Source organism: Janibacter sp. GXQ6167, assembly GCF_041365945.1.
Lineage (GTDB): Bacteria > Actinomycetota > Actinomycetes > Actinomycetales > Dermatophilaceae > JBGFSK01.
Genome location: NZ_JBGFSK010000001.1, coordinates 569,114 through 626,784 on the forward strand (window position 1 = coordinate 569,114; position 57,671 = coordinate 626,784).

The 57,671-nt window shown below is 68.8% G+C and carries 49 protein-coding genes, 1 tRNA gene and 2 pseudogenes (2 of these 52 running past the window's edge); 31 read left to right on the forward strand and 21 right to left on the reverse strand.

All coding sequences use genetic code 11. The features are described from left to right. Positions 1-1,488, reverse strand: partial view of a DEAD/DEAH box helicase gene (locus AB8K43_RS02565; RefSeq protein ID WP_370891030.1) — the 5' portion only. It extends 855 nt beyond the left edge of the window; 1,488 of the gene's 2,343 nt are visible here — the first part of the coding sequence; it begins with the start codon at positions 1,486-1,488; its stop codon lies off the left edge, out of view. Between the two features lie 54 nt (positions 1,489-1,542). Between AB8K43_RS02565 and AB8K43_RS02570 the strand changes: the two genes are divergently transcribed. The 3 genes from AB8K43_RS02570 to AB8K43_RS02580 all read left to right on the forward strand — a co-directional run bounded on the left by AB8K43_RS02570 (position 1,543) and on the right by AB8K43_RS02580 (position 5,914). Further along, positions 1,543-1,896 (forward strand): STAS domain-containing protein, encoded by a 354-nt coding sequence (locus tag AB8K43_RS02570; RefSeq protein ID WP_370891031.1) that lies wholly within the window; start codon positions 1,543-1,545, stop codon positions 1,894-1,896. Between the two features lie 72 nt (positions 1,897-1,968). Continuing rightward, entirely contained in the window at positions 1,969-4,335 is a 2,367-nt protein-coding gene (locus AB8K43_RS02575; protein WP_370891033.1) for a sodium-translocating pyrophosphatase, read from the forward strand. Between the two features lie 76 nt (positions 4,336-4,411). Then, the gene (locus AB8K43_RS02580) at positions 4,412-5,914 is read left to right on the forward strand and encodes a methyltransferase (RefSeq protein ID WP_370891035.1); all 1,503 of its coding nucleotides are present in this window, start codon (positions 4,412-4,414) and stop codon (positions 5,912-5,914) included. A 33-nt stretch (positions 5,915-5,947) separates the two neighbouring features. Here the strand turns inward: AB8K43_RS02580 and AB8K43_RS02585 are convergent, their stop codons facing one another. The 4 genes from AB8K43_RS02585 to AB8K43_RS02600 form a co-directional block, all read right to left on the reverse strand. Beyond that, on the reverse strand, positions 5,948-6,343 hold the full coding sequence (locus AB8K43_RS02585) for a hypothetical protein (protein WP_370891036.1): 396 nt from the start codon (positions 6,341-6,343) through the stop codon (positions 5,948-5,950). A 99-nt stretch (positions 6,344-6,442) separates the two neighbouring features. Continuing rightward, complete coding sequence (locus AB8K43_RS02590) at positions 6,443-7,222, reverse strand: dioxygenase (protein WP_370891038.1); 780 nt, start codon at positions 7,220-7,222, stop codon at positions 6,443-6,445. A gap of 47 nt (positions 7,223-7,269) precedes the next feature. Continuing rightward, the gene (locus AB8K43_RS02595; RefSeq protein ID WP_370891040.1) at positions 7,270-8,946 is read right to left on the reverse strand and encodes a substrate-binding domain-containing protein; all 1,677 of its coding nucleotides are present in this window, start codon (positions 8,944-8,946) and stop codon (positions 7,270-7,272) included. 55 nt (positions 8,947-9,001) lie between these two features. After that, the gene (locus AB8K43_RS02600) at positions 9,002-10,672 is read right to left on the reverse strand and encodes a substrate-binding and VWA domain-containing protein (RefSeq protein WP_370891042.1); all 1,671 of its coding nucleotides are present in this window, start codon (positions 10,670-10,672) and stop codon (positions 9,002-9,004) included. A gap of 193 nt (positions 10,673-10,865) precedes the next feature. Here AB8K43_RS02600 and topA point away from each other — a divergent pair, with 193 nt between their 5' ends. The 3 genes from topA to AB8K43_RS02615 all read left to right on the forward strand — a co-directional run bounded on the left by topA (position 10,866) and on the right by AB8K43_RS02615 (position 16,745). Continuing rightward, positions 10,866-13,673, forward strand: a complete 2,808-nt coding sequence (gene topA / locus AB8K43_RS02605) for a type I DNA topoisomerase (RefSeq protein WP_370891044.1) — start codon at positions 10,866-10,868, stop codon at positions 13,671-13,673. Between the two features lie 210 nt (positions 13,674-13,883). Continuing rightward, entirely contained in the window at positions 13,884-15,455 is a 1,572-nt protein-coding gene (locus AB8K43_RS02610; protein WP_370891046.1) for an AMP-binding protein, read from the forward strand. A 33-nt stretch (positions 15,456-15,488) separates the two neighbouring features. Continuing rightward, positions 15,489-16,745, forward strand: a complete 1,257-nt coding sequence (locus AB8K43_RS02615; protein ID WP_370891048.1) for a cysteine desulfurase-like protein — start codon at positions 15,489-15,491, stop codon at positions 16,743-16,745. A 31-nt stretch (positions 16,746-16,776) separates the two neighbouring features. Here AB8K43_RS02615 and AB8K43_RS02620 read toward each other — a convergent pair whose 3' ends face one another. Next, positions 16,777-18,135 (reverse strand): serine hydrolase domain-containing protein, encoded by a 1,359-nt coding sequence (locus AB8K43_RS02620; protein WP_370891050.1) that lies wholly within the window; start codon positions 18,133-18,135, stop codon positions 16,777-16,779. A gap of 535 nt (positions 18,136-18,670) precedes the next feature. Between AB8K43_RS02620 and tmk the strand changes: the two genes are divergently transcribed. From tmk to AB8K43_RS02645, 5 genes are all read left to right on the forward strand, one after another. Next, positions 18,671-19,294: a dTMP kinase gene (gene tmk / locus AB8K43_RS02625; protein WP_370891052.1), complete on the forward strand. Its 624-nt coding sequence runs from the start codon at positions 18,671-18,673 to the stop codon at positions 19,292-19,294. Next, a complete protein-coding gene (locus AB8K43_RS02630; RefSeq protein WP_370891054.1) occupies positions 19,291-20,430 on the forward strand; it encodes a DNA polymerase III subunit delta' in 1,140 nt (379 codons plus the stop codon). Before tmk ends, AB8K43_RS02630 begins: the two co-directional genes overlap by 4 nt. Positions 20,431-20,479: 49 nt before the next feature. Beyond that, on the forward strand, positions 20,480-22,015 hold the full coding sequence (locus tag AB8K43_RS02635) for an alpha/beta hydrolase (RefSeq protein WP_370891057.1): 1,536 nt from the start codon (positions 20,480-20,482) through the stop codon (positions 22,013-22,015). A gap of 95 nt (positions 22,016-22,110) precedes the next feature. Beyond that, positions 22,111-22,184 (forward strand) — tRNA-Thr (locus AB8K43_RS02640). Positions 22,185-22,265: 81 nt separating this feature from the next. Next, on the forward strand, positions 22,266-23,507 hold the full coding sequence (locus AB8K43_RS02645) for an arginine deiminase (protein WP_370891061.1): 1,242 nt from the start codon (positions 22,266-22,268) through the stop codon (positions 23,505-23,507). Between the two features lie 22 nt (positions 23,508-23,529). On the opposite strand, the gene AB8K43_RS02650 is transcribed toward AB8K43_RS02645, so the two are convergent. From AB8K43_RS02650 to AB8K43_RS02685, 8 genes are all read right to left on the reverse strand, one after another. After that, a complete protein-coding gene (locus AB8K43_RS02650) occupies positions 23,530-24,207 on the reverse strand; it encodes a response regulator transcription factor (RefSeq protein ID WP_370891063.1) in 678 nt (225 codons plus the stop codon). Next, positions 24,204-26,819 (reverse strand): ATP-binding protein, encoded by a 2,616-nt coding sequence (locus tag AB8K43_RS02655; protein ID WP_370891064.1) that lies wholly within the window; start codon positions 26,817-26,819, stop codon positions 24,204-24,206. Before AB8K43_RS02655 ends, AB8K43_RS02650 begins: the two co-directional genes overlap by 4 nt. 16 nt (positions 26,820-26,835) lie before the next feature. Further along, on the reverse strand, positions 26,836-27,408 hold the full coding sequence (gene kdpC, locus AB8K43_RS02660) for a potassium-transporting ATPase subunit KdpC (RefSeq protein WP_370891065.1): 573 nt from the start codon (positions 27,406-27,408) through the stop codon (positions 26,836-26,838). 1 nt (position 27,409) lies between these two features. Further along, positions 27,410-29,470: a potassium-transporting ATPase subunit KdpB gene (kdpB, locus tag AB8K43_RS02665; RefSeq protein ID WP_370891068.1), complete on the reverse strand. Its 2,061-nt coding sequence runs from the start codon at positions 29,468-29,470 to the stop codon at positions 27,410-27,412. Continuing rightward, complete coding sequence (kdpA, locus tag AB8K43_RS02670; protein WP_370891071.1) at positions 29,467-31,104, reverse strand: potassium-transporting ATPase subunit KdpA; 1,638 nt, start codon at positions 31,102-31,104, stop codon at positions 29,467-29,469. Before kdpA ends, kdpB begins: the two co-directional genes overlap by 4 nt. A 13-nt stretch (positions 31,105-31,117) precedes the next feature. Next, complete coding sequence (gene kdpF / locus AB8K43_RS02675) at positions 31,118-31,204, reverse strand: K(+)-transporting ATPase subunit F (protein WP_370891216.1); 87 nt, start codon at positions 31,202-31,204, stop codon at positions 31,118-31,120. Positions 31,205-31,299: 95 nt separating this feature from the next. Continuing rightward, complete coding sequence (locus AB8K43_RS02680) at positions 31,300-32,241, reverse strand: alpha/beta fold hydrolase (protein WP_370891074.1); 942 nt, start codon at positions 32,239-32,241, stop codon at positions 31,300-31,302. Positions 32,242-32,523: 282 nt separating this feature from the next. Continuing rightward, a complete protein-coding gene (locus AB8K43_RS02685) occupies positions 32,524-33,159 on the reverse strand; it encodes an inorganic diphosphatase (protein WP_370891077.1) in 636 nt (211 codons plus the stop codon). 91 nt (positions 33,160-33,250) lie between these two features. On the opposite strand from AB8K43_RS02685, the gene dacB reads away from it, so the two are divergent. From dacB to AB8K43_RS02715, 6 genes and pseudogenes are all read left to right on the forward strand, one after another. Then, on the forward strand, positions 33,251-34,663 hold the full coding sequence (dacB, locus tag AB8K43_RS02690; protein WP_370891085.1) for a D-alanyl-D-alanine carboxypeptidase/D-alanyl-D-alanine-endopeptidase: 1,413 nt from the start codon (positions 33,251-33,253) through the stop codon (positions 34,661-34,663). Between the two features lie 62 nt (positions 34,664-34,725). Further along, positions 34,726-35,766 (forward strand): zinc-dependent metalloprotease, encoded by a 1,041-nt coding sequence (locus tag AB8K43_RS02695; protein WP_370891086.1) that lies wholly within the window; start codon positions 34,726-34,728, stop codon positions 35,764-35,766. A gap of 74 nt (positions 35,767-35,840) precedes the next feature. Then, on the forward strand, positions 35,841-36,932 hold the full coding sequence (tilS, locus tag AB8K43_RS02700) for a tRNA lysidine(34) synthetase TilS (protein ID WP_370891089.1): 1,092 nt from the start codon (positions 35,841-35,843) through the stop codon (positions 36,930-36,932). A 59-nt stretch (positions 36,933-36,991) separates the two neighbouring features. Next, the gene (gene hpt, locus AB8K43_RS02705) at positions 36,992-37,543 is read left to right on the forward strand and encodes a hypoxanthine phosphoribosyltransferase (protein ID WP_370891093.1); all 552 of its coding nucleotides are present in this window, start codon (positions 36,992-36,994) and stop codon (positions 37,541-37,543) included. A 173-nt stretch (positions 37,544-37,716) separates the two neighbouring features. Then, entirely contained in the window at positions 37,717-39,840 is a 2,124-nt protein-coding gene (gene ftsH, locus AB8K43_RS02710; RefSeq protein WP_370891097.1) for an ATP-dependent zinc metalloprotease FtsH, read from the forward strand. A 16-nt stretch (positions 39,841-39,856) separates the two neighbouring features. Continuing rightward, positions 39,857-40,003: pseudogene (locus AB8K43_RS02715) on the forward strand (GTP cyclohydrolase I FolE); the annotation flags it as partial. A 6-nt stretch (positions 40,004-40,009) separates the two neighbouring features. Here AB8K43_RS02715 and AB8K43_RS02720 read toward each other — a convergent pair. After that, a complete protein-coding gene (locus AB8K43_RS02720) occupies positions 40,010-40,180 on the reverse strand; it encodes a hypothetical protein (RefSeq protein ID WP_370891232.1) in 171 nt (56 codons plus the stop codon). Between the two features lie 28 nt (positions 40,181-40,208). On the opposite strand from AB8K43_RS02720, the pseudogene folE reads away from it, so the two are divergent. From folE to AB8K43_RS02740, 4 genes and pseudogenes are all read left to right on the forward strand, one after another. Next, positions 40,209-40,616, forward strand: a pseudogene (gene folE, locus AB8K43_RS02725) (GTP cyclohydrolase I FolE); the annotation flags it as partial. Positions 40,617-40,663: 47 nt separating this feature from the next. Then, positions 40,664-41,473 carry a dihydropteroate synthase gene (folP, locus tag AB8K43_RS02730; protein ID WP_370891219.1) on the forward strand — a complete coding sequence of 270 codons (810 nt, stop codon included), beginning with the start codon at positions 40,664-40,666 and terminating at the stop codon, positions 41,471-41,473. Beyond that, positions 41,470-42,357 carry a 2-amino-4-hydroxy-6-hydroxymethyldihydropteridine diphosphokinase gene (gene folK / locus AB8K43_RS02735; RefSeq protein ID WP_370891101.1) on the forward strand — a complete coding sequence of 296 codons (888 nt, stop codon included), beginning with the start codon at positions 41,470-41,472 and terminating at the stop codon, positions 42,355-42,357. Before folP ends, folK begins: the two co-directional genes overlap by 4 nt. After that, on the forward strand, positions 42,357-42,821 hold the full coding sequence (locus AB8K43_RS02740; RefSeq protein WP_370891104.1) for a DUF3180 domain-containing protein: 465 nt from the start codon (positions 42,357-42,359) through the stop codon (positions 42,819-42,821). The genes folK and AB8K43_RS02740 overlap by 1 nt, the downstream gene beginning before the upstream one ends. A 113-nt stretch (positions 42,822-42,934) precedes the next feature. Here the strand turns inward: AB8K43_RS02740 and AB8K43_RS02745 are convergent, their stop codons facing one another. Beyond that, the gene (locus tag AB8K43_RS02745; protein ID WP_370891106.1) at positions 42,935-44,107 is read right to left on the reverse strand and encodes an NADH-quinone oxidoreductase subunit D; all 1,173 of its coding nucleotides are present in this window, start codon (positions 44,105-44,107) and stop codon (positions 42,935-42,937) included. 29 nt (positions 44,108-44,136) lie between these two features. Continuing rightward, on the reverse strand, positions 44,137-45,090 hold the full coding sequence (locus AB8K43_RS02750) for an SAM-dependent methyltransferase (RefSeq protein WP_370891109.1): 954 nt from the start codon (positions 45,088-45,090) through the stop codon (positions 44,137-44,139). A 68-nt stretch (positions 45,091-45,158) separates the two neighbouring features. On the opposite strand from AB8K43_RS02750, the gene AB8K43_RS02755 reads away from it, so the two are divergent. The 9 genes from AB8K43_RS02755 (at position 45,159) to AB8K43_RS02795 (ending at position 53,174) form a co-directional block, all read left to right on the forward strand. Further along, positions 45,159-46,058, forward strand: coding sequence for a Rossmann-like and DUF2520 domain-containing protein (locus AB8K43_RS02755; protein WP_370891112.1), 900 nt, complete (start codon positions 45,159-45,161; stop codon positions 46,056-46,058). After that, the gene (panC, locus tag AB8K43_RS02760) at positions 46,059-47,003 is read left to right on the forward strand and encodes a pantoate--beta-alanine ligase (protein WP_370891114.1); all 945 of its coding nucleotides are present in this window, start codon (positions 46,059-46,061) and stop codon (positions 47,001-47,003) included. It begins immediately after the preceding gene. 30 nt (positions 47,004-47,033) lie between these two features. Beyond that, complete coding sequence (gene panD, locus AB8K43_RS02765) at positions 47,034-47,477, forward strand: aspartate 1-decarboxylase (protein ID WP_370891116.1); 444 nt, start codon at positions 47,034-47,036, stop codon at positions 47,475-47,477. Beyond that, a complete protein-coding gene (locus tag AB8K43_RS02770; RefSeq protein ID WP_370891118.1) occupies positions 47,410-49,188 on the forward strand; it encodes an L-aspartate oxidase in 1,779 nt (592 codons plus the stop codon). Before panD ends, AB8K43_RS02770 begins: the two co-directional genes overlap by 68 nt. Further along, positions 49,185-50,078 (forward strand): carboxylating nicotinate-nucleotide diphosphorylase, encoded by an 894-nt coding sequence (gene nadC / locus AB8K43_RS02775; protein ID WP_370891120.1) that lies wholly within the window; start codon positions 49,185-49,187, stop codon positions 50,076-50,078. The genes AB8K43_RS02770 and nadC overlap by 4 nt, the downstream gene beginning before the upstream one ends. Positions 50,079-50,270: 192 nt before the next feature. Beyond that, the gene (lysS, locus tag AB8K43_RS02780) at positions 50,271-51,722 is read left to right on the forward strand and encodes a lysine--tRNA ligase (RefSeq protein WP_370891222.1); all 1,452 of its coding nucleotides are present in this window, start codon (positions 50,271-50,273) and stop codon (positions 51,720-51,722) included. 5 nt (positions 51,723-51,727) lie between these two features. After that, the gene (locus tag AB8K43_RS02785) at positions 51,728-51,970 is read left to right on the forward strand and encodes a lysyl-tRNA synthetase (protein ID WP_370891122.1); all 243 of its coding nucleotides are present in this window, start codon (positions 51,728-51,730) and stop codon (positions 51,968-51,970) included. Between the two features lie 206 nt (positions 51,971-52,176). Further along, positions 52,177-52,521: an Lsr2 family protein gene (locus AB8K43_RS02790; RefSeq protein ID WP_370891124.1), complete on the forward strand. Its 345-nt coding sequence runs from the start codon at positions 52,177-52,179 to the stop codon at positions 52,519-52,521. Between the two features lie 20 nt (positions 52,522-52,541). Beyond that, the gene (locus AB8K43_RS02795; RefSeq protein ID WP_370891125.1) at positions 52,542-53,174 is read left to right on the forward strand and encodes a (2Fe-2S)-binding protein; all 633 of its coding nucleotides are present in this window, start codon (positions 52,542-52,544) and stop codon (positions 53,172-53,174) included. A 223-nt stretch (positions 53,175-53,397) separates the two neighbouring features. Here the strand turns inward: AB8K43_RS02795 and AB8K43_RS02800 are convergent, their stop codons facing one another. The 4 genes from AB8K43_RS02800 to AB8K43_RS02815 form a co-directional block, all read right to left on the reverse strand. After that, entirely contained in the window at positions 53,398-53,841 is a 444-nt protein-coding gene (locus tag AB8K43_RS02800; RefSeq protein WP_370891127.1) for a hypothetical protein, read from the reverse strand. A gap of 236 nt (positions 53,842-54,077) precedes the next feature. Continuing rightward, the gene (gene ligD, locus AB8K43_RS02805) at positions 54,078-54,953 is read right to left on the reverse strand and encodes a non-homologous end-joining DNA ligase (protein ID WP_370891129.1); all 876 of its coding nucleotides are present in this window, start codon (positions 54,951-54,953) and stop codon (positions 54,078-54,080) included. Then, complete coding sequence (gene ligD / locus AB8K43_RS02810) at positions 54,946-55,890, reverse strand: non-homologous end-joining DNA ligase (protein ID WP_370891131.1); 945 nt, start codon at positions 55,888-55,890, stop codon at positions 54,946-54,948. The genes ligD (AB8K43_RS02805) and ligD (AB8K43_RS02810) overlap by 8 nt, the downstream gene beginning before the upstream one ends. Before the next feature lie 11 nt (positions 55,891-55,901). After that, positions 55,902-56,789, reverse strand: a complete 888-nt coding sequence (locus AB8K43_RS02815) for a hypothetical protein (RefSeq protein ID WP_370891133.1) — start codon at positions 56,787-56,789, stop codon at positions 55,902-55,904. 175 nt (positions 56,790-56,964) lie between these two features. Between AB8K43_RS02815 and AB8K43_RS02820 the strand changes: the two genes are divergently transcribed. Beyond that, on the forward strand, positions 56,965-57,671 hold the 5' portion of the coding sequence (locus tag AB8K43_RS02820) for a Ku protein (protein ID WP_370891134.1). Its footprint extends 91 nt past the window's final position; only the first 707 of its 798 coding nucleotides appear in the window; it begins with the start codon at positions 56,965-56,967; the stop codon falls past the right edge of the window.

Here is a 57,671-nt window from a genome sequence, read left to right on the forward strand (position 1 = left end):
CGCCCAATACCAACCGGTGGGCCGCTTGCGGAGCACGCGCCGCTCGGCGAGGACGCGCAGCACACCCCCGAGGGAGGGCCCGAACCACCGCTCGTCCGCCAGGGTCACGGGCAGTTCCGCGGCAGCCGCCGCGACGTGTGGCGCCAGCACATGCACATTGCTCGGGTCGAGGACGGCGGCCTCGGTCGGCGTGGTGAGGGAGTCCGGGTGCTCGACCACCCACGCGTCCAAGGGGTCATCCCCGGCGACGAAGATCCCTAGCGCCGCCGAACCGTCGCGCCCCGCGCGCCCAACCTGCTGCCAAAAGGACGCCTGGCGACCCGGCCAGCCAGCGAGGACCACGGCGTCGAGACCGGCGATGTCGACACCGAGCTCTAAGGCATTGGTCGCCGCGAGCCCGCGGAGTCGCCCTTCGCGCAGCTCGCGTTCGAGGACCCTCCTCTCCTCGGGCAGATACCCGCCTCGGTACGCCGCAATTTCCCGGCGGACCCCGGAGCCTGCCGCGGCTCCGGACCAATCCCACCCGTCGAGGTGTCGTTCGGCGACGATCGCGAGAGCCTCCGAACCAGCCCGCGAGCGAGCGAAGGCCAGCGTCTGGGCCCCCTTCGCCACCAGGTCGGCGACCAACCCACCCGCCTCGGTCGTCGCCGAGCGCTGCGCGCCGTCTTCGTCGGTCTCCGGCTGCCAGAGGCCCAGGGTGAGCGCGCCCCGCGGGGAGCCGTCCTCGGTCACCGCGTGGACCGGTGCCCCGACGAGGCGGGCGGCGTGAGCGGCCGGCTCGGCGACGGTCGCCGAGGCGAGCACCACGGTGGGTTCAGCTCCGTACCGGGCGGCGATCCGAAGTAAGCGCCGCAGGACGAGGGCGACGTGGCTCCCGAAGACCCCCCGATAGACATGGCATTCGTCGATCACGATGTAGCGCAATGCGCGGAGGAAGGGGGACCACCGCTGGTGCCCTGGCAGCAGGGAGTGGTGGACGAGATCGGGATTACTAAAAACGATATCGGCGTGCTCTCGGATCCAGCGCCGCTCATCGCTCGGGGTGTCCCCGTCGTAGGTGGCGGCGCGGATCCCGGGGATCGCCCAGGACTCGATCCGCGCGAGTTGGTCCGCGGCGAGGGCCTTGGTGGGGGAGAGGTAGAGAGCCGTGGCGCTCCGGCCCGCGCCGACCGATCGCCCGTCGAGGACGGCACTCAGCGTCGGCAGTAGATACCCGAGGGACTTCCCTGAGGCGGTACCGGTGGCGAGGACGACATGTTCGCCGGCCCAGGCTCGCTCCGCCGCCTCGCGTTGGTGGCTCCAGAGTCGGTCGATCCCAGCACCGGCGAGAGCCGCGCGCACCGGTGGTGAGACCCAGTCCGGGAGTGGCTCGTAGCGTGCCCGTCGGGCAGGGACATCGAGCACGTGTCGCAGCCGCCCCGGGTAGCGGGCATCGAGATCGGCGAGCAGCTCGGCCGGATCTCGCCCTAAACGCGATTGGCGGTTCATCGTGCACTACGGTAAGCGCGGCTGCCCACAAGGCGGTGAGCGAGAGGATCCATTGTGGCCCTAGAGATCAGCACGCGTTCGGGACATGTCACCACCGTGGTGACCGTCACGGGCGAGATCGACGTCGCGTCGACCGGCGCCCTTCGGCGCGCTCTCACGGCAGCGGGCGACGAGGGAGAACGTCAGGTCGTCGCCGATCTGAGCGGCGTGACCTTTATCGACTCCAGCGGCATCGGAGTGCTCATCGGCCGGACCAAGGCGATGCATCGAGAAGGTGGAGCGCTCGCTGTCGTCGCCACTCATGAACGGGTGCTGCGGACCTTCGCCCTCACCGGGGTGGATCAGGTCTTGGCGATCCACGCCACAGTTGACGAGGCCGTGCACACCCTTGCGATAACCCGGGAGTAGGGTGAGCGCCACCTGGCGTCCACCTGTAGGAAATACCGCCACGGTTGATGCTGCCCCATCAAGGAGGATGGAATGGTTGCCACCGGCTCGGCCCTCGCGGCCGCCGGCGACACACTGTCGCTAAACGGAACAAATCAAGCCCTCACCATCGGTGTGATCGGGATTGCGCTCATCGCGCTGATCATGGGTGTGGTCTTCCGATCGCAGGTCCTCGCTGCCGATGCTGGGACCGAAAGCATGCAAGAGATCGGTGGCGCCATTGAAGAGGGCGCACATGCGTATCTGCGGCGCCAGTTCAAGACCCTCGGCATCTTCGTCGTCCTAGTTTTCCTTCTCTTGCTCGTCCTTCCCGCTGACACCGCCGGGGTGCGCTGGGGCCGCTCGGGCTTCTTCATCCTCGGCGCCCTCTTCTCGGCTGCCATCGGGTATCTCGGGATGAGCCTTGCGGTCAAGGCCAACACTCGCGTGGCCTCCGCGGCGCGGCATGAAGGGGGCCGCGACGAGGGCATGCGCATCGCCTTTAGAACCGGTGGGGTCGTCGGGATGTTCACCGTCGGGCTCGGCCTCCTCGGTGCCGCGATCGTCGTCCTCGCCTATCGCGGCGATGCGCCGAAGGTGCTCGAGGGCTTCGGTTTCGGCGCTGCGCTGCTCGCGATGTTCATGCGAGTCGGTGGCGGCATCTTCACCAAGGCCGCGGACGTCGGTGCCGACCTCGTCGGCAAGGTGGAGGCAGGCATCCCCGAAGACGACCCGCGCAATGCCGCGACGATTGCCGACAACGTCGGTGACAACGTCGGTGACTGCGCCGGAATGGCCGCCGACCTCTTCGAGTCCTATGCGGTGACCTTGGTGGCGGCCCTGATCCTCGGCTCGGCCGCCTTCGCCCAGTTCGGTCTGGTCCTGCCCCTCGTCATTCCCGCGATCGGCGCGGTGACCGCCCTGCTCGGCGTCTTCATCACGCGCGCCAAGCCCGGTGAGAACCCGCTGACCGCGATCAACCGCGGCTTCTACATCGCCGCCGTCATCTCGGCGGCTCTGAGCGCCGCCGCGATCTACCTCTACCTCCCGTCGCGTTACTCCGACCTCGGCACGGCCAACGAAGAGGTCGCCGCGCTCACTGGCGATCCGCGTCTCGGCGCCCTACTGGCGGTCGTGATCGGGATCGTCCTCGCGGGGATCATCTTGTGGATGACCGGCTACTTCACCGGGACCGATTCGCGCCCGACCAAGGATGTCGCGCGGACCACCCAGACCGGCGCGGCGACGGTGGTCCTCTCCGGCATTGGTGTCGGCCTGGAGTCGGCGGTCTACACGGTCGCGGTCCTCGCCGGAGCGGTGTACCTCGCCTTCCTCCTCGGCGGCGGATCGGTCACCCTCTCCCTCTTCTACATCGCGCTCGCTGGGTGCGGTTTGCTCACCACGGTCGGCGTGATCGTCGCCATGGACACCTTCGGGCCGGTCTCGGACAACGCCCAGGGCATCGCCGAGATGTCCGGTGACGTCGACGAAGAGGGCGCGAAGGTCTTGACCGAGCTCGACGCCGTCGGCAACACCACGAAGGCAATCACCAAGGGCATCGCCATCGCCACGGCGGTCCTTGCCGCGACAGCGCTCTTCGGGTCCTACACCGATGCCTGGCGCACGGCCCTCACGGACACCGCGAACGAACTGCAAAATAAGGCCAACGCGGGCAACCTCAGCCCGAGCCAGGTGGAGGGGCTGGTCAATTCGCTGCAGGACTTCCAGACCTCGGCTGCCTCCGAGATCGTCTCCCCGCACACCCTCGTTGGTCTCCTCATCGGTGCGGCGGTCGTCTTCCTCTTCTCCGGCCTCGCGATCAACGCCGTCACCCGCGCGGCCGGCGCCATCGTCCACGAGGTGCGCCGGCAGTTCCGCGAGCACCCCGGGATCATGGAGGGGACCGAGAAGCCCGAGTACGGGCGCGTGGTGGACATCTGCACCCGCGACTCGCTGCGTGAACTGGCCACCCCCGGTCTCCTCGCGGCTCTCACCCCGGTGGTCGTGGGCTTCGGCCTCGGCATCGGGGCGCTCGCCGGCTTCCTCGCGGGGGCCATCGCCTGCGGTGCGCTGATGGCGGTCTTCTTCGCCAACTCCGGCGGGGCCTGGGATAACGCCAAGAAGATCGTCGAGGACGGTCATCACGGCGGCAAGGGTTCCGAGGCGCACGCCGCTGCGGTCATCGGCGACACCGTGGGTGACCCCTTCAAGGACACCGCCGGCCCGGCGATCAACCCGCTGATCAAGGTGATGAACCTCGTCGCCGTGCTGATTGCCCCGGCGATCGTGCTTCTCAGCTTCGGTGAGGCCGCGAACGACGCCCTGCGCTACGCCATCGCCGGCGCCGCTCTGCTCGTCCTCGTGATCGCGGTCGGGATCTCCAAGCGCCGCGATCTCGCGATCGATCCGGCGACGGTCTAATCCACCCGCACCGGCGACGGCGCTCACCCCCTTCCACGAAGGCGGCGAGCGCCGTCGCTGTGGTTTCCGGGGGAAGATGTCCGCCGTGACCTCTTCACCGCTGCTGCCACCGCCCGACCCGCGCTCGATCGATGCCCTGCGAGTCGACCTCGCCGAGTTCACCGCTGATGGCATCGCCGAGCGCCTCGGTCCGGTGGCAGCCGGCGCCATCGGCAGAGAGGACCCCGTCCCCGCCCGACGCGTTGTGAAGGGGGAGCGCGATCCCCTCGCGACGTTGATTCGCTGTTTCGTCCTCGGTGACCCGGTGGAGGCGGACGACCTCGCGGCGGCGCTCCCCACGCTCGGGCTCGACGCAGCCCGGCGCGCGCAACTGGTGAGCGCGGACGGGACCCGAGCGCTCGTCGAACTCAGCCCGCATGGCGATGAGGGTCATGACTGGGTCATCGCCTCGGATCTGAGCGAGGTGGCGACGGGCGGGCCGCTCGCAGCCGATCACGTCCTGGGGGTTGGCGGGGCGTCACGAACTCTTGCGTCGTGGACACCCCGCCCCCGCGTGCGGCGCGCGTTGGATCTCGGGACGGGCTGCGGGGTCCAGGCGTTGCACCTCAGCGGCCACGCCGAGAGCGTGGTGGCGAGCGATATCTCCGCCCGCGCGCTCGCCTTCGCGCGCTTCAACGCGGCGCTCGCGGGGCAGGAGTGGGAGTTGCGAGAGGGGTCCATGCTCGATCCGGTCGAAGGGGAGCGCTTCGACCTGGTGGTAAGCAATCCGCCCTTCGTCATCACCCCGCGAACCGGTGACTTGCCGCTCTACGAGTACCGCGATGGCGGGCGCTCTGGGGACGCCATCGTTGCCGAGTTGGTGACCGGTCTCGGAGCGCACCTCGCCCCGGGAGGTATCGCGCAACTCCTTGGCAACTGGGAAGTTCGCCGAGGTGAGGAATGGCGCGACCGAGTCGGCGCATGGTGCGACGCGTCGGGGCTTGATGCCTGGGTCATCCAGCGCGAGGACCAAGACCCGGCCGAATATGCCTCGACCTGGGCCCGCGACATCGGGTACAGCGTGGGCAGCTCGGCCTACGAGGTCATGATGAATGCCTGGCTCGACGATTTCGCGGCGCGTGGGGTCGAGCGGATCGGTTTCGGTGTCGTGACGCTTCACCGACCGGCGAGCGAGCGGGCACCCTGGCGCGATCTCACCGAGCACTATGGACCCGTGGCGTCGCCCATGGGGCCGAGCGTTCTGGCCAGCCTCCAGGCCCGCGTGTGGATCGCCGAGCATGACGATGATGCGCTGCTGGACACGCGGTGGACGAGCACCTCCGATGTCACGGAGGAGCGGCACTCAACCCCGGGCTCGGCCGATCCTCAACTGATCCTCCTGCGCCAGGGTGGCGGTCTTGGGCAGGTGGTTCGACTGGATTCCGACGGAGCGGCTCTCGTCTCGGTCATGGACGGAGACCTCACCGCTCGCCAAGCTCTGACCGCGATCGCGGCCCTGAGCGAGCGCCCAGCGGGCGAGGTCATCACGGCGGCGCTGCCGCTGCTCCGCGGGCTCGTCGGTGATGGGCTGCTCGCCTAAGAACGGAGACGGCCAGCGCCGAAAAGGCAGTGATCAGCCGCCGAGGCTTTGGAACATGTCGATCTTCCAGTCGCCGTCCACCTTCACGAGCTTGATGTCGCTGGTCTGTCCGTTGGCGTCGACGGTCACGGTGGCGTTGTCGCCGTCGACCTTGGAGTCCTTGACCGTCGCGTTGGAGTTCTCGAGCGGTACGCCGGGCACCGGTGCCTCGAGGCCCTTCTTCATGACCTCCTCGCAGGACCCCTGCTGAAGCTGCTCAACCTGCTTCTTGTTTTCCGGAGCGAGCAGGTCGCACGTCTTGGCCGCGTCCTTGTCCTTCACCGCCGCGATGAACTCGTTGACGGCGTCCTCCGGGCCATTGCTCCCTCCGCACGCGGCGAGGCCGATGGTCAAGGTGACGGCGGCAAGGCTGGTGGCGAGCTTCTTCATTGGGGTCCCCTCCTGCAATACAGACGAACTCTGTCGTCATCGACCCTATCCAGCGTGGGGCGGGCCCGCCCAGGGGGAGGGGTCCCCCGTCGGCTTGGGTCAGCCGCCGAAGTCCCAGGAGCGCTTGCTGAGCCCGTACCAGAAGCCGTCGACTCTGCTGGTCGCAGCATCGCCGTCGGCGGCGCCGAGGGCCAGGTAGAGCGGCGCCCAATGCTCCGAGCGCGGGTGCGCGATGTGCGCGGCCGGGGCGCGGTGGGCGGTATCTAACAGCGCGTCGACGTTGCCTTCGGCGAGGGCTTCGGCGGCCCACGCGTCGAATTCGGCCGACACCGTTGGGGGTGCGGCGGCTGCATCCTCGCGCGGGTTAAACCAGCTGAGGTTATGCGTGGTGAAGCCGGAACCCATGATCAGAGCCCCCTCGTCCCGAAGGGGGGCGAGCTGGCGCCCGAGGTCGTAGAGCACGCTCGGGTCGAGCGTCGGCATCGACATCTGCAGCACCGGGATGTCGGCGTTGGGGTACATCTCGACGAGCGGGACGTAGGCGCCGTGGTCGAGGCCTCGCGCCTCGTCGCGGCGCACGGACTGGCCAGCGCTCGCGAGGAGACTGCTGACCCGCTCCGCGAGGGCCGGGGCCTGGGGTGCCTCGTAGGTCACCTCGTAGTACCGCTGTGGGAAGCCCCAGAAGTCATAGGTGAGCGGGACCGGACCCGTCGTCGGGCTCAGGGTGACCGGCGCCGCCTCCCAGTGCGCGGAGACGACGAGGATCGCTTCCGGTCGCGGGAGGGAGGATGCCCAGGACGCGAGCTCATCCGGCCAGGTGGGGTCGTCCGCGAGCGGCGGCGCGCCGTGGGAGAGAAAGAGCGTCGGAGTTCTGGTCATCCCATCACTCTAGTTGAGATATCAACTAAGCGAAAGGGGCGGTCCGGTTACCGGGTGCCGTGGAGCAGCGCCTGGACGAAGACGGCACGCAGTTTCGCCGGATCGCGCTCGGTGATCGCGAGGTTGGACTGCTCCTTCGTCGGCTTGAGCGCGCCCACGATGCTCTTGAGCTCCTTCTCGCTGGTCCCGTCCCCGATGCCGACGAGGAGGACGGTGATCGGCTTCTTCGGGTCTTGCATCGTCGCGAGATCGGAGCGCAACTGCGCCAGGCTGATGCCGCCCGTCGAGTCGTCGTTGCGGCCATCGGTGAGGACCATCACGACATTTCGCGCCTTCGGGTCGAAGGTGGCCTGAGCCTTCCCGTAGGCCGCCTTGACCGTGTCATAGAGACCCGTGTCCCCGCGGACCCGCTCCGGCAGGCCGTCGAGGAGCGAATTGAGCTCACCGCGGTGTCCGGTGCTCGCCGATTTGCCGAGCTTTTTGACCGGGGCGAGTTGGAGGTAGTCCGTCGAACCGTCGAGCCCGGTCGAAAAGGCCCAGAGGCCAACCGCCGATCCGGGTTCGATCAGGGCGAGGCCGTCCTTGGCTGCCGAGACGGCGGCCGAGATTCTTGTGCTCCCGCGAGGGCCGTCGGTCTCCTTCATCGAGCCGGAAATATCCATCACCGCATTGATCCGTAGCGGCTTGGAGACCTTGGCCCAGGTCTTGTGAAGGGAGTTGAGCTGAGCCAGGGTCGGCGTCGCGACGATCTGCGGGCGAGGTCCGACCTCTTCGAGCACCACCGAATTCGTGCCCGGGGTGCGAAATCCGGCATTGCGCAAGACCGTGGCGCCCTCCGGGGAGGTGAGGGCCTTTTGGAAGGCGGCGACGGCCTTCGCCTGCAGTCCCTGCCTTGCGAGTGGCACCCACGAGTACGTCAGAGCCGTGGTGCCCTCGCTCGGGACGACCGCCTGGAGGGCTCCCCCGCCCTCGGTCTGGTTATTGATGGAGGCGACCTGCTGTTCGGTGCTCGGGAAGGAGGGGCCCGCGGCGTCGGCCTTGGTCGACGCAGCCGCCAGTTCGGTGTCCGAGGTGACCTGTCGGGCAAGGCCCAGGGTCACGGTCTGCTGGCGCGCAGCCGCGCCGGGGTCGGTTGCGTAGGCGACGGTCGCGACGAGCATCGAGAGCAGGCTCTCGGTCGAGGTCCGCGGGTCGGCGATCCGGTAATCCGAGGACGATGTGAGGTTCAGCCAGGACCGGTCCTGTGGGAGGTTGGCCCCCTTCGGCGCAGCGATCACGAGGGGAGTGCTCGCGATCGCGGTGGTCTCCTCCGGCACCTTCCCCTGACGGGCTCGGACCCAGTCGACCCAGACGTCGCTGTCCGGGATCCACGCCGCCGGAGCCTTGCCGTCACCTTGGGTCAAGGTGGCCGCCACGACCGCGCTCGGGGCGGGCTCGATCACGTATTTCGAGCACTTCGGGGTCTCGGTGAGGCCAATCACGTCCGGCAGGGCCGCGGCCATGTCCGGCGACGCGCTGATCACGACCTCGGTGGTTTGCCCGCAGCCCGAAGCGCTCTCCTCGGGCTGATCGCGCCCGAACCACCAGCCCGTCAGGCCGACTACCGCGATGATCGGGACGAGCCACCACGCCAGCCCTGCGCGGGAACGGCGCCCTCGCCGCGAGCGTCGGGTTTGGGGGCCGTGCAGGTCGCGTCGACGAACGGACTCTTCACTGGTGGTCACGGGCGCAAGAGCCTAACGCGCGAGTAGCAACATGTGGGGAAGTAGGGGACGTGATCTAGCGCGTACCGTGCAGCAGCGCTTGGACGAAGACTCCCCGCAGTTTCGCCGGGTCCCGCTCGATGATCGCCAGACTCGACTGCTCGGCGGTGGGCTTCAAGGCGCCGACGATGCTCCTGAGTTCCTTTTCACTCGTGCCCGAGCCGATGCCGACGAGGAGCACGGTGATGGGCTTCTTCGGGTCTTGCATCTTGGCCAGATCGGCGCGCAACTTCGGCAGGCTAATCCCGCCCGTCGAGTCATCGTTGCGACCGTCGGTGAGGACGAAGAGGACATTGCGGTGTCCGGGCGCCCAGGTCTTCAAGGAATTCGCGTAGCCCGCCCTGACGGTGTCGTAGAGGCCGGTATCGCCGCGGACCTGATTTGGGACATCGGCGAGGAGCTTCAGCAACAAGGCGCGGTGTCCCTCGGTGGTTGAGTCGCCGAGCTTCTTGACCGGCGCGAGCTCGAGGTAGTCCTTCGAGCCGTCGAGGCCGGTCGAGAAGATCCACGCGCCCACCGAGGAGTTCGGGCCGATGAGGGCGAGGCCATCCTTGGCAGCGTCGACCGCAGCATCCATCCGCGACACTCCGCGCGGACCGTCTTGCTCGAGCATCGAGCCTGAGACGTCCATCACCGCGTTGATAAAGAGCGGCTTCGTGGCCTTGTCGGAGGCGTTCATCAGCGCCTCGAGCTGCGATCCAGTGGGGATCGCGACGATCTGGGGCTCGTTGCCGACCTCGGGGATGACCGCAGCGCGATAATTCGGCGTGCGAAAGCCCGCGTCGTGAAGGGCGCGCTGCCCCGCCTCGGACGACAGGGTCCGGTAGAAGGCGCGGACGGCGTCCCCCTTCGCTCCGTCGTCGGTCATCGCCACCCAGGAGTAGGTGAGGGCCGCGGTTCCCTCGGCGGGAACCACTGCGCTCAGGGTGCCGGGCCGCTCGCCGCTGGCGTTGATCGTCGCGACCTGCTGCTCGGTGGTGGGGAAGAGGGGAGCGCTCGCCGAGGCGGCGGTGCTGCGGCGGATGAGGTCGGCCGCGGGGGTCACGCGCCGCACCATCGCCAGGGTGGCCGTCTGCTGCTGGCCGCCGGCGGCGGGGTCGGTGGCATACGCGAGGACTGGCACGATCATCGCGAGCACGCTCTCGGTCGAAGAGCGCGGGTCGACGATGCGGTACTGCTGATCGGAACTCACCGCGAGCCAGGTGGTGGGCTTCGGGACCTTCCCCGCCTTCGGCACCGCGATCACGAGGGGGCTGCTCGCGATATTGGGAGTGCTGCTCGGGAGCTCGCGCCCCTTCGAGCGCAGCCACTCGACCCACATATCGCTGTCCGGGATCCACGCGGAAGGGACGTTGTCACTGTCTCGACTCAGCCGGGTGGCGGTGAGCGGTGTCGGCTCGGACTCAATGACATAGGTCGTGCAGGCCGGCGCGTCGACGAGGTTGACGACCGCCGGGAGGGCTTCGGCCATCGCTGGCGACGCGCTGATGGTGACCTCTTCGGTTCTGGTGCACTCCGCGACCGAACTCGCGCCGTCATCCCTGAAGATCAGCCACGCACCCACCATGGCGAGGATCAGCAACGGGACGAGCCACATCGCAAGGCGCCGCCGAGCATCGCGCACACGCTCGTCGTCGTAGGTGTAGTCGTTCGGAGGTGGGCTCGGTAGAGCCGAAGGGTCAGTCATGGCGGGATCAGACTACCGACGGGTAGGTGATCCGGGGAGGGCGTGAGCGATATCAATCCGGCGACGACGATGAGGCATGGATCGTGGACGCCGGTTGGCCTCACCCCATCGGGTAGGTCTACGGTCAGGGCGACCACGATCGATGCGAGCGACGAATCCGCCGCACGTGGCGCACCTTGAAGGAGCAGGGCACATGAGCGGACGCAAACTCGTCATCGTCGAGTCACCGGCGAAGGCCAAGACCATCGCCGGATACCTCGGCCCCGACTTCGACGTCGAGGCGTCCGTCGGCCATATCCGAGACATCCCGACGCCGTCGGAGATGCCAGCCGAGATGAAGAAGGGGCCTTTCGGCCGCTTCGGGATCGACATCGATGCCGACTTCGAGCCCTACTACGTCGTCGACGCGGACAAGAAGAAGAAGGTCCGGGAACTCAAGAGCGCGCTGAAGGACGCCGACGAGCTCTACCTCGCCACTGATGAGGACCGCGAGGGCGAGGCGATCGCCTGGCACCTGCAGGAGACCTTGAAGCCGAAGGTTCCGGTGCGCCGCATGGTCTTCCACGAGATCACCCGTGAGGCGATCCAGCGAGCGCTCGCCGACACCCGCGATCTCGACCAGGCGATGGTCGACGCGCAGGAGACCCGCCGCATCCTCGACCGCCTCTACGGCTACGAGGTGTCCCCGGTCCTCTGGCGCAAGGTCAAGGCCGGTCTCTCTGCCGGTCGCGTGCAGTCCGTCGCGACCCGCATGGTCGTCGAGCGGGAGCGCGAGCGGATGGCCTTCCGCTCGGCCAACTACTGGGATGTGGAGGGCAGCTTCACCCCCGACACCCAGGCCAATGCCTTCACCGCCCGGCTGAGCGCCGTCGATGGTGCTCGGGTCGCGAGCGGTCGCGATTTCGCCGATGACGGGACGCTGCGCTCGAAGGGGGTCGTGCACCTCGATGGCGCCGCGGCCAGTGCCGTCGCCGAAGCCACCCGCGCGGCGTCCGTGCGCGTCGCCTCGGTCGCCGAGAAGCCCTACACGAGGCGCCCCTCGGCTCCCTTCACCACCTCGACCTTGCAGCAGGAGGCGGGCCGCAAGCTGGGCCTGACCAGCAAGGACGCGATGCGAGTCGCCCAGCGGCTCTACGAAAACGGGTACATCACGTATATGCGTACCGACAGCACCAACCTGTCGGAGTCCGCGCTCACCGCAGCGCGCAGCCAGGCGCGTGACCTCTACGGCGCCGACCACGTCCCGGACGCGCCGCGCCGATACGCGAAGAAGGTCAAGAACGCGCAGGAGGCCCACGAGGCGATCCGTCCGGCCGGTGACCGCTTCCGGACCCCCTCGCAGGTTGCCGGTGAACTGCGCGGCACCGAGTTTCGGATGTACGAGCTGATCTGGAAGCGCACGGTCGCCTCCCAGATGGCCGATGCGCGCGGGTCGACCGCCACCATCAAGTTGGCGGCCGACATCACGGGAAGCTCCGCCGGATCGGTCGCCGAGTACTCGGCATCGGGGACCGTGATCACCTTCCGCGGCTTCCTTGCCGCCTACGAGGAGGGACGCGACGCCGATCGCGGGGGTCGCAGCGACGACGCCGAGCGTCGCCTGCCGAAGCTCGGCGAAGGAGTGTCCGTCGAGGTCATCTCCGCCGAGGCGCTCGGGCACGACACCTCCCCACCGCCGCGGTACACCGAAGCGACCCTGGTCAAAGCCATGGAAGAGAAGGGGATTGGCCGCCCTTCGACCTACGCGTCGACGATCGGGACCATCCAAGACCGAGGCTATGTCGGACGGCGAGGGAGCGCCCTGGTCCCGACCTGGCTCGCCTTCGCCGTCACCCGGCTGATGGAGGAGCACTTCGGCGAACTCGTCGACTACGACTTCACGGCGTCGATGGAAGAGGACCTCGACCGGATCGCCAGTGGCGAGGAGCAGCGGGTCGCTTGGCTGCAGCGCTTCTACTTCGGCGACGAGGCCCGCACCGGTGAAGGCCTCCAGCAGCTCGTCGCCGACCTCGGCGAGATCGATGCCCGCGCGATCTCCACGATCGACCTCGGCGAAGGGGTCGTCGTGCGCGTGGGGCGGTACGGCCCCTATGTCGAAGAGGTCGTGCCGGCGGGCGTGGACCCCAAGACCGGCGAGGTCACCGGGGACGCCCCGGCGTCGACCACCCCGCGCCGCGCGACGGTGACCGATGACATCGCACCGGATGAGATGACGCCAGCCAAGGCCCGAGAACTCCTCGAGGCCGCGGCCGACGATGGCCGGGTCCTTGGCACCGACCCCGAATCCGGGCACGAGATCGTCGCCAAGGCTGGGCGCTACGGCCCCTACGTCACCGAGGTCCTTCCGGAGGCCGACGACAAGCCGAAGCGCGGCAAGGCGAAGGTCAAGCCGCGCACCGCGTCGCTTTTTAAGGACATGGACCTCGCGACCATCGACCTTGAGACCGCCCTTCGCCTCCTCTCCCTTCCGCGCGTCGTCGGCGTCGTGACCGAGATGGTCAAAGACGACGATGGAGCGGAGAAGGCCGTCGAGGTGCCGATCACCGCGCAAAACGGTCGCTACGGTCCCTACCTGAAGAAGGGCACCGACTCACGCTCGCTCGTGAGCGAAGACCAACTCTTTACGGTCACGCTGGAGGAAGCCGAGGCGATCTACGCCCAGCCGAAGACCCGCGGCCGAGCCGCGGCCAAGCCCCCGCTGCGCGAGTTCGGCGAGGATCCGACGAGCGGCAAGAAGGTCGTCATCAAGGACGGTCGCTTCGGGCCCTATGTCACCGACGGCGAGACCAATGCGACCCTGCGCCGCGACGATGACCCGGAAACGGTGAGCGAGGAGCGCGCCTTCGAGTTGCTCGCCGACAAGCGGGCCCGCGGACCCGTCAAGCGCGGGGCGAAGAAGACGGCCAAGAAGACCGCGAAGAAGACGGCCAAGAAGTCCGCCGCCAAGAAGACGGCGGCGAAGAAGACCGCCACCAAAAAGGCGGCGAAGAAGACCAGCTAACGGGCCGCACTCACGCCGTCTCAAACCCGGCGCAGCCGGGGAAACGGGCATCGGACGCGGAAACTACCGCGTCCGATGCCCGTTTCCGCGTCAGGAGTGGGTCGGCAAGCAGTAGCCCGCGGTCCCCTCGTCGGCTCGAACACCGGAGGAACGCGCGACTGACCGATCGTTTCGTTGCTGGTCACAGTTACCGGCCAGTATCGTCGCCGAATGCGTCCGTCCATCATCGTCAAGACCATGGCCAAGCGCGGCATGTTCGCCGCCGGCCGGCCCAGCCGAACGATCCGGCAACTGGCGACCCTGCGGACGTGGGGTTACGGGGTGGCGGGCGAACTGCGGCAGGCGGCGGCGCGCAGCCCCGAGGCCATCGCCGTGATCGACCAGGACCGCGGCCCGATGACCTACGCCGAACTCGTCACCGAGTCAGAGCGGGTCGCCGCGGTCCTCATGGAGCGCGGCGTGACGGCCGAGGACCGGATCGGGCTCCTCGCCCGCAATCACGTCGGAGCGCTCGCCGTGATGGCGGCCTCTTCGGCGATGGGCTCGGATGTGGTGCTCGCCAACACCGGCATGTCCGCCGAGCAGATCGCGGTGGTCGCCGAGCAGCAGGAGGTCGCCGTGATGATCTACGACGACGACCTCGCCGGTTCGGTCGCTGAGTTGCCGGATCACATCGCGCGGATCAGCGAAAGTGAGCTGGCGCGAGGGGTCGCCGCGCATGCCGAACCGACCCCGCTCACCCCGCCCGCTCGAGGCGGTCGGACCATCATCTTGACGTCCGGGACGACCGGGACCCCGCGCGGTGCGGCCCGGAAGACTCCAGGCGGCCTCGGCCCGTTGATCTCGATCATCGAGCGGATCCCCCTTCACGTCGAAGACAGGATCTTGATCTCCGCGCCGATCTTCCACACCTGGGGCTTTGCCGCGAGCCAGTTAGCCCTCGGGATGCGCGCCACGATCGTCCTGCAGCGCCGCTTCGACCCGGCGGCGGCCCGGCAAGCGCTGCAGGACCACGACGTCAACGCGATGTTTGCCGTCCCGGTGATGCTGCAGCGCATGCTCGAGCTGCCGAGCGAAGGGGAGGCCGGATCGAGGCCGGCGCTGCGAGTCATCGCGACCTCGGGATCGTCCTATCCGGCGGGCTTCGCGACCCGCTTCATGGACGAGTACGGCGAGGTCCTCTACAACCTCTACGGCTCCACCGAGGCGTCCTGGGTCTGCATCGCCACCCCCGAGAACCTGCGGACGGACCCGCAGACCGCTGGGACTCCTCCGGTCGGCACGGTGGTGAAGATCATCGACGGCAATGGCGATCCGGCGCCGACCGGCGAGGTCGGGCGCATCTTCTGCGGCAACGATCTGGTGTTCGACGGCTACACCTCCGGCCAGTCGAAGGAGTTCATCGACGGCATGGTCTCGACCGGAGATATGGGCTACGAGCGCGAGGACGGCCTCTTCTTCGTCGTCGGTCGGGACGACGAGATGATCATCAGCGGCGGCGAGAACGTCTACCCGATGGAGCTCGAGACGCTGCTCGCCGAACACCCGGCCGTGCGTGAGGTCGCAGTCGTCGGGGTGCCGGATGAGGAGTTCGGGCAGCGCCTCGCGGCCTTCATCGCCCTCTGGGAGGGTTCATCGCTGAGCGCCGACGAGGTGCGCGAACTGGTCCGGGCTCAGCGCGCCCGGCACGTGATCCCGCGCGAGGTCGTCTTCATCGATGAGTTGCCGCGCAATCCGACCGGCAAGGTCCTCGCCCGGGAGCTGCGCACCCACTTCTCCTGACCGCTCCATGCTGGAAGAGGGCAAGATGGCGCGATGAGCTACGACATCGACGCGGTCCGAGGTCTCTTCCCGGCGCTCGCCGAAGGGGCGGCGCACTTCGATGCGCCCGGTGGTACGCAGACCCCCGTGATCGTCGCCGACGCCGTGAGCGAGACGCTGCGCTCCGCGGTTGCCAATGTCGGGACGGTGACCCGGGCCGAGCGACGAGCGGGCCAGATCGTCGCCCAGTTCAGGGCGGCCATGGGCGACCTCCTCGGGGCCGATCCGCGCGGGATCGTCTACGGCCGCAGCGCGACCGCCCTCACCTACGACCTCGGCCGCGCGCTTTCTCGTGACTGGGGACCCGGCGACGAGGTCGTCGTGACCCGGCTGGATCATGATGCCAATGTCCGCCCGTGGGTCCAGCTCGCGCAGTCGAAGGGGGCGACGGTGCGGTGGGTCGACTTCGACCCTCGGACCGGAGAACTGCCCGCCGATGCCGTCGCCGAGGTCCTGACCGATCGCACCCGGCTGGTCGCCACCACCGCCGCGTCCAATCTGATCGGCACCAAACCGCCGGTGTGCAAGATCGGCCGGGCCGTGCACGAGGTGGGGGCGATCCACTGGGTCGACGGCGTCCATGCGACGGCCCACGAGTCGGTCGATGTGGAGGCGCTCGGCGCCGACGTGTGGACCTGCTCGCCCTACAAATTCCTCGGCCCCCACTGCGGGGTCGCGGCGGTCCGCCCTTCGCTCCTGGCGCAATGGCACCCCGACAAGTTGCTCCCTTCGCCCGAGCAGATCCCCGAGCGCTTCGAACTCGGCACCCTCCCGTACGAGTTCCTCGCGGGGAGCGTCGCCGCGGTCGAGACCCTCGCTTGGTTGGCCGAGACCGCGGCACCGGTCCCGCGCTACGAGGTGCCGTCGGGCCAGCCGGATTGGATCGACCGCCGCGCGGAGGGGCGCCGCGAGCGAATCCTCGCCGGGATGGCCGCGTTGCACGCGCACGAGGAGGGGCTCCGGGAGCGCTTGGACGCGCAGATCCGGGCGCTGCCGGGTGCTCGGGTGTACTCCAACGCGGGCTCGCGAACTCCGACGATGCTCTTCGGCCTGGACGGCCGCGATCCGCAGGACGTACGCACCGCGCTCGCGAAGCGGGGCGTCAACGCGCCCGCGTCCCACTTCTACGCGATCGAGTGCTCACGGCATCTGGGTCTCGGTGATCACGGGGCCGTCCGGGTGGGCCTCGCTCCCTATACGAGCGCCGACGATGTCGATCGCTTGATCGGCGCCCTGCGTGAGATCGCCTGACCCTGTTTCACCGCCGGCGGGCGTCGGCTGATCAGGCCGGGCCGAAGGGGGCCGGCTCGCGGGTGAAGGGATAGGTCGCCCAACTCATCTCCGAGACCGCGCCTGCTGGGTCGCGCCGGACGAGGAGAAGTTCGCCCGCCTCGCGCCCAGACACCGTGCGCCAGGTGTCCTCGGCCTCGAGCGTGAAGACCGAAGGGGGCGTCGTCGCCGGTGCACCGATCGCACGAGCCTCGAGTCGCCCTTCGCGGACCGAGAAGACGAACTCGCTCCCTTCGGACCACCAATGCCCGAGGATTTCGGCTGCCGGGGCAGGGACGTCGGTCCCGGGGATCCACGGCTCGGGCACTACCGGTTCGCGCTCGACCGCGACGGTCCCGAGCTTGGCGGAGACGAGGGCGGGACCCTGGGCGAGCCCCGGTGACGACGTGTTCATCAGGACGATGGATGTCGTCGCGGAGGCTCGCTCGGTGAGGAAGCCGGTCACCGCACCCGGGAAACCTCCGGTGTGGCCGACCCACAGCCGGTCCTCTCGGCGCACCAGCATGAAGCCGAGGCCCCAGGCCTGAGACCAGGTCGCCGGATCGGCCATCGTCTGGGGGACGAGCATCTCCTCGAGCGTGTCCGGGTGGAGGATCTCGGCGGACGGGTTGGCGATGAACCCACCCCAGGTCGCGAGGTCGCTCGCGGTGCTCGCGAGCGCGCCAGCGGGTGCCGTCGCCCGCAGGTCAAGATCCGGTTCCGGCACCGGGACGTCGGTCCAAGGCGGCACGTGATAGCCCGTCGCGCGCCGCCCGGCCGGGCCGAGCGTGGTCCGGGTGAGGCCAAGCGGGTCAAGGATGCGGCGCTTAACGGAGGTAAACCACGGCTGTCCGTCGAGTCGCTCGATGACCTGGCCGAGCATGGCGTAGCCGAGGTTGGAGTAGTGCCAATGGTGGTGCGGCCGTCCGACCTGCGAGGCCTCGGCCCACCCGCTCACCAGCGCGTCGGCGTCTGGCATCTCGAGGGTGCGCCAGACCTCCCCGACGGGCTCGCGTTGCATCCCCGAGATGTGGGAGAGCAGCTGCCGGATCGTCACGTGCCCGTGCGCAATTCCCGGGAGGTGGCGTGAGATGGGGTCGTCGAGGTCGAGCCGCCCTTCGTCGCGCAGCGCCATGATCACGACCGCGGTAAAGAGCTTGGTGTTCGAGGCGACCGGGTACTGGGTGTCGGCGTCCGGGGTGACACCCGGGTGAGCGAGATCGGCGCTCCCGATCCCACGGAACCAGCGGATCTGCCCCTTGCGGGCGATCGCCGCGGCGAGGCCAGGCACCCTCCCTTCGCGCTGCGTCGTCGCGGCGATGAGGTCGAGGGCGTGCTCGGTCTCGGGGGAGAAGTGTGTGGGCTGGGTCACGCGCTTCACGGTATCGGCACCCTGGGCATGCCGTCGCGGAGGTGGGGTGTTGAGGGTGCGGGGTGGGGCGCGTTTGGCATGCCAAGTCTCAGGGGTGGGGTGCTGGGGGTGCTGAGGGGTGCACCTTCGGCAGGCCAGGTCGCGGGGTGGGGGTGCCGGGGGTGCGGGCTGGGGCGCGTTTGGCATGCCGGTTGCGGAGGTGGGGTGTTGGGGGTGCCGAGGGGAGCACGCTTGGCAGGCCGGTTGCGGAGGTGGGGTGTTGGGGGTGCGGGGTCGGGCGCCTTTGGCATGCCGGTCGCCGGAGTGGGGTGCTGGGGGTGCCGAGGGGAGCACGCTTGGCAGGCCGGTTGCGGAGGTGGGGTGTTGGGGGTGCGGGGTCGGGCGCCTTTGGCATGCCGGTCGCCGGAGTGGGGTGCTGGGGGTGCCGAGGGGAGCACGCTTGGCAGGCCGGTTGCGGAGGTGGGGTGTTGGGGGTGCGGGGTCGGGCGCCGGTTCTGGGAGGAGGGTGTCTGGGGCGTGGCCTAGTCTTCGTGACGTGAGTGCGCAACCAGGACTTTTCATCGCCTTCGAAGGGGGCGACGGCGCCGGGAAGTCCACCCAGGTGCGCCTCCTCGCCGATGCCGTGGTCCTCGCCGGCCGCGAGGTCGTGATCACCCGCCAACCCGGCGGCACCCCCTTGGGCCAGAGCCTGCGCGAACTCGTCCTGCACGGTGACCACATGAGCGCTCGCGCGGAGGCCCTGCTCTTCGCCGCCGACAAGGCCGACCACGTCGAGCAGGTGATCCGGCCCGCCCTTCGCGTCGGCTCGGTCGTGATCACCGACCGCTATGTCGACTCTTCCGTCGCCTATCAGGGTGCCGGGCGCGATCTCGGCGCCGACGAGGTGCAGCGCCTGCAAACCTGGGCGGTCGACGGGCTCCTGCCCGATCTCACGGTGATTGTCGATATCTCCGCCGACGAAGGGCGCCGCCGCCGCGGCGAGGTGCACGACCGGATGGAGTCCGAAGGGGACGACTTCCACGAGGCCATCCGGTCCCACTTCCTCGCGATGGCCGCAGCCGAACCCGAGCGCTACCTCGTCGTCGACGGGACCGCTTCGGTCGAAGAGATCGCCGAGCAGATCGCCGATCGCGTCCGGGAGCTGGGCATCGACTTATGAGCATCTGGCGCGATGTCGTCGGCCAGGAACCGGCATTGACCGTGCTGCAGCGCGCGGTCGCGGATCCCGACGCGATGACGCACGCCTGGCTGCTGACCGGGCCACCGGGGTCCGGGCGTTCGGTGGCGGCGCGGGCCTTCGCCGGTGCGCTGCAGTGCCCGAAGGGGGGCTGCGGCGAGTGTCGCGAGTGCCGCACGGCCCTCGACGGGACACACGCCGATGTCGACATCCTCGCGACGGAGGCCCTGTCGATCGGGGTCTCGCAGACGCGCGAGCTCGTCCAACTCGCCGGGCGCTCCCCGTCGGTCGGGCGGTGGCGGGTGATCCTCATCGAAGACGCCGACCGGCTCACCGAACAATCGGGCAACGCGCTGCTGAAGGCGCTCGAGGAGCCCACCCCGCGCACCGTCTGGTTGCTCTGCGCCCCGAGCCTGCAAGATGTGCTGATCACCGTCCGCAGCCGATCGCGCCACGTCCGACTGCGCACGCCCCCGGTCGAACAGGTCGCCGAGCTCCTCAGCCGCCGAGACGGCATCAAGCCACGCCTGGCGCTCAACTCGGCTCGGGCCGCCCAGTCCCACATCGGGATGGCTCGCCGGCTCGCCCGCGATGAGGACGCGCGGGGCCGCCGCCGCGCGACCGTCGAACTCGCGACCCGGATCCGCGGTGTCGGCCAGGCCGTTGGCGCTGCGGCCCAGTTGATGGCGATCGCCGAAGAAGAGCGCGACCGCACGCTCGAGACCCGCGCCGCCGCGGAAAAGGCCCGGCTCCTCGAGACCCTTGGCGCCGATCCTTCGGCCCGCACTCAACCCCCACACGTCCGCGCTCAGATCAACTCGTTAGAAAAAGAACAAAAGACCCGGTCGACCCGCTTCACCCGCGACATGATCGACCGGGCTCTGGTCGACCTGCTCTCGGTCTACCGCGACGCCTTGATGCTCCGGTCCGGAGCGCCCGTCGACCTCGTCAACGAGGATGCTCGCGAAGTCGTCGAAGAGGTCGCCGGCGCCTTTGACTCCGATGGCCTCCTCCTTGCCATGGACGCGATCGGCACCGCCCGCGAGCGCATCGCCGCCAACGTCGCCCCCCTTCTCGCCCTTGAGGCGATGACGATCTCCCTTCAGTTGCCGCGCTGACCTCGGCGCCGGCGCGAATCGCCCAGGCTTGGGCGGTACCGTCCCTCCCATGCGTCGCACCCGATTGATCGCCGCCGTCGCGGCCACCTTCCTTGCCACGACCGCGGTGCTCGGGGGGTGCAGTCTCGTGCCGGGCGGCCCCGAGGCGACCGCCCCGGCGTCCGGCGACCAGGCGCCCCCGGACGGGCAGGACGCGCTCGCCCCCTTCTATCGCCAAAGCATCGACTGGAGCGAGTGTTCCGGTGGCGAGTGCGGCACTCTCGAGGTGCCGATGGACTACGCGAAGCCCGACGGAGAGACGATCAAACTCGCGCTCTTTCGGGCCAAGGCGCGCAAGCAGTCCGATCGTCTCGGCTCTTTGGTGGTGAACCCGGGTGGCCCCGGCGGCTCGGGCGTCGAGTACGCGCAGTACGCCGACTTCATCGTGAGTGGGCAGATCCGCGACCGCTTCGACATCGTGGGATTCGATCCGCGAGGGGTGGGGCGCTCGCACCCGATCGATTGCGTGAGCGACGCCGAACTCGACGACTTCCTCGGCATTGACCCCACGCCCGACGACCCAGCCGAGGTCAAGGAGGTCAAGGCGGCGGGGCAATCCTTCGCCGAATCATGCGGCAAGAACGCCGGGCCGCTGCTCGGCCACGTTTCGACCCAAGACGTCGCCCGCGATCTTGACGTGCTGCGCTCGGCGCTCGGCGACGGCAAGCTCACCTATCTCGGGAAGTCGTACGGCACCTACCTGGGCGCGACCTACATCGACATGTTCCCGGACCGCGCGGGCCGGATGGTCCTCGATGGCGTCCTACCGCCGGATATCACCAGCACGGAGATGAGCATCGGCCAGGCGAAGGGGTTCGATCAGGCAACCCGCGCCTGGGCTGCCGACTGCGTCGACCAAGGACGGTGCCCGCTCGGGTCGAGCGTCGATGAGGTCCTCGCGACCATGAAGGACGGGCTAAAGAAGCTCGACAGTAATCCGCTCAAGACCGGCGACGGCTTCGAACTCACCGAGGGCTGGGGGACCGTCGGCGTCGCTCGGGCGATGTACGAGCAGGGCCTCTGGGCGACGCTGACCTCGGCGCTCGTCGATCTCCAGCAGGGGCGCGGGGACAAGCTCGCCGGTCTCGCGATGGACTATGCCGACCGCAACCCCGATGGCTCGTACAAGGGCAACATCATGGAGGTCATCTACGCGGTGAACTGCGTGGACCGACCCGAGCCGACCGGCGCCGACGCCGAACGCGCCCAGCAGGAGATCCGCGATGCGGCACCCATCTGGGGCGAGTCGATGTCGTGGGGCTCGAGCGCCTGCGCATCCTGGCCGGTCAAGGCGACCGGTGAGCCGAAGAAGGTGACCGGCGACGGGGCCGACCCGATCCTCGTCGTCGGGACCACCCGCGACCCGGCCACCCCGTACGAGTGGGCGAAGCGCCTCAACGACCAACTGACGAACTCGGCGCTGATCACTCACGAGGGCGACGGACACACCGCGTACATGCGCCAGAACTCGTGCGTGGACAAGGCAGTCGACACCTATTGGCTCACCGGCAACCTGCCCGAAGGGGGCGACATCACCTGCTCGTGACCGCGGTCGCGCGGGCGTGATTTCCGCGCCCGTCGGGTGATCCGTATACTCATGCCTCGCGCCTTCGGCTGGCTCCGGCCCGCCTTAGCGCAGCTGCCGCCTTAGCTCAGTCGGCTAGAGCGGTTCACTCGTAATGAACAGGTCGTCGGTTCGATTCCGACAGGCGGCTCAGATAATGCCCCCCGGTCCGCCGGGGGGCATTTCTGCTGGTCGAAGGGGGCAAGCGCGGGCTGCGTGACACAATTGGGCGATGAGCGCGCCCACTCCTGGTGTCTACTCCGAAGTCGGGCCGCTGCGGACGGTCCTGGTGTGCGAGCCGGGCCTGGCGCACGAGCGCCTCACCCCCGCCAACGCCAACCAGCTCCTCTTCGATGAGATCGTCTGGGTCGAGCAGGCGCAGGCCGATCACCGTCAGTTCGTGGGGGAAATGCAGGCCCTCGATATCGAGGTCCTGGAGCTCAAGGACCTGCTCACCGATGTCGTCGCCGACCCGGCCGGACGCTCGTGGCTCCTGGACCGCAAGTTGATCGAGGACCTGGTCGGCGTGCCGGCCCGGGACGAACTGCGGGCCTGGCTCGATGACCTACCCGCTCGCGACCTGGCCGAACGCCTGATCGCGGGCATTCTCTTCGACGAGGTCCCACCCGGAGACGGTGCCGACTACCTCGCCGCGCTCGCCCGGCTCGAGGTCCCGCAGTTCGTCCTCCCGCCGTTGCCCAACACCCTCTTCATGCGCGATAGCACGAGCTGGCTCTATGGGGGAGTGACGCTCAACCCCATGCACAGTGCCGTGCGTCGCCACGAGACCTTGCTCGTCACGGCGGTCTACGAGCACCATCCGCGCTTTGCGGGGTCGGACCATCAGGTGTGGTTCGGCGAGCGCGAAGGGCGAGTCACGGGTCATGCGATGGCCGCGGTCGAAGGGGGAGACCTCTTCCCCGTGGGGGACGGCCTGGTCCTGATCGGACTCGGGGAGCGATCGAGCGTCCAAGGCGCGACTCAAGTGGCGCGCAACCTCTTTGCTGCCGGGGCCGCCGAGCGGGTCATCCTTGCTGGCTTGCCGAACGTGCGCTCAGCAATGCACCTCGACACCGTCTTCACCTTCGCCGACCGGGATGTGGTCACCGCCTTCACCCCGGTCACCGACCACATCCAAACGCTCTCGCTGCGCCCCGGTGCTCGTGACGGCGAGCTCGATGCGCGAGCCGACACCGCTCCCTTCATCGAGACCCTCAGCAATGCGATGGGCACCCAGTTACGCGTCATCCCGACCGGAGGCGACGGGATGGCCGCCCAGCGGGAGCAATGGGACGACGCGAGCAACCTGCTCGCGCTGCGCCCGGGACTCGTGGTGGCCTACGACCGCAACACTCAGACCAACGCCGCGCTGCGGGCCGCTGGCATCGACGTGATCGAGATTCCGGCGGGCGAGTTGGGCCGAGGCCGCGGCGGCGGTCGGTGCATGACCTGCCCGATCGTGCGCGACGCGTAGCTCACCCGGGCGTCGGACCGGGTCAGGAGGCGCGCAGGGTGTAGCCGACCCCCGGCTCGGTGATCAGGTACTGCGGCTCGCGCGGGTTGGGTTCGATCTTGCGCCGGATTTGGTTGGCGTAGACGCGCAGGTAGTTGGATTCGCGGCCGTACGACGGACCCCACACCTCCTTAAGGATCGTCTCGTGCGGGACGACCCGCCCCCGGTGGCGCGCGAGGACTGCGAGCATCCGCCACTCGGTCGGGGTGAGGTGGATGATCTCCCCCTTCGCATGCGCGACATGGGTATCGAAGGCCAGCTCGAAATCGCCGGTCACGACGGCTTCGGTCGCTGGCAGATCATCGACCCGGCGCAGGGCGACCCGCACCCGGGCCATCAGTTCGTCCATCCCGAAGGGCTTGGTGACGTAGTCATCGGCGCCTTCGTCGAGCGCCTCGACCTTGTCGTCGGCTTCGTGCCGGGCCGAGAGGACGATGACCGGGATCCGCGAGACGGAGCGGATCCGGCGCAAGACCTCGACACCGTCTAAATCAGGCAGGCCGAGGTCCAAGACCACCACATCGGGGCGTTCTTCCATCGCCTGCACGGCGGTCCGCCCATCCCGGGCGGTGATCACCTCCAGGCCGCGAGCGCGCAGGTTGATCCGAAGGGTGCGCTGGATGGTCTCGTCATCGTCGACGACGAGGATGCGCTGGGTCATGACACCTCCGTGGGCTCGAAGGGGGCGGGGCTCGCCTCTTCGTCGGCGGCGTCGGGGCCGCTGCGAGCCAGGGTCACACACATCGTGAGGCCGCCGCCGGGGGTGTCATCCGCGCTCAGCGTGCCGCCCATGGCTTCGGTGAGGCCCCGGGCTACGGCGAGGCCCAGCCCGACCCCGTCACCGCTCGGGGCGTCGCCGTAGCGCTGGAAGGGCAAGAAGATCGACTCGCGATTTTCCTGCGGCACACCGGGACCGCGATCGACGACCCGGATCTCGACGCGGTCGCCAAGGGCGCTCACGCCGATGTGGACGCCGGTCCCCGTCGGAGCGTGGCGGATCGCGTTTTCGGCGAGATTGGCGATGACCCGCTCGAGCAGGCCCGCGTCGCCCCACGCCGCGCGGGCGTCGTCGTCGACGCTCCAGGACACGCGCCCCGGTTCGGTCAGGGTGCGGATGACCGAGGGGACGAGGTCGGCGAGGTCGATGTGCGCCGGCCGCACCGTGAGCGCTTGCGCTTGCACGCGAGAGGCATCGAGCAGGTTGCCGATCAGCGCATCGAGTCGGTCGGCGCTCACTTCGACGACTTCGAGCAGCTCGGCCTCATCCTCTGGCGAGAAGTCGACCTCAGTGGATCGAAGGGAGCCGACCGCCGCCTTGATCCCGGCGAGCGGAGTCCGCAGGTCGTGCGAGACGGCGGAGAGAAGGGCGGTCCGGGCCAGGTTGTCCCGGGTCAGGGTGCGCTCCGAGGCGGTGGAGCGCTGCAGTTCGCGGCGAGTAAGGATCGCCGCGGCATGCGCTGCATACGCCGAGAGCATCCCTTGCAGGTGTGCCGGGATCGGTGGGCCGACGAGGATCAGGTCGTGGGTGTCATCGATGCCCTCACGGTGGATCTCGGTCCCATTCGGCAGACCCGCGAGTTCCGGAGAGACGGGCCGACCACCGCGTACCGCGTCCGCGGGGAAGTCCGCGCTCGCCTGGACCACACCGACCGGATCGCTCGGGTCGTCCGAGGTGCCGGGCACCGGACGCCGGACCACCGCCGCACCGGTCGCGCCGAAGGATTCGACCGCACCCGTGAGCAGCCGCTCCAACTGGTCGGTCGATGACAGCAGGGTGTGCGAGAGCTCGACGAGGGCGGAGGCTTCCTGCTGCGCGGCGATGGCCTGCGCCGCGCGTCGAGCCTGACCGTGGACGGCCGTCGCGACCGCGATCGCGACGACGATGAAGCACACGAGCGCCAGGGAGTTCTGCGGGTCGGCGATCGTCAAGGTGTGGACCGGCGGGGTGAAGAACCAGTTGATCGCGAGGTACCCAAGGATCGCCGCCCCGACGGCGGGCCAGAGGCCCCCGACGAGCGCGACCGCCACCGTCAGCGTGAGATAGACGAGCACGATGAGCGGCAGATCGGGCTTCGTTGGCACCGCGAGGAGCAGCGCCGTCAGCAGCGCCGTCCCCACCACCGCGCTCACCCACCCGAGCACGATGCGCCGTGGGGCGAGGGCCGAGCGCTGACGATGAGTCGGGGGAAGTTTCGAGGCCTCCCCGTGAGTGACGATGACGACATCGATCTCCCCGGAACCGGCGGTGATGCGCTCGCCGACACCGGGGGAGAGCATCATCGCCGCGCGCGAGCGTCGCGAGGAGCCCAGCACGATCTGGCTCGCATTGACCCCCTTCGCGAAGGTCAGCACCGCCTCGGCGACATCATCACCGGCGACGGTGTGGAAGGCCCCACCGAGCTCGCTCGTCAGCCGTTGGAGGGCGCCGATGTTCGCCAAGGGCGGGCCCGAGAGGCCGTCGGTGCGGGCGACGTGGACGGCGATGAGCTCGCCTCCCGCCCCGCGCGCCGCCAGGCGAGCCCCGCGCCGGAGCAGGGTCGCGCCCTCCGGGCCGCCGGTGAGGGCGACCACCACGCGCTCGCGGGTCGGCCAGGTCCCGTCGATGTCGTGTGCCTGGCGGTAGCGGGCCAAGCCCTCATCGACCCGATCGGCGAGCCAGAGCAGCGCCAACTCGCGAAGGGCGGAGAGGTTGCCGGGCCGGAAGTAGTTCGCCAGGGCCGCGTCGATCCGCTCGGGCGCATAGACATTGCCGTGGGACATCCGTCGGCGCAGAGCCTCGGGCGACATGTCGACGAGCTCGACTTGGTCGGCGGCACGGACCACGTCATCGGGGACCGTTTCGCGTTGAGTGACCCCGGTGATCGCCCGGGTCGCGTCGTTTAACGACTCCAGGTGCTGGATGTTGACCGTCGAGATGACATCGATCCCGGCGTTCAGCAGGTCCTGGACGTCCTGCCAGCGCTTTTCGTGCCGTGACCCGGGCACATTGGTATGGGCGAGCTCGTCGACCAGAGCGACCTCGGGCTTGCGGGCGAGGACGGCATCGAGGTCCATCTCGGTCAGGGTTGCGCCCTGGTGGGTCACCGTCCGGCGGGGGACGACCTCCAGCCCCTCAAGAGAGCCGGCCGTGAAGGTGCGGCCGTGGGTCTCGACCAGAGCGACGACCACGTCGGTGCCACGGTCGGCGCGGCGGCGCCCCTCCGCGAGCATGGAGACGGTCTTACCGACCCCGGGTGCTGCTCCGAGGTAGATCCGCAACTGTCCGCGAGCCATGGCTGATCATCCTCGCCTATCGGGTGCCGAGGCGCGAGAGCGCCACATTGAGCGCGGTGACATCGACTCGGTCGGTGCCGATGAAGCCGGCCACCGAGCCGCTCGTGTGTTCGGCGACCACGCGCTCGACCTCACCGATATCCAGCCCGCGTTCGCGGGCGACGCGCGGCACCTGCAGGGCCGCGTACTCGGGGGAGATGTGCGGGTCGAGGCCACTCGAGCTCGCGGTCAGAGCATCGGCGGGGACTGCCGCCGGGTCTACCCCTTCGCGCGTGGCGACCTCGGCGCGGCGCTCGCGGACCGCCTCCTGCTGTGTGGGGTCGCTGGCGGGCAGGTTCGAGCCGCCGCTCGTCTCGCCGCTGTGATCGCTCGCCGAGGGACGGGCGTGGAACCAGCCGGGGCCCTCGACGGGCTGGCCGAGCAGGCTGGACCCGACGACCCGGTCGTCGACGCGGATCAGCGAACCGTCGGCCCGTGCCGGCAGCGCTCGCGCGGCAGCGGTGACGGCGAGGGGATAGGCGACGCCCAGCACGACGGTGAGCGCCAGGAGGAGTCGAAGGGCGGGGGAGAGGGCACGTGCGGTGGTCATGTCACACCAGTCCAGGGATGAGAGAAACGATGAGGTCGATGAGCTTGATGCCGACGAAGGGGGTGATGATCCCGCCGACGCCGAAGATCAGGAGGTTGCGGCGCAGCAACGCGGCGGCTCCGCCCGGGCGGTAGGAGACCCCCTTCAGCGCCAGCGGGATCAGCGCGACGATGACGAGCGCGTTGAAGATCACCGCCGAGAGCATCGCCGACTCCGGAGACGACAAGCGCATGATGTTGAGCGCGTCGAGCCCGGGGAAGATCCCGACGAACATCGCCGGGATGATCGCGAAGTATTTGGCGAGGTCGTTGGCGATCGAGAAGGTGGTGAGTGACCCGCGGGTGATGAGCAGCTGCTTGCCGATCGCCACGATGTCGATGAGCTTGGTCGGGTCGGAGTCGAGGTCGACCATGTTCCCGGCTTCCTTGGCGGCCGAGGTGCCAGTATTCATCGCGACACCGACATCGGCTTGAGCCAGGGCCGGGGCGTCGTTGGTGCCGTCGCCGGTCATCGCGACGAGGCGCCCGCCGGCCTGCTCCTTCTTGATCAGGGCCATCTTGTCCTCGGGCGTCGCCTCAGCGAGGTAGTCGTCCACCCCGGCCTCGGCGGCAATCGCCTTGGCGGTCAACGGGTTATCGCCGGTGATCATCACCGTGCGGATCCCCATCGCCCGCAGCTCGGCGAAGCGCTCGGCCATGCCGGGCTTGACCACGTCCTTTAAGTGCACGACCCCGAGCACCCGGCGGTGCCCATCATTCGCCTGGCGAGCCACGGCGAGCGGGGTGCCGCCCGCGGCGCTGATCGCCTCGATCTCGGCGTCGATGTCGTGGAGGACGTGGTCCCCGACCTCGTGCACCCACGCGGCGACCGCGCTGCCAGCGCCCTTGCGCAGGCTCGTCCCGTCGGGCAGGTCGACTCCGGACATCCGGGTCTGGGCGGTGAAGGGGACGATCTCGGCGCCCTGCTCGAGCAGGGCGGCGGCTCCCCCTTCGTGCACCGCAATCCCTTGGGCCTCAGCGAGATCCACGATGGAGCGGCCCTCGGGGGTCTCATCGGCGAGCGAGGCGAGGTGGGCGGCGGCGAGGAGCTCTTCCCGGGTGCTGCCGGCGACCGGGACGACATCGCTCGCCCGGCGGTTGCCGTAGGTGATCGTGCCGGTCTTGTCGAGCAGCAAGGTGGAGACATCGCCGGCGGCCTCGACGGCTCGGCCCGACATGGCGAACACATTGCGTTGGACGAGGCGGTCCATGCCGGCGATGCCGATCGCGGAGAGCAGCGCGCCGATCGTCGTCGGGATGAGGCAGACGAGCAGGGCGACGAGCCAGATCACCGGCTGGTTCGTCCCCGAGTAGGACGCCATCGGCTGGATCGCGGTGACCGCGAGCAGGAAGACCAGGGTGAGCGTGGTGAGCAGGATGCCGAGCGCGATCTCGTTAGGGGTCTTCTGCCGCGCGGCGCCCTCCACCAGGGAGATCATCCGGTCGATGAAGGTCTCGCCGGGGCGGGAGGTGATCCGCACGACGATCCGGTCGGAGAGGACGGTCGTCCCGCCCGTAACGGCGCTGCGATCGCCGCCGGACTCGCGCACGACCGGCGCCGACTCGCCGGTGATCGCGGATTCGTCCACGGTCGCGACGCCCTCGATCACATCGCCGTCGCCGGGGATGATCTGCCCGGCGATGACGATCACCTCGTCGCCGAGACGAAGGGCGGTGCCGGGCACCTCTTCGGTCGTGCCGTCGGCGAGGCGCCGGTGAGCGGTCGTCTCGCTCCGGGTCGCGCGCAGGGTCGCCGCCTGAGCCTTGCCCCGCCCTTCGGCGATGGCCTCGGCCAGGTTCGCGAAGAGGAGCGTCGCCCAGAGCCAGAGCGTCACCGCGATCGAGAACGCCGAGGGATGAAGCGCGGTGAGGACGGTGGTGAGGATTGAACCGACCCAGACGACGAAGAGGACTGGGGTGCGGACGACGAGGCGGGGGTCGAACTTGCGCAACGCCTCCGGCAGGGCCTCGCGGGCCGTCGTGAGGAGGGAACCGCGCTGCGGGGTTTCGGAGATGGTGGTCATGACAGGGCCTCCGCGATCGGGCCAAGAGCAAGGGCAGGGAAGAAGGTGAGTCCGGCGACGATCAGGACGACGCCAGCGAGCAGGCCCGCGAAGAGGGGGGTGCCCGTCGGCATCGTCCCTTCCGTTTCGGGTCGGCGAGGTTGGGCCGCAAGGCTGCCCGCGAGGGCGAGGACCAGCACGATCGGCAGCAGCCGGCCGCAGAACATCGCGAGGGCCAAGGTGAGGTTGAGGTAGGGCTGGTCGGCGGTCAGGCCCGCGAAGGCGGACCCGTTGTTGTTCGCCGCCGAGGCGTAGCCGTACATCATTTCGGTGAGTCCGTGGGTACCGGAGGTGAGCAGCGCCCCCTTCGCCACCGGCAGGACCAGGGCGGCCGCGGTCAGGAGGAGGACGAGCGCGGGCATCACGAGGATCGCCAGTGCGGCATAGGTGATTTCGCGCTGTCCGATCGTCTTCCCAAGCAGTTCGGGGGTGCGCCCCACCATGAGCCCGGCGATGAAGACCGCGATCAAGGCGAGGATGAAGAGGCCGTAGAAGCCGGTCCCGACCCCACCGGGTGAGACCTCGCCGAGGATCATGTTGGTGAGCACCATGCCGCCGCCGAGTGGGCTGTACGACTCGTGCATCGAGTTGACCGCTCCGGTGGAGGTGCCAGTGGTGGCGGTCGCGAAGACCGTGGACCAGATCGTCCCGAAGCGCAGTTCCTTGCCTTCGAGGTTCGCGCCGCCCGCGGCCACTTCGGCCCAGGTCGTAAGGGCTGCGCTCACCACCGCGATCCCGGCCATGACGGCGACGAGCGCGTGACCCTGGCGGCGGTCGCCGACTAGGAGGCCATAGGTGCGTGGCAGCGCGAAGGGGATCATCAAGATCAGGAGGATCTGAACGATATTCGTCCAGGCGTTGGGGTTTTCGAAGGGGTGGGCGGAGTTGGCGTTGAAGAACCCGCCGCCGTTGGTCCCGAGGAGTTTGATCGCCTCCTGGCTCGCGACCGGGCCGCCTTGGATCACCTGGGTGCTGCCGGTGACGGCCTGAATCTCCATCGGCGCGGAGAGGTTCTGGATGACACCGCCGATCAGCAGCAGGATCGCGCCGACGGCAGCGATCGGCAGCAGCACCCGCAGGCAGACCCGCACGAGGTCGACCCAGAAGGAGCCGAGCGTGCTCGCGCTGCGCCGCGCGACCCCGCGCATCACCGCGAAGGCGACCGCGATCCCGACCCCGGCAGAGACGAAGTTCTGCACGGTAAGGCCCGCCATCTGCACGGTGTAGCCCGCGCCTGCCTCGCCGCCGTAGGACTGCCAGTTGGTGTTGGTCGTAAAGGACACGGCGGTGTTTAAGGCGGTGTGCCAGTTCATCTCGCGGCCGAAGGACCACGGCAGGTAGCTCTGCCCGAGGATCAGCGCCCAGAGCAGCCCGATCGAGACGAGCGAGAAGGCAACGACCGAGGCAGCGTAGGCCCGCCAATGCATGTCACCGTCGGGGTCGACGCCCGCGAGCCGGTAGATGCCCCGCTCGATCCGGGTGTGGCCGCTCGCTGAGGCGACGCGGTAGAGGTAGGCGCCAAGGGGCGCGTGGGAGAGGAGAAGGATCGCGGCGAGCAGACCCAGCGCGGCGATGAGGAGGATCGCGGAGTTCATTTGGCGGCGTCCCCTAGTAGCGGTCCGGGCGCAGCAGCGCGTGGACCAGGTAGACGGCCAAGGCCAGGGCGATCAGGGCAGATATGACGTACTCGAACACCCGCTCAGCAGACCGCGACGATCGGCCCGCGCGGCCCTCCCTTCGGCCCCGTTAACGGGTCTTGACGCGATCTTGACGCGCCGCGTGGAAGGGGGTCAGGCGGACGGCCGGAGCGCGGCCGCGGAGGGACCCTCCACCCGGGCGATGATCGCCTCGGCGCACGCGGCCGCTTCGAGTTCGGGGAGCCAGTGGCCCTCGTCGAGTTCGATGACGGTGAGCACCTCGGCGGGGTTGATTCCGGCCTGCTCGGCCCTGCGGGCGAGGATGGTCTCGGTGCGCTGGGCTGCCTGCGGGCTGAACGCCACGTCGTCGCGACCCCAGAGGTACGTGGTCGGGAGGACCGGGGTGGGCGTCTCCCCCTTCCCTCGCGCCGGGGTGTTGGAGGTCCCGCGGAGGCGACGCCACCAGCTCGTGAGCGCTCCTTGGAGGCCCAGCGTGATCGACGCGCGGTACCAGGTGAGCGAAGTAGTGAGCACGCCCGGTCGGCGCATCTGGCGGGTGTAGTAGGACGCGAGATCGCGCGGCATTCCCGTGCGCCGCAGCATCGGGCCGATCAGCCAGCGCATGACGAAGGCGGGCAGAATCGGGATCGCGAAGAAGAGCATGTACGCCGACCGCTTCTTCTGGTCGGCATGCTTCATCGCCCACATCATCGCGGCCGGGTGGGGCGTGGAGAGCACGGTGAGCGTGGCGATCCGCTCGGGGTGGCGCGAGGCAAACGTCCAGGCGAGCGCCCCACCCCAGTCGTGGCCGACGAGGTGGACGCGCTCGATCCCGGCGGCGTCGAGCAGCGCGATGACATCGTCAACGAGCTCGCCGATCTCGTAATCGGTCCAGTGCGGAGGGCGTGCTCCCGGAGAGTATCCGCGCAGGTCAGGGGCGAGCGTGCGCAGCCCGGCGGCGTTCAGCCGCTCGGCAATCGGTCGCCAGGCGGTGCGGTCTTGCGGCCAACCGTGGAGCAGGACGACCGGTGGGCCGTCCTCGGGTCCGGAGTCGTCGAGGTCGAAGGTCAGGCCGTCGTGGCTGTAGTACCGCACGCCAGCCACGCTATCGGCCCGAGCCACGAACCTTTCAGGTGGAGGGTTGTGGCGGTCCTGACCGGCACAACCCTCCACCTGAGCGTCTCAGGTCAGAACATGACGAAGGGGGCCCCGCCCAGTCGGCGTGGCCCCCTTCGTCATGTTCTGCCCTGAGACGCTCAGGTGGAGGGTTGTGGTGGTCCTGACCGGCACAACCCTCCACCTGAGCGTCTCAGGTCAGAACATGACGAAGGGGGCCACGCCCAGTCGGCGTGGCCCCCTTCGTCAAACCATCGAGGGTTAGGAGTGGTCGGAGAGGGGCTTGTCCTTGGTCGCGAGCTCACCCTGAGCGCGGGACACCGCCTCGTAGTACTCGCTCGGAGTGTGCGCGGTCGTCACCTCGTTCTGCGGCGGGGCCTCGTGCGCGGGCATACGCCAGCGGGCGGTGGACATGCCCGCCTCCCGGGCGCGTTCGATCGCCTCGCGGACGGTCCGCTCGGCGTCCTCGCGGCCGGCCCAGTGGGCCCCTTCGACGGACTTGCCGGGCTCGAGGTCCTTGTAGGTCTCGAAGAAGTGCTGGATCTCCAGGCGGTCGAACTCGTTGATGTCCTCGAGTTCGGTGATGTGACCCTTACGCGGATCCCCGGCCGGGATGCACAGGATCTTGTCGTCGCCACCGGCTTCGTCGCGCATGTGGAACATGCCGATCGGGCGGGCACGGACCAGGCACCCGGGCCAGGTCGGCTCATCGAGGAGCACCAAGGCATCCAGGGGGTCGCCGTCCTCGCCGAGGCTGTCCTCGACGTACCCGTAGTCGCTCGGGTAGGCCATCGCGGTGAAGAGCATCCGGTCGAGGCGGATTCGCCCCGTCTCGTGGTCGACCTCGTACTTGTTGCGGTGACCCTTCGGAATCTCGATGGTGACGTCGAACTCCACGGCTGCCCCTTTGATCGGCGATGACATGACTTAGGCTCAGTAGGCCAGTCTTCCACCTCATAGGGGATGTCGCCGAACAGGGGGTCACACCATGCGTCGAGCCGTGGCCGTCCTCTGCGCTTTCGCCCTGGTGATCGGCGGGTACCTCGTGGCCGATATCTACGACATCGCGCCCGGCTGGCTCACCCTTTCGGAGCGCGAGCTCGACCCCGCCGAGGGTCCGGTGCCCCACCTGGAGGCCGATGAGGCCGTCCTCACCCCGGTCTCCACGGACACTCCCGTCCCGACGAAGGAAGGGATCACCTCTTCGCTCAAGGAAGAGGTCACCGACCCGGCGCTGGGCAAGAGCGTGGGTTTCATCGTCCGGGATGCGCTGACCGGCGAGGAACTCTTCACCAAGGACGCCGATGCGCCGCGGATCCCTGCGTCGACCGCGAAGATACTCGCGGGAGCAACGGTCAGCCAGACCCTCGATCTCGCCCAAACGATGTCGACGCGGGTCGTCGCGGGCACCTCACCGAATGACCTCATCCTCGTGGCAGCCGGTGACACCCTGCTGGCCGAAGGGAAGGGGTCGGCGACCTCCGTCGAAGGGCGGGCCGGGCTTGGCGATCTCGCGGACGAGGTCGCGCGGGTGCTGAAGGACCGTGGCGTCACCGGCACCCTTCGTCTGCGCCTCGATGCCACGTACGCTGCCGGTCCGCGGTACGCGCCCACGTGGAACATGGACGATGTCGCGGCCGGGTACACCCAGGGCGTCAGCATGATCGGCCTGGCGAAGGACCGCCCGCAGCCCTTCGCGCCATCGCCGCAGTTCCCTGAGCGCGCAGTCCTCACCTCCTTCGCGGCGGCCCTGAAGAAGGCCGGGGTCGCCACCGAGGTCGTCGACACCGAGACCAGTTGGACCAAGGCCGCTCCCGCAGACGCCGAGGTCCTCGGCGATGTCGAATCCGCTCCGATCGGCGACGTGCTCGCCTACGCGCTCGACCACAGCGACAACGCGATGACCGAAAACCTCGTCCGGCAGGCGATGGTGAGCAAGGGCAAGGGGACATCGTTCGCCGATGCGACCGCCTTCGTGACTGAGACGCTCACCGACGCCGGCATCGACATGAGCGATGTCACGCTGAAGGACACGAGCGGGCTCAGCAAGGGCCAGAAGATCCCCGCCCGGGTCATTTCCGATGTCATGCAACTCGGCGTCACCGGTCCGGCACCGACGATGCGTGGCGTCCTCGCGGACCTGCCCGTGGCAGGGGTGACCGGGACCCTCACCGAGCGTTTCCACGCCGACGACAGCAAGGCTGCCGCCGGGATCGCCCGTGCCAAGACGGGCACGCTGACTGGTACCTCCGGGCTCGCGGGAACCACCGTCACCGCCGATGGGCGCCTCCTCACCTACGTCTTGCTCGCCGACCGGGTGCCGTCGACCACCGGAACCCTCGGCGCCCGGGCCGCGTTGGATCGGATCGTCGGCGATCTCACCTCCTGTGGCTGCCGCTGATTGACTGGACGCGAAGGGCGAACGCGCACCCCCTTCGCCCCGACACAAAGGACGGTAAAGCGTTGAGTCGCTACGTGGATTGGGCTTTCGCCGCGGCTTCGGCGCGCCGTCTGGCACCGAGCGGACCGAAGGTCGAGATGGCCGAGGCGCACGAGATCATCGAGGAGATCCGCGCGCTTGCGGCCGCGGCGCACGAGCCCGTCGCGACGACGGCCCAGATGGTGACGCCCCCCGATGCGCCGCCGCCACTCGTCGTCGACCGGGGGCTGTGGATCGACACGAACGCGCGGTCGATGTCGGCCATGCTCGACCCGGTCGTGGAGAAGGCCGCCGGTGGGGGGATGGCTCCGAGCTCGGTAGCGCGCCTGGTGGGCGGTAAGTTGACCGCGCTCGAAGCCGGCGGGCTGCTTGCCTTCATGTCGGCGAAGGTCTTGGGGCAGTACGACATTGCTCCCGGCGGGACGCCGACGCTCATGCTTGTGGCCCCAAACATGGTCCAGGTCGCGCAGGAACTGGACCTGGTGCCACGAGATTTCCGCTTCTGGGTGTGCCTCCACGAGGAGACCCACCGCGTGCAGTTCACCGCCGTCCCCTGGCTCCGAGAGCACGTCATCACCACCGTCCAGACGCTGATGTCCGAGATGGTGCCGGAGCCCGGAGACCTACCGGACCGCCTCCAGCAGGCCGCGCGCGAGATCCCGCGGCTTTTCGGCGGCGAAAGCAACGGGCTGATGGAGATCTTCGCGACGCCCGAGCAGCGCGCCCAGATCGCAGACCTCACCGCGGTCATGTCGCTGCTCGAAGGTCACGCGGACGTGGTGATGGACGACGTCGGCCCTGAGCACGTGCCGACCGTGTCGACGATCCGGCAGCGGTTTGAGGCGCGGCGCAAATCTCTCGGCAGTGCCGATAAGGTCCTGCGGCGCCTGCTCGGGCTCGACGCCAAGATGCGTCAGTACCGCGATGGTGCGGCCTTCGTCCGCGGGGTGCAGGAGGCTGTGGGCGTCGAGGGGTTCAACGCCGTGTGGACCTCGCCGCACACCCTGCCGCGCGCCGAAGAGATCACCGACCCGCAGGCCTGGGTCACCAGAGTCCACGGCTGATCCCTTCACTGGTTGGATGTCTTGCGCCGTCGGCTGTGACGGGGCGATACATCGAATCGAGGGATGATCGGGGCATGGGAGCGGGACATCCGGCGCAGGCGGCCGTGCGGCGCGCCGTGCGCGAAGCGCTCGCGGCGCTCGATGGACCGATGGTGCTCGCCGCCGTCAGCGGGGGTGCGGACAGTTTGGCGCTCGCGGCGGCCCTTGCCGCGGAGGCCGACGCGGCCGGAGTCCGGGCAGGCGCGGTGATCGTCGACCACGGTCTCGCCGAGGGCAGCGCGCAGGTGGCGGCCCGCGCAGCCGAGCAATGCCGAGCGCTCGGACTCGACCCGGTGGAGGTCGCGGCGGTCGAGGTCGAGCGCACCAGCGCCGGGCTGGAGGCCGATGCCCGTCGGGCCCGCTATGCGGCGCTCGACGCGGCCGCCGAGCAAATGGCGCGCGGGATGGTCGACCCTGCCGGAGGTACCAAGGGTCCGGGGGGCGCGCACGACGGCGTCGCCATCCTCCTCGGGCACACCCGGGACGATCAGGCCGAACAGGTCCTGCTCGGGCTCGCGCGGGGGAGTGGCGCGCGCTCCCTCGCGGGGATGCCGGCGAGGCGCGGTCGGTACCTGCGCCCCCTTCTCACCGTCGACCGCGCGACCACCGAATCGGCCTGCGCGGCATGGGAACTCACGCCATGGCGAGACCCGATGAACGACGATCCCGGCTATGCGCGGGTAAGGGCTCGGCGGGCGCTGCGCGACCTCGAGCGCGACCTCGGGCCGGGGATCGCCGAGGCCCTCACCCGCTCCGCAGATCAGCTCCGCGCCGACGCCGACCACCTCGATCACCTCGCCGAGGAAGCGGCCGCCCCCTTCATTCGAGGTATCCCGCCGTCGCCTCTGACCTCCGAATACATCGAACCGGCGGAAGGGGGCATCGCGGTCGACGACCTCCTCACGCTGCCCGACGCGATCCGCACCCGCGTCTGGCGCCGCCTGCTGATCGCCGCCGGCGCTCCCGCTGGGCGTCTCACGGCTCATCATGTCGCCGCGTGTGACGCGCTGCTCACCGCCTACCGCGGCCAGGGCCCGCTGCACCTTCCGGGCCCCCTCCACGTCAGCCGTCGGCGGGTCGGGCGAGCCGCCCGGGTGTTCATCGCCCCCGCACCTCCGGTTGAATAGGCCACGCGAGCCGACCGACGCCGACCCAGGTACCGCGAGCCCCAAGAGGAGACCCCGACGTGGACGCCAGCGACATTTCGAACGATCTTGAGCGGGTGCATTGCACCGAGGAGCAGATCCAGGCGCGCCTCGCCGAACTCGCCCAGGAGGTCTGGGACCACTACGACGGTGAGGATTTCCTCCTCGTCGGCGTGCTGAAGGGGGCGGTCATGGTGATGGCCGACTTCATGCGGCACCTGCCCGGCTCGGCGCCGATGGACTGGATGGCGGTCAGTTCCTACGGTTCGGGCACCAAGTCGTCCGGCGTCGTGCGCATCTTGAAGGACCTCGACACCGATATCACCGACCGGCACGTCCTGATCGTCGAGGACATCATCGACTCCGGCCTCACCCTCAGTTGGATCCGCGCGAACCTCGAATCCCGCTCCCCGCGCAGCGTCGAAATCCTCACCCTGCTCCGTAAGCCCGATGCCGCGAAGGTCGAGATCGACACCCGATGGGTCGGTTTCGACATCCCCAACGAGTTCGTCGTTGGCTACGGGCTGGACTTCGCCGAGGGCTATCGCAACCTGCGTCAGGTCGCGACCCTGGCCCCCCACGTGTACTCCTAATCCCGCGTTTTCGGCCCGAAGGGGGAACACCGCGGGCCCCGTGGTCGTTGACGGCAGGGACGCGACACCCCCTTCGGGTCAGGTAGTTTCGTCTCTCATGACATTGGCTGCGCTCGTCATGCCTCGGCGGCGCGGCCTCGCCAACTAGGAAGATCGGGACACCCGAACCCCACATGAACGCGAAGAAGTCCATGCGCGCGCCCCTGCTGGTGGCGCTGCTCGTCGCCCTCGGTCTGCTGCTCGTCTTTAACCTCGGCGGCAACGACGGGTACGAGCGGATTGACACCTCGGCTGCCGAGCAGCTGATCAAGGACGGCAAGGTCGACACCGCCGAGTTCTCCTCGACCAATGTCTTGAAGATGACCCTGAAGGACGGCGAGACCTACTCCGACGGTGAGCAGGTCGTGAACGCGACTAAGCTCGAGACCGAGTACGTCAACGCGCGCTCGCGCTACATGGTCGACCTCGTCGACCAGCACGCGGGCGGTGCGATCAACGACACGATCGAGCACCCCAGCATCTGGTCGACGATCGCCTTCTCCTTCCTGCCGGTGATCCTGCTGGTCGGCCTCTTCTGGTTCTTGATGAGCCAGGCCCAGGGCGGTGGCGGCAAGGTCATGCAGTTCGGCAAGTCCCGTGCCAAGCTCGCCGCCAAGGACACCCCGAAGGTCACCTTCGCCGATGTCGCGGGCGCCGATGAGGCCGTCGAGGAGCTCTACGAGATCAAGGAGTTCCTCGAGGAGCCGAGCAAATTCCTCGCCGTGGGCGCCAAGATCCCGAAGGGGGTCCTGCTGTACGGCCCTCCCGGCACCGGTAAGACCCTGCTCGCGCGCGCCGTCGCTGGCGAAGCGGGCGTCCCCTTCTACTCCATCTCCGGTTCGGACTTCGTCGAGATGTTCGTCGGTGTCGGCGCGAGCCGCGTGCGTGACCTCTTCGAGCAGGCCAAGGCGAACGCCCCGGCGATCGTCTTCGTCGATGAGATCGACGCCGTCGGTCGTCACCGTGGCGCGGGCCTCGGTGGTGGGCACGACGAGCGCGAGCAGACCCTGAACCAGCTCCTCGTCGAAATGGACGGTTTCGACGTCAAGACCAATGTGATCTTGATCGCGGCGACCAACCGTCCCGACATCCTCGACCCCGCGCTGCTGCGCCCCGGTCGTTTTGACCGCCAGATCGCCGTCGAGGCGCCCGACATGATCGGCCGCCACCGGATCCTTGAGGTGCACGCGCAGGGCAAGCCGATGGCCCCGGGTGTCGACCTGCTCGCCGTCGCGCGGCGTACTCCCGGCATGACCGGTGCCGATCTCGCCAACGTCCTCAACGAGGCCGCCCTGCTGACCGCCCGCAGCGACCAGCAGTTCATCGACGACGCGATCCTCGATGAGGCGATCGACCGCGTGATGGCCGGTCCGCAGAAGCGCACCCGCATCATGAGCGCCAAGGAACGCAAGATCACCGCGTACCACGAAGGGGGTCACGCGCTCGTCGCCGCCGCGATGAACCACACCGACCCCGTCACCAAGGTGACGATCCTGCCGCGCGGTCGCGCCCTCGGATACACGATGGTCATGCCGACCGACGACAAGTACTCGACGACGCGTAACGAGATCCTCGACCAGTTGGCCTACGCCCTCGGTGGCCGGGTCGCGGAGGAGATCATCTTCCACGACCCGACGACCGGCGCCGCGAACGACATCGAGAAGGCCACCGCGATGGCCCGCAAGATGGTGACCGAATTCGGGATGAGCGAGCGGATCGGCGCGGTGAAGCTGGGCCAGAGCCAGGGCGAGGTCTTCCTCGGCCGCGACATGGGCCACCAGCGTGACTACAGCGAAGAGGTCGCCGGGGTCGTCGATGAAGAGGTGCGTCGCTTCATCGAGGCCGCGCACGACGAGGCGTGGCATGCCCTAAACGACAACCGCGATGTCCTCGACCGTCTCGTGCTGGAGTTGCTCGAGCACGAGACCCTCAACGCCAAGGAAATCGCCGAGGTCTTCGCCGATGTCCGCAAGCGCCCGCAGCGCCCGACCTGGCTCTCCAGCGAGGACCGGCTCCTCAGCGACCGGCCGCCGGTCCTGACCCCGGCCGAGCGGGCGGCGATGGAGGCCCGCGAGGTCCACCCGTCGCCGACGGGTGCTCCGCCCGCGGGGGTGGGGCGTCAGCCGGGTGATCCGGCCCTGACCCAGGCCATCAATGAGGCGGCCGAAGACGGAGCGGGCCCACCGCAGGAGACTCCGCTGGAGGAGACCCGCGAGGTGCCCGAAGGCGGCCGCGTCGACACCGATCCGCAGTACTGATCCGAAGGGAGCGCACATGAGGGCCGCTGACGCCACCAGCGACAACGACGAACTCGGCGGCGTCGCGCCCGCTCCCGGCGTCGACCTCCCTCGGATCGAGGCGGCGGTCCGCGAGATCCTCCTCGCGGTCGGGGAAGACCCCGACCGCGAGGGTCTGCTCGACACCCCGTCACGCGTAGCCCGCGCCTACGCGGAGGTCTTCTCCGGACTCCACCAGGACGCCTCGGACCTGCTCGCGACCACCTTCGATATCGACCACGACGAGCTCGTTATCGTCCGCGATGTCTCCTTGTACTCCACCTGCGAGCACCACCTCGTCCCCTTCCACGGGGTGGCGCACGTCGGGTACATCCCAGGCCCGAGCGGGNACCACCTTCGATATCGACCACGACGAGCTCGTTATCGTCCGCGATGTCTCCTTGTACTCCACCTGCGAGCACCACCTCGTCCCCTTCCACGGGGTGGCGCACGTCGGGTACATCCCAGGCCCGAGCGGGAAGGTCACCGGCCTATCCAAACTGGCTCGCCTGGTCGACGTCTACGCCAAGCGCCCGCAGGTCCAAGAGCGGCTGACCAGCCAGATCGCCGATGCCCTGACCGAGCATCTCGACGTCCAGGGCGTCATCGTCGTGGTCGAGGCCGAGCACCTGTGCATGTCGATGCGGGGAGTCCGCAAGCCCGGCGCCACCACCATCACCTCCGCCGTGCGCGGCCAACTGCGCGATCCGGCCACGCGAGCCGAGGCGATGGCGCTCCTCACCGGCGGCGGCCGGTGATCCCCCCGGGCCGCGTCCTGCCCGAGCGCGGCGGACGCCCTCTCATCATGGGAGTCCTCAACGTCACCCCCGACTCCTTCAGCGACGGTGGGCAATGGGCCGACGGCGACGCGGCGATCGCGCACGGTGTGCAGCTCGCGGCAGAGGGCGCCTCGATCGTCGACATTGGCGGTGAGTCCACCCGACCCGGCGCCGAGCGACCGAGCGAACTCGAGGAGTTGCGCCGGGTCATCCCGGTCGTGCACGCCCTCACCGAGCAGGGGATCACGGTCTCCATCGACACGATGCGCGCCGAAGTGGCGCGGGCGGCGATCGATGCGGGCGCGACGATCATCAACGACGTGAGCGGCGGCCTCGCCGACCCCCAGATGCCGTCCGTCGTCGCCGAGACCGGCGCCCCCTTCGTCGTCATGCACTGGCGCGGCCACAGCGTGGATATGCAGGACCGCGCGCACTACGACGATGTCGTCGCGGACGTGCGGGCAGAGCTCGAAGCCCGGGTGTCGACCCTGCGCGATCAGGGCGTCGGCGACGACCAGATCATCGTCGACCCCGGGATCGGCTTTGCCAAGACCGCCGAGCACAACTGGGCGCTCCTGCGCGGCCTGGAGCGGATCATCGACCTGGGGTGGCCGGTCCTCATCGGGACCTCGCGCAAGGCCTTCCTTGGCCGGATCGGTCGAGCCGAAGGGGACGAACGGCCCCTGGACCGCCGCGATGTCGCGACCGCGATCACCTCCGCCTTCGCCGCGCGCCGAGGCGTGTGGGGCGTGCGAGTCCACGATGTCACGGCGACGGTCGATGCGCTCGATGTCGCCGCCGCGCTTGGCGTCGTCAACGAAGAGGAGAGGTCATGATGCGCCGTGGCATCGCGCCACAACTCGACCGAATCGCGCTCACCGAGGTGTCCGCGACCGGCTACCACGGGGTGCTCCCCGAGGAGAAGGAGGAAGGGCAAGAGTTCCGGGTCGATGTGACCTTGCACTTAGACCTCAACCGCGCCGCGCGCGAGGACGACCTGACCCAGACGGTCAACTACGCCGATGTCGCCGCCGGCATCGTGCAGCGGATCGAAGGGCCGTCGTTTGACCTGATCGAGAGCCTCGCCGACCGGATCGCTGCCGACGCCCTGGACTATCCCGGCGTCTACGAAGTCGACGTGACCGTCCACAAGCCGCAGGCACCGATCCCGCACCCCTTCGCGGACGTGACCGTGAGCATGACGCGGCGTCGCGAGATCCCGGTCGTGATTGCGATGGGAGCCAACCTCGGCGATCGTCACGCGTCGCTCATCGCCGCGATTGAAGGGATCTCGCGGGTCGTCACGATCACCACCATCGCCCCCTTCGTCGAGACCGACCCGGTGGGCCCGGAGCAGCCGGTCTACCTCAATACCGTGCTCACGGGGACGACCAGTTTGCCGCCGCGCGCGCTGCTCGCGGAACTGCACGGGATCGAGGCGCGGCTCGGCCGACTGCGTGAGGTGAGATGGGGCCCGCGCACGCTCGATCTGGACTTGATTCAGCACGGTGACCCTCGCCGCAATTCCGACCACCAAGAACATGCCGACGACCTGACCCTGCCTCACCCGCGGGCGCACGAGCGCGCGTTCGTGCTCGTCCCGTGGCTGCGCGCCGACCCCAGCGCCGTCCTTCGCGTCGGTGATCGGGTCGTGCCGGTCGCGGACCTGGTGGAGACGGTGGGCCGGGCGGGCGTTCACGAAATCGACCAGGCCCCCTGATGCTGCGCGAAGGCCTGCGGATCAGCACGGTCGCCATCGTGATGCTGGCGTGTGCGCTCGTCACCGCGTTTGGCACTGCCATGATCGCCGAGATGCCGCGCGTGCCCTGGATCGCGATCGGGTTGCTCGTCCTGATGGCCGTCATCGTCCTCGCGATCGGTTGGCCGGTACGCCGCCACACCCACGGCGGCAAGCGGGTCGAGTCGCTGCGCGCCGCCCGGGTGCTGGGACTCGCTCAGGCGAGCGCCCTCACCGGCGCGGGCGTCGCCGGCGTGTACCTCGGCCCGCTCCTACGGTTGCTTCCCGATCTTGGGTGGGCGGATTCGTCGGAACGAGCGCTTCGGCTGGGCCTGGCCGTGCTCGCTGCGCTCGCGGTGGTGGTGGCCGGATTGGTCGTCCAGGCGTGGTGTCGCGTCAACGAGGACGACGACGAAGACGACGTGCCGAAGGCCCCGGCGACCTAGGTCCCTAGCCCTTCGCCCTTCGTCCTGGGCCGGGTTCCCCCCTTCTGCGCGGGTTATCGCCAGCGGGCGCGGTTATTGCCGCGGCCCTTGGCGCGTGCTGCGGCGCAACGGGCCTACTTGTCGACGTCTCCGACCACGAAGAACATCGAACCCAGGATCGCGACCATGTCCGAGACCAGGTGCCCGGGCAACAGATCACCCAGGACGGCGACGTTGTTGAAAGAAGCCGAGCGCAGCTTGAGCCGCCACGGGGTCTTATCGCCGCGCGAGACGAGGTAATAGCCGTTGTGCCCGAGCGGATTCTCGGTCACCGTGTAGCGCTCACCTTCTGGCACCTTCAGCACCTTCGGTAGGCGCTGGTTGACCGGTCCTGGGGGAAGGGAGAGGAGCCGCTCCACGCAGACCTCGGCGAGGTCGAGACTCACATGGGTCTGCTCGAGGAGCACCTCGAGCCGGGCCAGGCAATCGCCAGCCTCGCGGGTGACGACCCGACCGGTACCCCCTTCGGCGAAGAGCTCGCCGTACGCGAGGTAAGGGGCATCGCGGCGCAGGTCCATATCGATCCCGCTCGCGCGAGCGATCGGACCGGTCACCCCATAGGCGAGGGCAAGGTCCGGGTCGAGGACGCCGACCCCCTTCGTCCGAGCGGTCAGGATCTCGTTGCCGACCAGCAAAGATTCGAGCTGCGGCATGCGCGAGCGGACACCTGCGATCGCGCCCGCGACGCGCTGAAGCCAGCCCGCGGGCAGATCGTCCTTGAGTCCCCCGACGCGATTGAACATGAAGTGCATGCGTCCGCCAGAGATCTCCTCCATGACGGCCTGAATCTCCTCGCGCTCGTGGAAGGCCCCAAACACCGGGGTGATCGCGCCGAGCTCGAGCGGGTACGAGCCGAGGAACATCAGGTGGTTTAAGACCCGGTTGAGCTCGGCGAGCAGGGTCCGGGCCCAGGTCGCCCGCTCGGGGACCTCCATGCCGAGCATGGCTTCAACGCCGAGGACGACGCCGAGTTCGTTGCCGAAGGCCGAAAGCCAATCATGTCGATTCGCCAGCACCGTGATCTGCCGGTAGTCGCGGACCTCGAAGAGTTTTTCCGCGCCGCGGTGCATGTACCCGATCACCGGGTCGGCGCTCACGATCCGCTCACCGTCGAGGACGACGCGCAGCCGAAGGACGCCGTGGGTCGCTGGGTGTTGCGGACCGATGTTGAGCACCATGTCGGCGCTCGTGAAGCCGCCTGCTCCGACGGCGAGCGTGGCCTCGGTGGTCGGCTCCGGCGAAGACATGCCCCCGAGTATGCCGAAGTGCGGCCGGCTCAGGAGAGGACCCACCAGAAGTCGGCTGTGCCACCGTGCCGGAGGTTGTACGCGGCGCTGCTGGCACCGATGGCGGCGAGATAGGCCGCGGGGTCGGTGCGTGCGAGCTCGATCGGCGGTTGGGCGGTGGGTGGGCCCCACCGGGCGAGCGCGTCGCGCTGGGTCATGCGCTCGACCTGCGGGAGGGAGTCCACCGCCACGTGTGCTGTGAGGTCGTGCCGACCGTCCGGGATGGGCGCGGTCAGGGCGCCGTCGCGATATCCGGCCAGGGTTCCGAGGCGGGGTCGAAGGGGGCGGACGTGTCCGTAGTCGATGGCGAGCGCGACGGCGACACCGGGTGCGGCGAGCACGCAGGCCCACGCGTCGTCACGGGGGCGCCCGACCTCGACGCGATCGCCGGGGACAGCATCGTCGAGCGGCCACCACCGCTCGACCCAGGCGCGGTCGGCCTCGGAGAGGGGGCCGGTGAGGCGTTCCCTCCCTTCGTGGTCGACGGCGACCTCGCGCAGGGCACCCCCTTCATCGACGTCGGCGATCGGGCAGGGGACGACATCGAGCCACTCGTTCGCAACGACGAGCGCCCGCCGGTGCCCTCCAGTGATGGTGGCCGGGACGGTGGCGCCGCCCGGGGAGGACTGCCAATCGATCGACGGCGCAAGGGATTTCGGCCGGTCAATGACGTCGATACCGATGAGGGGCACGTCCGCGTCGGCCGCGCGGAGGGCGGTGAGGAGTTCACCCCGCCCGGCGCCGAGATCGACGATCGCATCGCAGTCGCGTTCGGCCGCCACCGCGAGGAGGGCGTGGGCGAGGACGCTCCCGAGTGACCCGTGCGAGGCCGTCGTGAAGTGCCCCGCGGGACCCTCCGGGCGCTGGTAGAAGCCCCCTTCGCCGTAGAGCGCGTCCTGCCACGCCTCCGCCCAGGGCCGGTCGGGACCGTCATCTGCGAGCACGCCTCTAGTGTCCCCGACCCGGGTACGCCGTTCAGGCTGCGTCGGCGAAGGGGGTAGCGTCGGGGCTCGTGAGTGGCAGTGAGCGACCGTGCCTGCGCGTCGGTGTCGTCGGCGCCGGACGGGTCGGAGCGGTGCTGGGCGCCGCCCTTGCCGCAGCGGGCCACGACGTCACCGGCGCGAGTGCGGTCTCGCAGGCCTCTCGAGATCGCGCCGCCGATCTACTCCCCGATGTGCCGATCCGGGAGGTCCCGGAGGTCATCGCCGCCGCCGATCTGGTCTTGCTCGCGGTCCCTGACGATGCGCTCGAGGACCTGATCGCTGGACTGACTCGCACGCAGGCGTGGACTCCGGGCCAGATCGTGGTGCACACCTCCGGGCGGCACGGGCTCGCCCCCTTCGCGCCCACCGAGGGTCTCGGCCTGCTACCGCTCGCGATCCACCCGGCGATGACCTTCTCCGGCACGCGGACCGACCTGCAGCGCCTCACCGACGCGTGTTTTGGCGTGACAACCCCAGAGTCGATGCGCCCCGTCGCCGAAGCCCTCGTGCTCGAGATCGGCGGCGAGCCGGTCTGGGTCCCCGAAGCCGCCCGCCCGCTTTACCACGCGGCCCTGGCGCACGGGAGCAACCATCTCGTCACTCTCGTCGCTCAGTCCCTGGAGATCCTCGCCTCCGCCGGGATCGAGCACGGCGACCGGATCCTGCGCCCCCTTCTCGCGGCGAGCCTGGACGGGGCTTTGAGTTCCGGGGATGCCGCGCTGACCGGGCCCGTCGCTCGCGGGGACACAGGTACGGTGGCCTCGCACGTGCACCACCTGTCGGGCCTCGCGCCCGACATCCTCGCCGGTTACACCGCCGCGGCCCGAGCCACCGCGCAGCGCGCCGAACGGGCCGGGCGACTTCGCCCGAGCACCGTGGACGCTCTGCTCACGGTCCTTGACCCTCAACACCCTGACCAGGAGTCGTAGATGACCGCCACCGAGTCGAGCGCTGAGCGCGCGGCGCCCGTCGTCGCCCGCACCCGGCCCGAGCTGCGGGCCGCCCGGGCGGAGCTGAAGGGGGAGAGCGTCGCCGTGGTCATGACGATGGGGGCTCTCCACGAAGGCCACGCGACCCTGATCCGCATGGCCCGCGAGCAGGCCGATCACGTGATCCTCACGATCTTCTTGAACCCCCTTCAGTTCGGACCGAAGGAGGATCTGTCCCGCTACCCACGCACCTTCGATAGCGACATGGCGATCGCGACGGCCGAAGGGGTGGACCTCGTCTTCGCGCCCACGCCGGACGTGATCTACCAAGACGGAGACCCTGGGGTGCGGATCTCCGCCGGACCGCTCGGCGACGTCCTCGAGGGACAGTCGCGCCCCGGCCACTTCGACGGGATGCTCACCGTCGTCGCCAAGCTCATGCACCTCACGGCCGGCACCCTCTTCTACTACGGCCAAAAGGATGCCCAGCAGCTCCTGCTGATCCGCCGCATGGTGCGCGACCTCGACCTCCCCGCGCGGATCGTTTCGGTCCCGACGGTGCGCGAACCCGACGGCCTCGCGATGAGCAGCCGCAACACCTACCTCTCGCCGAGCGACCGCGAGGTGGCCTTGTGCCTCTCCCGCTCACTGCGCGCCGGGGCTGCGGCCGCCGAGGAGGGGCCGTCAGCCATCCGGCGCGCCGCCCGCAAGGTGCTCGTCGAGGAGCCGCTCGCCCTGGTCGATTACCTGGTGCTCGTCCACCCGACGACCCTCCAGGACGTCCCCGAGTGGTACAAGGGCGAGGCCCTGCTGGCGCTGGCCGCTCGCGTCGGGACTACCCGCCTCATCGACAACACTCCGATCCTCGTCGGCCCAGGTGGCGGCGCTCGCGATGTCTTCAGCGATGTGCCAGAGGCGCCCGCAGCGCCGATCCTGCCGGCCTGACACCTGCCCCCCTTCGAGAGGACACCCTCCGTGCAGCGCTTCATGCTCCAGAGCAAGATCCACCGAGCCACGGTGACCCAGGCCGACCTGCATTACGTCGGGTCGCTGACGATTGACCAGGACCTGCTGGAGGCCGCCGACCTGCTGCCCGGCCAGCAGGTCGATGTCGTCGACGTCGATAACGGGCATCGCCTCACGACCTACGCCATCGTCGGCGAGCGGGGGAGCGGCATCGTGTGCATCAACGGTGCGGCGGCTCGCCTGGTCCAGCCCGGCGACACCATCATCATCATCGCCTACGCCGCCATGGACGATGAGGAGGCGCGCACCTACGAGCCGCAGGTGGTCTTCGTCGACGGCAACAACAAGATCGTCGAGGTCGAGCACGACCCGGGGGATGTGCCCGATGGGTTCGGGTTGCGCACCTCGGCGGTCACCTCGCGGCAGCACGATTGGCAGGACGACGGTGAGTGACCCCCTTCAGGTGCGGCTGCCGCGACGGCTCACCGCGCCCGAACCAGGTTGGGTCACCGAAGCCGATGTCATCGTCGTCGGTTCGGGGATCGCGGGCCTGACCTGCGCGCTCGCGTTGCGGGAGAAGGGGGCGAGCGTCCTGCTCGTCACCAAGACCCTCCTGCATGCCGGCTCGACCGAGTGGGCGCAAGGCGGGATCGCCGCGGCCCTCGACCCCGAGGACTCGCCCCGTGAGCACCTCGACGACACGCTCGTCGCGGGCGTGGGCCTGTGCGACGAAGACGCCGTCGAGACCCTCGTGACCGAGGGGCCGCAACGGGTCCGGGAACTCGTCGCGCTCGGCGCGCGGTTCGACACCGACGCGGCCGGCGAGATCACCCTGACGCGCGAAGGGGGTCACCACCGCGACCGCATCGCGCACGCGGGTGGGGACGCGACCGGGCAGGAGATCTCCCGCGCGTTGATCGCTCAGTTGCGGCGGGTCGCCGAGGATCCCGGGATCGAGGTCATCGAGCAAGCCCTCGTCGTCGACCTGTTGACCTCCGAGGACGGCAGCGTCTGCGGAGTCACCCTGCACGTCATCGGCGAGGGTGAGATCGACGGGGTGGGGTCGGCGCGAGCGCGCGCGGTCGTGCTTGCGACCGGGGGTCTCGGGCAGATCTACTCCTCCACGACGAACCCCCCGGTCGCCACCGGCGACGGGATGGCGGCCGCCCTTCGCGCGGGTGCGGTCCTCGCGGACGTGGAGTTCGTCCAGTTCCACCCCACCGTGCTCTATCTCGGGGAGGGCTCGACGGGCCAGCAGCCGCTGATCTCGGAGGCGGTGCGGGGCGAGGGCGCCTTCCTCGTCGATGGTGACGGGCAGCGCTTCATGCAGGGTCGTCACCCGCTGGGCGATCTCGCGCCACGCGATGTCGTCGCGCGCGCCATCCTCGAGCGGATGGCTGCGACCGGCACCGACCACGTCTGGCTCGATGCACGCCACCTCGGGGCCGACTTCTTACAGCGGCGCTTCCCATCGATCGTCGCGCGCTGCCGCGAACTCGGCCTCGATCCCTCCACCCAGCTGCTGCCCGTTGCCCCGGCTCAGCACTACGCGTCTGGGGGTGTGCGAACCGACCTCGACGGGCGGACCTCCCTTCCCGGCCTCTACGCGTGCGGCGAGGTGTCATGCACCGGCGTCCACGGCGCGAACCGGTTGGCCTCGAACTCCCTGCTCGAGGGGCTCGTCTTCGCCCATCGCATTGCCGATGACATCGCCGATCGGCTGCAGACCGGTCTGCCGCAATGCGATCCGGCTCCGTGGCCCGACCCGCCGCGCGGGATGGTGGACGCGGACATCCTGGACTCGGGGCACCGCCTGGACGTGCAGCGCGCGATGACGGCGGGTTCCGGGCCGGTCCGCAGTGCCTCGTCAACGCTCAAAACCCTGAGACGCCTGCGCGAGCTCGCCGACCTCGAGCCCGTCGAAGCCGAGCCCGGCCCGCGCACCTGGGAGACCACCAACTTGCTCCACCTCGGTCAGGCCCTCTCGGTCGCGGCGCACTTGCGCGAAGAGACCCGTGGCGGGCACGTCCGCAGCGACTACCCGGAGCGTGACGACGAGGGGTGGTCCGCCCACCTTCTGCTGCTCCGCGACCCGGAGGACGGCGAGCTCGTGACGATTCAGTTGGATGTGGATTTGGCCTGGCCCGAAGGGGGAGAAGCATGAGTGAGCCGTTGGTGGCGGACTTCCCGGTCGAGGAGGCGCGCCGGGTCGTGCGCACCGCCCTGGCGGAGGACCTCGGGCCCCAGTCGCTCGATGTGACGACGATGGCGACCATCCCGGTTGACCAGCGCGAGACCGCCCACGTGGTGGCGCGGGAAGACGGCGTCCTCGCGGGCGCCGCCGTCATCGATCTGGTGCTTGCTGAACTCGCCGCGCTGACCGGCGGTCAGGCCCCCTTCGTAGACCACCGGAAGAGCGATGGTGAGCGGTTCCGCCGAGGGGACGTGCTCGCCGAGATCAGCGGCCCCGCCCAGCAGATCCTGATGGCCGAGCGCACCCTGCTCAACGTTCTCTCGCGACTCTCTGGCGTCGCGACGCATACCCGCCGTTGGGCCGACGCCTTGGACGGCACCGAGTGCACGGTGCTCGATACCCGCAAGACCACCCCTGGCCTGCGCTGGCTGGAGAAGTACGCCGTGACCGCCGGCGGCGGCACCAACAAGCGAATGGGCCTGTACGACGTCGCGATGATCAAGGACAACCACAAGCTCGCCGCCGGCTCGGTGAGCGCCGCGTACCTTACGATCCGCGATCGGTACCCCGACGTGACAATCGAGGTCGAGGTCACGACGACCGAAGAGGCGATCGAGGCCCTCGGCGTGGGCTCGCGCTTCCTCATGTGCGACAACATGTCGGTCCCCCTTCTCGCCACCACCGTCGAGCAGGTGCGGGCCTGGGCGGCCGAACGGGGCGAACGCGTCGAGATCGAGGCGACCGGAGGGCTCACCCTCGCCGTCGCCCGTGAATACGCGCAGACCGGCATCGACTACATGAGCGTCGGCGGCCTCACCCACTCGAGCCCGATCATCGACATCGCCCTCGACCTCGCCTAACCCCCACCCCGACTGACCTGCCTTTGCTTAAGCACGTCCTCGTTGCTCATCCTCGAGGGTGAGCACCAAGGACGTGCTTAAGCAAAGTCGGGGCGGGTTGGGCGGTGAAGGGGGCCCGGTTTCCTTCGTTATCCTTGCTCGGTGAGCGAGAACCCCCCTTCGACCGTGCCTGCCGACGACCTGCCTGAGCAGATGAAGGTTCGGCGGGAGAAGCGGGATCGGCTCCTCGCGAGCGGCGCCGCTCCCTACCCGGTGAGCACCGGCCGCACCCACACCCTGGAGACGATTCGCGAGTCCTGGGGTCACCTGGAGGCCGGCGAAGAGACCGACGAGGTTGTGACGGTCGCCGGGCGCATCGTCTTTGTGCGGACCACGGGCAAGCTCGCCTTCGCGACGCTCCAAGAGGGAATCGGCACGCGACTGCAGGTGATGCTGAGCCTTGCCGAAGTGGGCGAAGAGGCCCTGGCGGCCTTCAAGAGCGATGCCGACCTCGGTGATCACATCTCCGTCACCGGGCGCGTCATCAGTTCGCGCCGCGGCGAGCTGTCCGTCATGGCCACATCGTGGGCGATGGTGAGTAAGGCGTTGCGCCCCCTTCCCGTCCTCCACAAGGAACTCTCCGAGGAATCGCGGGTCCGTCAGCGGTACGCCGACCTGATCGTGCGGCAGGAGGCCCGCGACATGGTGCGGACCAAGGCGGCCGTGCTGCGAGCCGTGCGGGCGACCCTGGATGGTGAGGGTTTCATCGAGGTCGAAACTCCGGTGCTGCAACTGATCCACGGAGGTGCCGCGGCGCGTCCTTTCGGCACGCACATGAATGCCTTTGATCAAGACATGTCGCTGCGGATCGCGCTCGAACTGAACCTGAAGAAGGCCGTCGTCGGCGGAGTCGACAAGATCTACGAAATGGGCCGGATCTTCCGCAACGAAGGGGTGGACGCCACCCACAGTCCGGAGTTCACGATGCTTGAGGCGTACGAGGCCTACGGGGATCAGACCAGTGTCGCCGAGTTGACCCGCCGGATCTATCTCGCGGTCGCCGATGCCGTCGGTTCCCGGCAGGTCGAGACGGACCGGGGAGTCGTCGATCTCGATGGTGAGTGGCGGTGGCTGTCGGTCTATCCCGCCCTATCCGAGGCTGTGGGTCAGCAGATCACGCCCGATACCTCACGCGATGACCTGATCGCCTTGGCGAAGGCGCGAGAGGTCGAGATCGATCAGGCATGGCCCGCAGGCAAGATCGTGATGGAACTCTTCGGCGAAATCGTCGAACCCGACATCTTGGAGCCCACTTTTGTTCACGACTACCCCGCCGAGGCTCAGCCGCTTGCGCGCCGACATGACGACGACCCGCGCCTTATTCACGCCTGGGATTTGATCATTGCCGGTGTCGAGCGCGGGACCGGGTTTACCGAGTTGATCGATCCGGTGATCCAGCGGGAGGTCCTGACCGCCCAGTCCCTGGCCGCGGCGGCAGGGGACCCCGAGGCGATGCAACTCGACGAGGATTTCCTGAGGGCCCTCGAATATGGCGCTCCGCCGATGGGCGGGATCGGGATTGGGATCGATCGAATGACGATGTTCTTCACCGGTGCCAATATTCGCGAAACGCTGCTCTTCCCCCACCTGAAGCCGGAGGCCTAAGGATCATGCAGGGTGTCTGGGACGCCGTCTGGCCGTATCTCGCGGCGTCGCTACCGACGATCGGCGTCGCTTTCCTCTTCTATTGGGTCGTGCGGTACATGATCCAGGCAGATCGCTCCGAGCGGCAGGCTCTGGCGAAGTGGAACCTGGAGCACGGGCGCGATGCTAAGACCCCGCCGGAGGCCCGGCAGCGGGAGTTCTCCGCCGAATCAGATCGCGCTCAGGACGAGGAAAAGCCCCGGGACTGAAGCGGTTCGGCGCTATCGAAATGCCGTAGATACAAACCCGCGCGAATTCTGACAGGTGTGTCTGGACGTTTCCTGGTCATTTCTTCCCATTCTTTGGGGTACTTGCTTCGCTTGCCTGGGCCGGGTTACGGTTGTCGTCTCCGGCGCTAACGTGTGGGGGTTTGCGCGCGCGAACTCGAGTCTCATAAGAGTGAAAGGCAATGCCGATGGCACAAAAAATCAAAGTTGAACTAATTGACGACCTCGCCAACGGGGACGGTCAGGAAGTCGAAGCCGCCGAAACCGTGAGTTTTGGACTGGATGGCTCGTCCTACGAGATCGACCTCACCTCCGAAAACGCCAAGGCGCTGCGTGAGGCCCTGGCGTCGTACATCGCGGTGGCGCGGCCGGTGGCGCGACGCAGCAGCGGTGGGGGTCGCAGCCACGCGAAGTCCGCCGTCCGCAAAGACCTCGGTGCGGTCCGCGAGTGGGCCCGCGCCGCGGGATACGAAGTGAGCGACCGGGGTCGCGTGCGCGCCGACATCCTCGAGGCGTACGACCGCGCTCACTGATCCACGGGAGTCCGCCCGACGTGACGAGCGCGCCCGATCTCAGCTGGCCGGAGGCCATTGAGGTCGCGGCGCGCTCCGTCGCTCACCTCACGATTCGCACGGCTGGCCCGGGCATGGCCGACCTGCCCCTTCCGTACGAGACCATCCGCCGTCAGCCGGAGATGGTTGAGCAGTGGATTCGCCAGTACGCGGAGGCCACCGCTGACTTCAACGGCGTATGCCCTCCGGGTGTCGCTTCTGCCTTCGTCTTGCAGTACACGCTGGATCCACTCGCGACGGCGACAGCAGCCCTCGCCGAGCGCTCGACCTGGGTCCCTGATCTTCGGCTCGATCGCTGGTCGATCGCCCTCGAGCCGACCGGCCTGTACCCGCTCGCCGTCCAGGTCCGAAGGGGGGCGGCCCGTCAGGTCCGCGACCCGAGCATCCGGCACGCCCTGGCCCGCGATGTCTACCGCTCAGCCGCGTCGTCGCTCGCCCGGCACCACCCTGCGCTAGAGAAGATGAGTTCCCGCCAGCGCTACGGCATGGTGGGGGACATGTGGGCGGGGGCGATCGCGCGCCTGCGTGGAGACCTGCCCCCGCGCCGCGTCTCCTGCTGCCTGATTTACGCGCTGCCGAGCTGCGAGCCCTGTGCGGGTTGCCCGCGCCTCTGACACGATCGGGACGCGAGAGCATCGCGGCATCGGCCGGCGCGCTCCTTCACCTCCCTGCGGTCGCGTCTAATGTGGGCGCGGGTGCTCTCAGATCAGAGCAGCCCGCAAATGAGTACCCGTTTCCGGGACGCGCCACGAGGAACCAGAGTTCTCAGGCGACGACAGCGCTCGCTGGCCGGCCGACTCCCGCTCGGCCTAGACCACAGCCGCCGAACGACTGCCGTCAGGGTAGGCGTGCGATGGGAGCTTCATCGGCGCTGACGACTTCGGTGGGGTCGCCTTCGCGGTAGTAGTCGACAAGTGGGACGCCTAACTCGGTGCGGTTGGCGCTGCCGTCTTGCCAGAGGATGAAGACGACAGAGGGCTCGACGAAGATCTGGGTAAGTTCAATCCTTCGTCCATCCTTAGTGGTGTAACGCACTCCCGCAGCTCGAGCACCTTTGGTTTGTTCGGTGTCGTTCGGGGCACTGACCGGCACGTCTGTAAACGCCGATGTGAGTTCCTCGATGAGACCGGGAGAAGTGATGGTGGTCCGCTCCACGGTCCTTGGGTCGGTGCCATAGGTGTAGAAATACAACTCGACCTTGGCGACGTCTGCTGCCTGGACACCCACGGATCGTTTTTGGGCGATGCACCCGGTTACAACGAGCGTCGCGACGATCGCCACGAGCGTGGAGACGATCGCCAGGTGGGTTGCCCCGGTGCGAGCGCCGAAGGTGCGGGGATCGCGGTGCTTCCGTGCTGGTCTCATATCCCCGACTTCATCCGGAACTTCGTGTTGGATCCCACACGACCACTGCGAGCCCTGCCAGAACTCCAGGCCATCCTGGAGTTCTCCTACCGTAAATGCTGATCCGGCGGGTAAGTACTCATCGGCGAGCGCGGCGTGCCAACCGCCGGAGCTTACGCGAGGTCAGCGAGGAGGTCGCCGTCCCGGTCGAGGCGCGCGAGGACTTGGTCGTAGCTGAGTTGCCGCAGCGAGCCCCCCTTCGCCGCGCCCTCTTCGACCTCGTCCCACGTGCGAGGGGCCGCGACCCATGGATCCTCCTTCCCCCGAAGGGAGTAGGGCGAGATCGTGGTCTTGTGTCCGTCGTTTTGCGACCAGTCGAGTAGGACCTTGCCGGGGCGCAGCGATTTGGTCATGCGGTAGACGATGAGATCGGGGTGGGCCTTCGTGAGCTCCTCGGCGAGGGTCCGCGCGAGCGTGGTGACCTGTTCGCTGCTGAGGTCGGTGCCGAGCGCCGCATAGAGCTGCATTCCTTTGCTCCCGCTGGTCACCGGGTGCAAGGTCATCCCGAGGCCACCGAGGCGTTCGCGCACGAGCAGGGCGACCTGACAGCACTCGGTGAGGGTCGCGGGCGCTCCGGGGTCCAGGTCGATCACCAACCGATCCGGGTCGGTGGGTTCGCCGTCCACCAACCGCCATTGCGGCACATGGAGTTCGAGCGCGTTGAGGTTGGCGATCCAGGTCAGCGTCGCGGTGTCGGGGACCAGGGGATAGGTGACATCTCCGACGTCGACCCGCTCGACCCAGGACGGTGCACCGGCCGGGACATTCTTTTCGAAGAAGGAGTCCTTCTCCACCCCGTGGGGCCATCGCACCCGCGTCACCGGGCGTCCCGCGAGATGCGGTAGGAGCACGGGCGCGACCTGCGCGTAGTAGGCGAGCACCTCCCCCTTCGTCGTCTCGGTCGCGGGGTAGAGGATTTTGTCGAGCGAGGTGAGGAGCAGGGTGCGTCCATCGACGGTGACCCGTGTGGGGTCGGCGGGGTCAGCCATGGCGCAGGTCCTCTTCGGTGAGATCGGTGCGGATGCCTTGGTAGGTGGGCTGGCGCAGGCGGCCCCCGTCGCTATGGCCGAGTGACTCGACCTCGATGATCACGCGCGGGCGGACCCATCGAGCGGTGTCGGCGTCGAGCGAGGGAACGGGGTCGATGAAGGGGGATTCGCTCACCTCGTCGGGGACAAGGAGCGCCTTGAGGCGCTCGCCCGCTCGCCCGGCGAGCCCCGAACCCAACCGACCGGCGAAGCGGAAGCCCCCTTCGGCGGGCAGACCGAGCAGCACTGCGCCGAGTCGCTCGGTCCCCACCTCCGGCCGCCAGCCGCCCACGACGGCCGAAACCCGTTGGCGGTGAGGGCTTTTGAGCCAGTCTGGGCTGCGCCGACCGCTGGCGTATGCGGAGGTGCGGCGCTTGCTCACGACCCCTTCGAGTCCGCGTTCGAGCGTCGCGGCGAACAGGGCCGGGCCGTCGTCGTAGGTCGGGGGGACCTGCCAGTGCGGTCCGCCCAAATCGAGCTGCTCGAGCAGGGCCCGGCGCGTGGTCCAGGGCTGGGCCGTGAGGTCGGTGCCGAGCAGGCGGAGCAGGTCGAAGACCATCAGCGTCACCGGCTGCTGGGCGGCAAGGCGTGCGGCCTTGGTGGCGTCCACGACGTGCATGCGGTCGGCGAGGGCTCCGAAGGAGGGGCGGCCCCCTTCAAGGACCACGACCTCAGCGTCAAGGAGCGCATCGTCGTAGGTGTCGGCGAGCCCTGCGAGTTCGGGGAAGGCGACGGTGACATCTCGGCCACTGCGCGCGGTAAGACTCAGCTCGCCGTCGTGGATCTCGGCGAGGACCCTCATTCCGTCCCACTTGACCTCGTGCACCCACTCGGGCCCGGTAGGGACCGACGACGTGGGTTCGGCAAGCATGGGACGCAGCGCCGAGTTGGCCGCCAAGGGCGAAGACCCTACTGCCCGTAGGTCTTCAGGCCGAAGACCTTGGTCCCGGTCGAACCACCGCGGAAGTCCGAACCCCGATAATCCGTGGAGTTGGGGTCGTACCAAACGCTCATCCGGCCGGTGCTGGTGAGGCCCATCACCAGTCGGCTCGACGCGTTCGCGCAGGGGCCGGTCGAAATGTCCCGGAAGCCCTTGAATCCGCTCGTCTTCAGCGTGAAGCTCCGCCATGAGGACGGGGATGAAATCGGGACGCGGTACTCGCGCAACTGACCGGAGGTCGTCGTCGCGAGGAAGACATCGGCCTGATAGCTGCCGCTGCCCACCGTCCGCTCGTAGACCATCTGACTGACGCCGCCGAAGGTCCTCGAAACGGTGCGTGGCGCAGACGGTTTCCCGGCGACGAGCGAGTAGCGGGTCAGCGTGGAGCCGGTGAGCCGGTAGAGGTAGCGGCTGTAGGCCATCTCACGGGTGTTCGACCAGCTGTTGGACAGCGTCGTGGTGGACCGGTTGGTGATGGTCCATTCGCCGCCGGACTTCGTGCCGCCCCACTCCAAGCGTCGGAGGGAACCGCCCGGCGTCACCAGGTAGTCGGTCGACGAAAAGCTCGTGTCACTGCCCATCCCACCGATGTTCTGCAGGGCCGCCGGTCGAAAACCCAGCCCTTTTTGGCGGTATGTCTGCGTTGTGGCCTGACCGTTTTTGTAGCCATACCAGTACCGGTCTCCGGAGCTGTTGAAGGCCGTAAAACCCCCCGCGCAACTGAGCGGGACTCCCGGCACCTGAGCGGTCACCGCCGGCGTCGCGCCGCTCGGCCTCGGTGCTGCGTGGGCGGCGGTCGGAAGGGCGATCACCGTCGCGGCGAGGATCGCGAGGGACGTGTATCGACGAACAGCCATGGGCATGGCCCTTCTCATCAAGGTGTGGTTGCCGCTCGTCAGTCTATGACCGCGAATCGCGGCGCCGATGCGGTGCGGCCGAGCGTCCACGAGCGCTACCCCTTCGCTCCCTTCGCGCCAGAGATGCTGACGACTAGCCTGGGTTGGTCCGACATCGCCCGAAGGGAGCCGAAGCATGCGCGCGATTTGGAAGGGGGCCGTCTCGTTCGGCCTCGTCAACGTGCCGGTCCGCCTGTACTCGGCGACCGAGAATCATGACGTGCAGTTCCGGCAGGTCCACGTGACCGACGGTGGGCGGATCCGGTACCGCCGCATCTGCCAGATCGACGGTGAAGAGGTCTCCTACGACGACATCGCCAAGGGGTATGAGACCGAGGACGGCGAGATGATCGTCCTCACCGACGAGGACATGAAGGATCTCCCGAGCAAGACGAGCCGGGAGATTTCGGTCGTGCAGTTCGTGCCGCGAGACCAGATCGACCCGCTGTATTTCGACAAGGCGTACTACCTCGAGCCCGACAAAAGTGCCGTCAAGCCCTACGTGTTGCTCCGCGACGCGCTCGCCGCCGAGGACCGGGTCGCGGTCGTCACGGTCTCGATCCGCACCCGGATGACGATGGCGGTGCTGCGCGTGCGCGACCAGATGATCGTCATGCAGACCTTGCTCTGGCCGGACGAGGTCCGCTCGGCCGATCAGTTCGGCGATCTCGGCGACGACACCGAGGCCAGCGAGGCCGAACTCTCCATGGCCCACCTCCTCGTCGAGCAGCTCGCCGGCGACTACGAACCCGATGACTACGAGGACGACTACGCCGCGGCGGTGAAAGCCCTCGTCGAGGCCAAGATCGAAGGGGGCGAGGTGGCAGCCCCAGCCGAGGCCGG

Coding starts and splice junctions, on each gene's coding strand:
- AB8K43_RS02815 (WP_370891133.1), bottom strand. CDS start 56,789: ATGGCTGTTCGTCGATACACGTCCCTCGCGATCCTCGCCGCGACGGTG.
- AB8K43_RS02740 (WP_370891104.1), top strand. CDS start 42,357: ATGCTGCGCGAAGGCCTGCGGATCAGCACGGTCGCCATCGTGATGCTG.
- AB8K43_RS02635 (WP_370891057.1), top strand. CDS start 20,480: ATGCGTCGCACCCGATTGATCGCCGCCGTCGCGGCCACCTTCCTTGCC.
- AB8K43_RS02655 (WP_370891064.1), bottom strand. CDS start 26,819: ATGGCTCGCGGACAGTTGCGGATCTACCTCGGAGCAGCACCCGGGGTC.
- AB8K43_RS02585 (WP_370891036.1), bottom strand. CDS start 6,343: ATGAAGAAGCTCGCCACCAGCCTTGCCGCCGTCACCTTGACCATCGGC.
- kdpB (WP_370891068.1), bottom strand. CDS start 29,470: ATGACCACCATCTCCGAAACCCCGCAGCGCGGTTCCCTCCTCACGACG.
- AB8K43_RS02790 (WP_370891124.1), top strand. CDS start 52,177: ATGGCACAAAAAATCAAAGTTGAACTAATTGACGACCTCGCCAACGGG.
- ftsH (WP_370891097.1), top strand. CDS start 37,717: ATGAACGCGAAGAAGTCCATGCGCGCGCCCCTGCTGGTGGCGCTGCTC.
- folK (WP_370891101.1), top strand. CDS start 41,470: ATGATGCGCCGTGGCATCGCGCCACAACTCGACCGAATCGCGCTCACC.
- lysS (WP_370891222.1), top strand. CDS start 50,271: ATGAAGGTTCGGCGGGAGAAGCGGGATCGGCTCCTCGCGAGCGGCGCC.
- AB8K43_RS02580 (WP_370891035.1), top strand. CDS start 4,412: ATGTCCGCCGTGACCTCTTCACCGCTGCTGCCACCGCCCGACCCGCGC.
- AB8K43_RS02770 (WP_370891118.1), top strand. CDS start 47,410: ATGGGTTCGGGTTGCGCACCTCGGCGGTCACCTCGCGGCAGCACGATT.
- topA (WP_370891044.1), top strand. CDS start 10,866: ATGAGCGGACGCAAACTCGTCATCGTCGAGTCACCGGCGAAGGCCAAG.
- nadC (WP_370891120.1), top strand. CDS start 49,185: ATGAGTGAGCCGTTGGTGGCGGACTTCCCGGTCGAGGAGGCGCGCCGG.
- AB8K43_RS02645 (WP_370891061.1), top strand. CDS start 22,266: ATGAGCGCGCCCACTCCTGGTGTCTACTCCGAAGTCGGGCCGCTGCGG.
- panC (WP_370891114.1), top strand. CDS start 46,059: ATGACCGCCACCGAGTCGAGCGCTGAGCGCGCGGCGCCCGTCGTCGCC.
- folP (WP_370891219.1), top strand. CDS start 40,664: ATGGGAGTCCTCAACGTCACCCCCGACTCCTTCAGCGACGGTGGGCAA.
- AB8K43_RS02650 (WP_370891063.1), bottom strand. CDS start 24,207: ATGACCCAGCGCATCCTCGTCGTCGACGATGACGAGACCATCCAGCGC.
- AB8K43_RS02745 (WP_370891106.1), bottom strand. CDS start 44,107: ATGTCTTCGCCGGAGCCGACCACCGAGGCCACGCTCGCCGTCGGAGCA.
- ligD (WP_370891129.1), bottom strand. CDS start 54,953: ATGGCTGACCCCGCCGACCCCACACGGGTCACCGTCGATGGACGCACC.
- AB8K43_RS02590 (WP_370891038.1), bottom strand. CDS start 7,222: ATGACCAGAACTCCGACGCTCTTTCTCTCCCACGGCGCGCCGCCGCTC.
- AB8K43_RS02785 (WP_370891122.1), top strand. CDS start 51,728: ATGCAGGGTGTCTGGGACGCCGTCTGGCCGTATCTCGCGGCGTCGCTA.
- AB8K43_RS02575 (WP_370891033.1), top strand. CDS start 1,969: ATGGTTGCCACCGGCTCGGCCCTCGCGGCCGCCGGCGACACACTGTCG.
- dacB (WP_370891085.1), top strand. CDS start 33,251: ATGCGTCGAGCCGTGGCCGTCCTCTGCGCTTTCGCCCTGGTGATCGGC.
- kdpC (WP_370891065.1), bottom strand. CDS start 27,408: ATGACCACCGCACGTGCCCTCTCCCCCGCCCTTCGACTCCTCCTGGCG.
- tilS (WP_370891089.1), top strand. CDS start 35,841: ATGGGAGCGGGACATCCGGCGCAGGCGGCCGTGCGGCGCGCCGTGCGC.
- AB8K43_RS02630 (WP_370891054.1), top strand. CDS start 19,291: ATGAGCATCTGGCGCGATGTCGTCGGCCAGGAACCGGCATTGACCGTG.
- AB8K43_RS02600 (WP_370891042.1), bottom strand. CDS start 10,672: ATGACTGACCCTTCGGCTCTACCGAGCCCACCTCCGAACGACTACACC.
- AB8K43_RS02615 (WP_370891048.1), top strand. CDS start 15,489: ATGAGCTACGACATCGACGCGGTCCGAGGTCTCTTCCCGGCGCTCGCC.
- kdpA (WP_370891071.1), bottom strand. CDS start 31,104: ATGAACTCCGCGATCCTCCTCATCGCCGCGCTGGGTCTGCTCGCCGCG.
- AB8K43_RS02610 (WP_370891046.1), top strand. CDS start 13,884: ATGCGTCCGTCCATCATCGTCAAGACCATGGCCAAGCGCGGCATGTTC.